The 54,934-nt window shown below is 62.0% G+C and carries 48 protein-coding genes, 8 tRNA genes and 1 rRNA gene; 11 read left to right on the forward strand and 46 right to left on the reverse strand.

Going from position 1 to position 54,934, the window contains the following annotated elements:
• Window positions 1-111 (reverse strand): 16S ribosomal RNA (locus tag B9N72_RS12270); the annotation flags it as partial.
• Window positions 112-450: 339 nt separating this feature from the next.
• Window positions 451-2,670: a ribonuclease R gene (gene rnr / locus B9N72_RS12275; RefSeq protein ID WP_085276685.1), complete on the reverse strand. Its 2,220-nt coding sequence runs from the start codon at window positions 2,668-2,670 to the stop codon at window positions 451-453.
• A gap of 77 nt (window positions 2,671-2,747) precedes the next feature.
• On the opposite strand from rnr, the gene B9N72_RS12280 reads away from it, so the two are divergent.
• The 6 genes from B9N72_RS12280 (at window position 2,748) to B9N72_RS12305 (ending at window position 8,655) form a co-directional block, all read left to right on the forward strand.
• Window positions 2,748-2,834 (forward strand) — tRNA-Leu (locus tag B9N72_RS12280).
• A gap of 60 nt (window positions 2,835-2,894) precedes the next feature.
• A tRNA-Leu gene (locus tag B9N72_RS12285) sits at window positions 2,895-2,981 on the forward strand.
• A gap of 205 nt (window positions 2,982-3,186) precedes the next feature.
• Complete coding sequence (locus tag B9N72_RS12290; protein ID WP_085276686.1) at window positions 3,187-4,848, forward strand: ExeA family protein; 1,662 nt, start codon at window positions 3,187-3,189, stop codon at window positions 4,846-4,848.
• A gap of 5 nt (window positions 4,849-4,853) precedes the next feature.
• The gene (locus tag B9N72_RS12295) at window positions 4,854-5,669 is read left to right on the forward strand and encodes a general secretion pathway protein GspB (RefSeq protein WP_085276687.1); all 816 of its coding nucleotides are present in this window, start codon (window positions 4,854-4,856) and stop codon (window positions 5,667-5,669) included.
• 64 nt (window positions 5,670-5,733) lie between these two features.
• The gene (locus B9N72_RS12300; protein WP_085276688.1) at window positions 5,734-6,393 is read left to right on the forward strand and encodes a lytic transglycosylase domain-containing protein; all 660 of its coding nucleotides are present in this window, start codon (window positions 5,734-5,736) and stop codon (window positions 6,391-6,393) included.
• A gap of 363 nt (window positions 6,394-6,756) precedes the next feature.
• Window positions 6,757-8,655 (forward strand): hypothetical protein, encoded by a 1,899-nt coding sequence (locus B9N72_RS12305; protein ID WP_143477825.1) that lies wholly within the window; start codon window positions 6,757-6,759, stop codon window positions 8,653-8,655.
• Window positions 8,656-8,864: 209 nt separating this feature from the next.
• Here the strand turns inward: B9N72_RS12305 and B9N72_RS12310 are convergent, their stop codons facing one another.
• Both B9N72_RS12310 and B9N72_RS12315 read right to left on the reverse strand, forming a co-directional pair.
• Entirely contained in the window at window positions 8,865-10,751 is a 1,887-nt protein-coding gene (locus B9N72_RS12310; RefSeq protein WP_085276690.1) for an NEW3 domain-containing protein, read from the reverse strand.
• Between the two features lie 526 nt (window positions 10,752-11,277).
• The gene (locus B9N72_RS12315) at window positions 11,278-12,000 is read right to left on the reverse strand and encodes a DsbC family protein (RefSeq protein WP_085276691.1); all 723 of its coding nucleotides are present in this window, start codon (window positions 11,998-12,000) and stop codon (window positions 11,278-11,280) included.
• 582 nt (window positions 12,001-12,582) lie between these two features.
• Here B9N72_RS12315 and B9N72_RS12320 point away from each other — a divergent pair.
• Window positions 12,583-15,627 carry a hypothetical protein gene (locus B9N72_RS12320; RefSeq protein WP_234985967.1) on the forward strand — a complete coding sequence of 1,015 codons (3,045 nt, stop codon included), beginning with the start codon at window positions 12,583-12,585 and terminating at the stop codon, window positions 15,625-15,627.
• Window positions 15,628-15,724: 97 nt separating this feature from the next.
• Here the strand turns inward: B9N72_RS12320 and B9N72_RS12325 are convergent, their stop codons facing one another.
• The 27 genes from B9N72_RS12325 to ndk form a co-directional block, all read right to left on the reverse strand.
• Entirely contained in the window at window positions 15,725-17,632 is a 1,908-nt protein-coding gene (locus B9N72_RS12325) for an Ig-like domain-containing protein (protein ID WP_234985968.1), read from the reverse strand.
• A 672-nt stretch (window positions 17,633-18,304) separates the two neighbouring features.
• Window positions 18,305-18,934, reverse strand: a complete 630-nt coding sequence (locus B9N72_RS12330) for a type II secretion system protein (RefSeq protein ID WP_234985969.1) — start codon at window positions 18,932-18,934, stop codon at window positions 18,305-18,307.
• Between the two features lie 2 nt (window positions 18,935-18,936).
• A complete protein-coding gene (locus B9N72_RS12335) occupies window positions 18,937-19,341 on the reverse strand; it encodes a type II secretion system protein (RefSeq protein ID WP_085276778.1) in 405 nt (134 codons plus the stop codon).
• Window positions 19,342-19,468: 127 nt separating this feature from the next.
• On the reverse strand, window positions 19,469-19,978 hold the full coding sequence (locus B9N72_RS12340) for a type II secretion system protein (protein WP_085276695.1): 510 nt from the start codon (window positions 19,976-19,978) through the stop codon (window positions 19,469-19,471).
• Window positions 19,979-20,005: 27 nt separating this feature from the next.
• Window positions 20,006-22,015, reverse strand: a complete 2,010-nt coding sequence (locus B9N72_RS12345) for a secretin N-terminal domain-containing protein (RefSeq protein WP_234985970.1) — start codon at window positions 22,013-22,015, stop codon at window positions 20,006-20,008.
• A complete protein-coding gene (locus tag B9N72_RS12350; RefSeq protein ID WP_234985971.1) occupies window positions 22,012-22,518 on the reverse strand; it encodes a hypothetical protein in 507 nt (168 codons plus the stop codon). The genes B9N72_RS12345 and B9N72_RS12350 overlap by 4 nt, the downstream gene beginning before the upstream one ends.
• 2 nt (window positions 22,519-22,520) lie before the next feature.
• Complete coding sequence (locus B9N72_RS12355; protein WP_085276698.1) at window positions 22,521-23,069, reverse strand: hypothetical protein; 549 nt, start codon at window positions 23,067-23,069, stop codon at window positions 22,521-22,523.
• Window positions 23,066-23,596, reverse strand: coding sequence for a hypothetical protein (locus B9N72_RS12360; RefSeq protein WP_085276699.1), 531 nt, complete (start codon window positions 23,594-23,596; stop codon window positions 23,066-23,068). The genes B9N72_RS12355 and B9N72_RS12360 overlap by 4 nt, the downstream gene beginning before the upstream one ends.
• 2 nt (window positions 23,597-23,598) lie before the next feature.
• Window positions 23,599-24,432: a hypothetical protein gene (locus tag B9N72_RS12365; protein ID WP_085276700.1), complete on the reverse strand. Its 834-nt coding sequence runs from the start codon at window positions 24,430-24,432 to the stop codon at window positions 23,599-23,601.
• Window positions 24,413-26,113, reverse strand: a complete 1,701-nt coding sequence (locus tag B9N72_RS12370) for a GspE/PulE family protein (RefSeq protein WP_085276701.1) — start codon at window positions 26,111-26,113, stop codon at window positions 24,413-24,415. The genes B9N72_RS12365 and B9N72_RS12370 overlap by 20 nt, the downstream gene beginning before the upstream one ends.
• A complete protein-coding gene (locus B9N72_RS12375) occupies window positions 26,110-27,300 on the reverse strand; it encodes a type II secretion system F family protein (RefSeq protein ID WP_085276702.1) in 1,191 nt (396 codons plus the stop codon). The genes B9N72_RS12370 and B9N72_RS12375 overlap by 4 nt, the downstream gene beginning before the upstream one ends.
• A gap of 11 nt (window positions 27,301-27,311) precedes the next feature.
• Window positions 27,312-27,725 (reverse strand): type II secretion system major pseudopilin GspG, encoded by a 414-nt coding sequence (gspG, locus tag B9N72_RS12380; RefSeq protein WP_200810981.1) that lies wholly within the window; start codon window positions 27,723-27,725, stop codon window positions 27,312-27,314.
• Between the two features lie 576 nt (window positions 27,726-28,301).
• Complete coding sequence (locus B9N72_RS12385; protein WP_085276704.1) at window positions 28,302-29,597, reverse strand: adenylosuccinate synthase; 1,296 nt, start codon at window positions 29,595-29,597, stop codon at window positions 28,302-28,304.
• Between the two features lie 34 nt (window positions 29,598-29,631).
• The gene (locus B9N72_RS12390; protein WP_085276705.1) at window positions 29,632-30,783 is read right to left on the reverse strand and encodes an ATP phosphoribosyltransferase regulatory subunit; all 1,152 of its coding nucleotides are present in this window, start codon (window positions 30,781-30,783) and stop codon (window positions 29,632-29,634) included.
• A 100-nt stretch (window positions 30,784-30,883) separates the two neighbouring features.
• Complete coding sequence (hflC, locus tag B9N72_RS12395) at window positions 30,884-31,765, reverse strand: protease modulator HflC (RefSeq protein ID WP_085276706.1); 882 nt, start codon at window positions 31,763-31,765, stop codon at window positions 30,884-30,886.
• Window positions 31,766-31,768: 3 nt separating this feature from the next.
• Entirely contained in the window at window positions 31,769-32,974 is a 1,206-nt protein-coding gene (gene hflK, locus B9N72_RS12400) for an FtsH protease activity modulator HflK (RefSeq protein ID WP_085276707.1), read from the reverse strand.
• Window positions 32,961-34,097, reverse strand: a complete 1,137-nt coding sequence (gene hflX / locus B9N72_RS12405; RefSeq protein WP_085276708.1) for a ribosome rescue GTPase HflX — start codon at window positions 34,095-34,097, stop codon at window positions 32,961-32,963. Before hflX ends, hflK begins: the two co-directional genes overlap by 14 nt.
• Before the next feature lie 87 nt (window positions 34,098-34,184).
• Complete coding sequence (gene hfq / locus B9N72_RS12410; protein ID WP_085276709.1) at window positions 34,185-34,445, reverse strand: RNA chaperone Hfq; 261 nt, start codon at window positions 34,443-34,445, stop codon at window positions 34,185-34,187.
• A gap of 246 nt (window positions 34,446-34,691) precedes the next feature.
• Window positions 34,692-36,083, reverse strand: coding sequence for a ribosome biogenesis GTPase Der (der, locus tag B9N72_RS12415; protein WP_085276710.1), 1,392 nt, complete (start codon window positions 36,081-36,083; stop codon window positions 34,692-34,694).
• 12 nt (window positions 36,084-36,095) lie between these two features.
• Complete coding sequence (gene bamB / locus B9N72_RS12420) at window positions 36,096-37,238, reverse strand: outer membrane protein assembly factor BamB (RefSeq protein ID WP_085276711.1); 1,143 nt, start codon at window positions 37,236-37,238, stop codon at window positions 36,096-36,098.
• Window positions 37,239-37,241: 3 nt separating this feature from the next.
• Window positions 37,242-37,871, reverse strand: coding sequence for a YfgM family protein (locus B9N72_RS12425; protein WP_085276712.1), 630 nt, complete (start codon window positions 37,869-37,871; stop codon window positions 37,242-37,244).
• A gap of 24 nt (window positions 37,872-37,895) precedes the next feature.
• On the reverse strand, window positions 37,896-39,167 hold the full coding sequence (gene hisS / locus B9N72_RS12430; protein WP_085276713.1) for a histidine--tRNA ligase: 1,272 nt from the start codon (window positions 39,165-39,167) through the stop codon (window positions 37,896-37,898).
• Between the two features lie 30 nt (window positions 39,168-39,197).
• The gene (gene ispG / locus B9N72_RS12435; RefSeq protein ID WP_085276714.1) at window positions 39,198-40,478 is read right to left on the reverse strand and encodes a flavodoxin-dependent (E)-4-hydroxy-3-methylbut-2-enyl-diphosphate synthase; all 1,281 of its coding nucleotides are present in this window, start codon (window positions 40,476-40,478) and stop codon (window positions 39,198-39,200) included.
• A 12-nt stretch (window positions 40,479-40,490) separates the two neighbouring features.
• A complete protein-coding gene (locus B9N72_RS12440; protein ID WP_085276715.1) occupies window positions 40,491-41,378 on the reverse strand; it encodes a RodZ domain-containing protein in 888 nt (295 codons plus the stop codon).
• Entirely contained in the window at window positions 41,378-42,115 is a 738-nt protein-coding gene (gene pilW, locus B9N72_RS12445) for a type IV pilus biogenesis/stability protein PilW (RefSeq protein WP_327078293.1), read from the reverse strand. Before pilW ends, B9N72_RS12440 begins: the two co-directional genes overlap by 1 nt.
• Window positions 42,112-43,206 (reverse strand): dual-specificity RNA methyltransferase RlmN, encoded by a 1,095-nt coding sequence (gene rlmN / locus B9N72_RS12450; protein ID WP_085276716.1) that lies wholly within the window; start codon window positions 43,204-43,206, stop codon window positions 42,112-42,114. The genes pilW and rlmN overlap by 4 nt, the downstream gene beginning before the upstream one ends.
• A 60-nt stretch (window positions 43,207-43,266) precedes the next feature.
• The gene (ndk, locus tag B9N72_RS12455; RefSeq protein ID WP_085276717.1) at window positions 43,267-43,692 is read right to left on the reverse strand and encodes a nucleoside-diphosphate kinase; all 426 of its coding nucleotides are present in this window, start codon (window positions 43,690-43,692) and stop codon (window positions 43,267-43,269) included.
• A 40-nt stretch (window positions 43,693-43,732) separates the two neighbouring features.
• Here ndk and B9N72_RS12460 point away from each other — a divergent pair, with 40 nt between their 5' ends.
• Window positions 43,733-44,608, forward strand: a complete 876-nt coding sequence (locus B9N72_RS12460; RefSeq protein WP_234985973.1) for an SPOR domain-containing protein — start codon at window positions 43,733-43,735, stop codon at window positions 44,606-44,608.
• A gap of 166 nt (window positions 44,609-44,774) precedes the next feature.
• Here the strand turns inward: B9N72_RS12460 and B9N72_RS12465 are convergent.
• The 3 genes from B9N72_RS12465 to B9N72_RS12475 form a co-directional block, all read right to left on the reverse strand.
• Window positions 44,775-44,850 (reverse strand) — tRNA-Thr (locus tag B9N72_RS12465).
• Window positions 44,851-44,908: 58 nt separating this feature from the next.
• Window positions 44,909-44,985, reverse strand: a tRNA-Pro gene (locus tag B9N72_RS12470).
• Between the two features lie 74 nt (window positions 44,986-45,059).
• A tRNA-Pro gene (locus tag B9N72_RS12475) sits at window positions 45,060-45,136 on the reverse strand.
• Window positions 45,137-45,229: 93 nt separating this feature from the next.
• Here B9N72_RS12475 and B9N72_RS12480 point away from each other — a divergent pair.
• Window positions 45,230-46,228: a recombination-associated protein RdgC gene (locus B9N72_RS12480; RefSeq protein ID WP_085276719.1), complete on the forward strand. Its 999-nt coding sequence runs from the start codon at window positions 45,230-45,232 to the stop codon at window positions 46,226-46,228.
• Window positions 46,229-46,568: 340 nt separating this feature from the next.
• Here B9N72_RS12480 and bfr read toward each other — a convergent pair whose 3' ends face one another.
• A complete protein-coding gene (bfr, locus tag B9N72_RS12485; RefSeq protein ID WP_085276720.1) occupies window positions 46,569-47,036 on the reverse strand; it encodes a bacterioferritin in 468 nt (155 codons plus the stop codon).
• Window positions 47,037-47,253: 217 nt separating this feature from the next.
• Here bfr and dcd point away from each other — a divergent pair, with 217 nt between their 5' ends.
• Together dcd and B9N72_RS12495 are read left to right on the forward strand one after the other, a co-directional pair.
• A complete protein-coding gene (gene dcd / locus B9N72_RS12490; protein WP_085276721.1) occupies window positions 47,254-47,823 on the forward strand; it encodes a dCTP deaminase in 570 nt (189 codons plus the stop codon).
• 342 nt (window positions 47,824-48,165) lie between these two features.
• Complete coding sequence (locus tag B9N72_RS12495) at window positions 48,166-48,648, forward strand: glutathione peroxidase (RefSeq protein ID WP_085276722.1); 483 nt, start codon at window positions 48,166-48,168, stop codon at window positions 48,646-48,648.
• Window positions 48,649-48,754: 106 nt separating this feature from the next.
• Here the strand turns inward: B9N72_RS12495 and B9N72_RS12500 are convergent, their stop codons facing one another.
• The 11 genes from B9N72_RS12500 to B9N72_RS12550 all read right to left on the reverse strand — a co-directional run bounded on the left by B9N72_RS12500 (window position 48,755) and on the right by B9N72_RS12550 (window position 54,934).
• Complete coding sequence (locus B9N72_RS12500) at window positions 48,755-49,066, reverse strand: hypothetical protein (protein ID WP_234985974.1); 312 nt, start codon at window positions 49,064-49,066, stop codon at window positions 48,755-48,757.
• A gap of 189 nt (window positions 49,067-49,255) precedes the next feature.
• A complete protein-coding gene (locus B9N72_RS12505; protein WP_085276724.1) occupies window positions 49,256-49,585 on the reverse strand; it encodes a hypothetical protein in 330 nt (109 codons plus the stop codon).
• 128 nt (window positions 49,586-49,713) lie between these two features.
• The gene (locus B9N72_RS12510; protein ID WP_085276725.1) at window positions 49,714-50,127 is read right to left on the reverse strand and encodes a YchJ family protein; all 414 of its coding nucleotides are present in this window, start codon (window positions 50,125-50,127) and stop codon (window positions 49,714-49,716) included.
• Window positions 50,128-50,295: 168 nt separating this feature from the next.
• Window positions 50,296-50,754: a hypothetical protein gene (locus B9N72_RS12515; protein ID WP_085276726.1), complete on the reverse strand. Its 459-nt coding sequence runs from the start codon at window positions 50,752-50,754 to the stop codon at window positions 50,296-50,298.
• A 63-nt stretch (window positions 50,755-50,817) separates the two neighbouring features.
• On the reverse strand, window positions 50,818-51,750 hold the full coding sequence (cysK, locus tag B9N72_RS12520; protein WP_085276727.1) for a cysteine synthase A: 933 nt from the start codon (window positions 51,748-51,750) through the stop codon (window positions 50,818-50,820).
• Between the two features lie 162 nt (window positions 51,751-51,912).
• Complete coding sequence (locus tag B9N72_RS12525) at window positions 51,913-52,455, reverse strand: O-acetyl-ADP-ribose deacetylase (RefSeq protein ID WP_085276728.1); 543 nt, start codon at window positions 52,453-52,455, stop codon at window positions 51,913-51,915.
• A complete protein-coding gene (locus B9N72_RS12530) occupies window positions 52,452-53,582 on the reverse strand; it encodes a glycerate kinase (protein ID WP_085276729.1) in 1,131 nt (376 codons plus the stop codon). The genes B9N72_RS12525 and B9N72_RS12530 overlap by 4 nt, the downstream gene beginning before the upstream one ends.
• A 144-nt stretch (window positions 53,583-53,726) precedes the next feature.
• A complete protein-coding gene (locus tag B9N72_RS12535) occupies window positions 53,727-54,131 on the reverse strand; it encodes a ProQ/FINO family protein (protein ID WP_085276730.1) in 405 nt (134 codons plus the stop codon).
• Window positions 54,132-54,429: 298 nt separating this feature from the next.
• Window positions 54,430-54,514: transfer RNA gene (locus B9N72_RS12540), tRNA-Leu, on the reverse strand.
• A gap of 228 nt (window positions 54,515-54,742) precedes the next feature.
• Window positions 54,743-54,816: transfer RNA gene (locus tag B9N72_RS12545), tRNA-Cys, on the reverse strand.
• A 42-nt stretch (window positions 54,817-54,858) separates the two neighbouring features.
• Window positions 54,859-54,934: transfer RNA gene (locus B9N72_RS12550), tRNA-Gly, on the reverse strand.

The raw sequence follows: 54,934 nt of genomic DNA on the forward strand, positions 1-54,934 counted from the left end.
CTCACCCGTTCGCCACTCGTCAGCGGGCCGAAGCCCCTGTTACCGTTCGACTTGCATGTGTAAAGCATGCCGCCAGCGTTCAATCTGAGCCAGGATCAAACTCTTCAGTTCAATCTCATAGCAATTTTTGGCACGCAAGATCAAAGAAATATCGAGATACTTCCTGTCTTGCAGTGCAAGTGTCGGCTTTGCCGAGCACTCACACCTATCGGTTATTCTGTCTGTTAAAGAGCGGTGCTGACCGCCTCGTTTCCGTCGCGGCGTCAGCTGAGGAGGCGAACTATACGCCCCGACCCCACCCCCGTCAACGCTTTTTTACAGAAAAATCGCAAAAAACTGGCGCATCGACCACAAGCCATTGATGTATAAGCAAAACCAATTCGTAAACAAAAAGGGTTGGCCGAAGCCAACCCTTGTTATACGCCCCCAGAAATCGGGGGCGGGTCGCATTTAGCTGACCTTGCGCTTTTTCTTTACTACGGGTTTGTCTTCGTCAGCCGCTTCCAACTCCGGCACCCGCACGAAATCGATGCGACTGCTTTCCAGGTCGGCGCGTACCACCTTGACGGTGAGTCGACTGCCCAGCTGGTAACGCGCCCCGCTCTTCTCGCCGATGATGGCCTGGATGTCCTTGCGGTAGTGGAAATAGTCCTTGCCGAGCTCGGAGATGTGCAGCAGGCCCTCTACATAGATGCCGTCGAGCAGCACAAACACGCCAAAGCTGGTGACGGCACTGATTTCCCCGGTGAATACCTCGCCGATCTTGTCGCGCATGTAGTAGGTCTTGAGCCAGGCCTCGACGTCGCGACTGGCATCGTCGGCACGACGTTCGGTCATGGAACAGTGCTCACCCAGTTGCGACCATTTCCCCGCCTTGTAGTGCCGTCCGGCCAGCACCGCCTTGATGGAGCGATGCACCAGCAGATCGGGGTAACGGCGGATCGGCGAGGTGAAGTGGGTGTAGGCGTCGTAGGCCAGGCCGAAGTGGCCGATATTGTCCGGACTATAGAGCGCCTGCTGCATGGAGCGCAGCAGCATGGTCTGCAACACCGGGGCATCCGGGCGGCCGTGGATCTGTTCGGCCAACTTGGCGTAATCCTTGGCAGTCGGGGTTTCGCCCCCGCCCAACGCCAGCCCCACCAGCTTGAGATAGGTGTTGAGGTTTTCCAGTTTTTCCGGCGTCGGCCCTTCGTGCACGCGGAATAAGCAGGGATGCTCGTGCTTGAGCAGGAAATCGGCCGCGCACACGTTGGCAGCCAGCATGCACTCTTCGATCAGTCGGTGGGCGTCGTTGCGTACCACCGGCACGATCTTGTCGATCTTGCCGCTCTCGTTGAACACCATTTGGGTTTCGGTGCTGTCGAACTCGATGGCGCCGCGCTCTTCCCTCGCGGCCAACAACACCTTGAAGAGACTGTACAAGGTTTGCAGGTTGGGCAACATCGGGTGATCGGAGCCATGCTGCAACCAATCCCACACGGCGTTATAGGTGAGACGCGCCTTCGACTGCATCACCGCCGGATAGAAGCGATACTGTTTGACCTCGCCTTTGGCGCTGATCTGCATGTCGCAGACCATGCAAAGACGCTCGACGTCGGGGTTGAGCGAGCAGATGCCATTGGACAGGGCTTCCGGCAGCATCGGAATGACGCGGCGCGGGAAATAGACCGAGGTCCCTCGCTCCACGGCATCTTGATCCAGCGCGTCTCCCGGCTTGACGTAATGGCTGACGTCGGCGATCGCCACCACCAGACGGTAGTCGTTGCCGACACGCTCGGCGAAGACGGCGTCGTCGAAGTCGCGCGCGGATTCGCTGTCGATGGTGACCAGCGGCAGCTCGCGCAGGTCTTCCCGGCCCTTGTGATCGCTCTTGCGAACCTTTTTCGGCGTCTCCTGGGCCTGCTCGACCGCGGCATCCGAGAAGATGTGCGGCAGATCATGCTGACGCAGCGCGATCTCGATTTCCATGCCGGGGTCAGCGTAGTTGCCGAGGATATCCACCACCCGGCCGATGGGCTGACGATAGCTGTCGGGCTGCGACGATATTTCGACGATCACCACCTGGCCATGCTGTGCGCCCCCTTCGCCGCCGGGTTCGATGAGGATGTCCTGATTGATGCGCTTGTCTTCCGCTACCATCAGCCACACGCCGCGCGACAGGTAGATGCGCCCGACCAGCTTCTGCACCGCCCGCTCCAGCACTTCGACAATGCGGCCTTCGTTGCGGCCACGCTTGTCGGTGCCAGTAATGCTGACCATGACCCGGTCGCCATGCAGCACCTTGTGCATTTCGCGCTCGGACAGAAAGATGTCTTCGACGCCCGCCTCTTCAGGGATGGCGAAACCGTAACCGTCGCGATGGCCCGATACCTTGCACTTGATCAGTTCCAGTTTGTCGGCGACGCAGATGGCGCCCTTGCGATTGATGATGATCTCGCCAGAACGCTCCATGGCCTGCAGGCGACGTTCGAAGTAGCGAAATTCATCCTTTTTGATGTCGAGCATCTGGGCGAGCTCGTCCGGCCAGAGTGGCACACCCTGCTCGGTGAGCAGTTGAATGACAAATTCCCGGCTCGGTAAGGGGTTGTCATACTTGAGTTTTTCCCGCTCAAGATGGGGATCCTGCAAGCGCAGGGAAGTGTTTTTCTGTTTTTTTTGTTTCGAGGGCATTGACAATTTCTGGGAGCTCCTTATAATTCGCATCTCATCGCAGCACTGCTGTGGCGCAGATGATACAGCAAAGCGATGCCCAGGTGGCGGAATTGGTAGACGCACTAGGTTCAGGTCCTAGCGGTGGCAACACTGTGGAAGTTCGAGTCTTCTCCTGGGCACCACGGAATAGTTTGAAGATGGGCTAAGCATAGCCGGTCTGTAGTTACAATTTAAAGTTTTATGCCCAGGTGGCGGAATTGGTAGACGCACTAGGTTCAGGTCCTAGCGGTGGCAACACTGTGGAAGTTCGAGTCTTCTCCTGGGCACCAGACAAAAGCCGTTGAGTTCAACTCAACGGCTTTTTGTTTTTCCACCCCCTCCCCCGCGCTGGCGCCGACTCACTGCACAGCGACCGCTGTTGCTCTGCGTCTATTCCAAACAAAAAAAACAGTCGTTCCGACTAGCACACCCTAAAGCGCTTACTATAATTTTTTCAAGCAAGTCATTGAGTACAACGCCATTATAGGCAGTGCCATGTACACGAACCATTATGGCCTGGCCGATCCGCCTTTCTCGATCGCGCCGGACCCGCGCTTCCTCTTCATGAGCCATCGGCATCGCGAAGCGCTCGCTCATCTGATGTACGGCATTGGCGGGGACGGCGGGTTCGTGTTGCTGACCGGCGAGATCGGGACCGGCAAGACCACCATCTGCCGCTGCTTCCTGCAGCAATTGCCTGACAATTGCGACGTCGCCTTCATCTTCAACCCGAAGCTGAACGTGCTCGAGCTGCTGTCGACGATTTGCGAAGAACTCGACATTCCCGCCCCGCCTGATCACACCAGCAACAAGGCCTTTACCGACGGCATCAACGACCATCTGCTGGCGGCCCATGCCCAGGGACGGACCACCCTCCTCATCATCGATGAGGCGCAGAACCTGGACAGCGACGTGCTGGAGCAGATCAGGCTGCTGACCAACCTTGAAACCGACCAGCGCAAGCTGCTGCACATCATCCTGCTGGGTCAGCCCGAGCTGCGCGACAAACTGGCGCGGCCCGAATTGCAGCAGCTCTCGCAACGCATCGTCGCCCGCTACCACCTCGGCCCACTGCAGCCGGAGGAAATTACGGCTTACGTCCACCATCGGCTGGATGTCGCGGGGAGCCGGCGCACCTTGTTTTCCCCCTCTCTCAACCGCCTGCTGTTTCGCCTGAGCGGGGGGATACCGCGCAAGCTGAACATTCTGTGCGACCGCGCCCTGCTCGGTGCCTACGTGCAGGGCAAGGACGCAGTCGACCGCGAGATCGTGCGTCAGGCCGCCAAAGAGGTATACGGCCAGAGCGCACCCCGGTCGTGGCAGAAACTGGTGATTGGCCTGGGTGCCTTGCTCAGTGCCACGACCCTCGCGACGGCCTTGTTCTATTACGCCGAGCCCTTTGCCCAAAACCGGGCGGTTCCATCGACCCCAGGCCTGAAACCGTCCCTCGCCAAACACGCCGCTCCGGCCACCTCTTCGGCCCGCGCCATGCGCACGGACACGTCGGCCGTATCGGCTCCGGCCTTTCTCGCACAGAGCACGGGCCCGGACGGCGTGAGACAGGCTTACCAGGCACTGCTGGCACGCTGGGGTATCCGCTTGCCCGTCGACGACGAAGCCAGCACCTGCCGGCAGGCGGAGGCGTTCGGGTTGCACTGTCTGAGCGAGTCAGGCGACCTGGAGCAATTACGCCGCCTCGATCGGCCGGCCGTGCTGCAGCTGCGTCTGCCGGATGGGGGCACGGGTTACCTCTTGCTTTCCGCCTTGCACGACAGCCAGGCCGTCCTGATGTCCGGTGCGCAGATGTTCACGCTGCCGCTATCGGCCCTGAACCAACTCTGGAGCGGGCGCTACACCCTGTTATGGAAGGCGCCGCCCAACTACCGGGCCCCGCTGGCGCGCGGCAGCCGGGGATTGATGGTGTCCTGGTTGAACCATCAGTTCGGCCAACCTCTGGAACCGTTGTCGGCCACGGCCCAGAACCCGCTGTTCGATGCCCGGCTGGAGGAACAGGTCATGCGCTTTCAGCGCGCGGATGGCTTGCCGAGCGATGGCATTGTCGGGCCGCACACGCTGATCCGTCTGACCCGCAGCAGCGATACGACCTCTCCGCGCCTGCTTGGCACGACCACGAAAAATCCAGGGATGAAGGGGTAGCTACCATGTCATACATTCTCGACGCTTTGCTGAAGGCCGATCAGGAACGACAGCGCTCCGCGGCGCCGACCCTCAACTCGGTCCACGTGACCGGCACCATTGCAGCCACCGGCCCGCACCGGCGCTGGCCCAATCTGGCACTGCTAGCGCTGTTGGGTGGAAGCCTGCTGGCTGGTGGAGCCCTGTTCGTGTTGCGCCCCCCGGCAGCAAAGCATTTGGCCGAGACTCCACGACCTCAGGCCGATGCACCGGCCTTGACGAAAAACCAGGCCTGGCGGGGAAGTCAGGACGGCCGCGCCGTTCCGCCACGGCAGGACAGGGAGCGGACGGCCCCGGCCAGCCAGACGCCGCCTCTGCCCACCACGACCGCGGAGGAGAAAATCGCGCCCCCGGCAGCCGTTCAGCCAAGCCCTCCCCCGCTCCCCTCCGTGGCCAAGATTCGGCGTGAAACGCCCTCCGCCGAGGAGCGGCACCACAGCAAGGCTCCTGTTCCAACGCAACCCGCGGTCACGGAGGCAGCGGCCGCCGCGACAACGGCCCCCGCACCAGCCGAGCCCACTCCTTCGGCCAACCTCAAGCGCAGCAACCGGGTCATCGATTTCGGCGAGCTGCCGGCGGAACTACGCAAGGAAGTGGAACAGAACGTGACGGTGGCCGGTGCCTCGTTTTCGGCCGACAACAATGAGCGAATGGCCATCATCAATGACCGGGCGCGAAGGGCCGGCGATGAAGTCGCGGCCGGGGTGAAGCTGGAAAGCATCTTGCCAGACGGCATCATATTGAATTACAAGGGATATCGTTTCCGCACCGGCATGTATTGACAACGACAAGCCGCACACCGGACTGAGCTTATTGATCAGTCTCCGATGCGGCAGAGGGATCACCATGACAACCCGTTTTCCTCTCTCACCCCGCCTGATCGCACGCCTGGCCGTCGTGTTACCAGTCCTCCTCCTGACAAACGGGGCCTGGGCCGACATCTATGCGTTCAAGGATGCCGACGGCACGCTGCACTTCAGCAACGTGCCACAGGACAAGCGTTATGCTCTGCTCATGCGGACACCGAAGGAGGCCCCGGCTCCTGCCGACAGCTCGGCGTCGGCAAGTGAACGTCCCGCCCAACCCGCACCGGCCATTGATCCACAGCTGCGTGCCCGCGTAGCCGGTCTGATCGATGACACCGCCCGCACCCTGAACATGGACGCCGCGCTGCTGCATGCTGTCATCGCAGTGGAGTCGGGCTACAACCCGAACGTGGTTTCCCCCAAGGGAGCCATCGGCCTGATGCAGCTGATGCCGGCGACGGCACGACGTTATGGCGTGGCCGACCCCTACGATCCGGCGCAGAACATTCGCGGCGGAGCGCAGTACCTGCGCGACCTGATGAGCCGCTTCGACAACGACCTTAAGCTGACGCTGGCGGCCTACAATGCCGGCGAGCAGGCCGTCGCCCGCTATGGCAATACCATTCCGCCGTATAAGGAAACACTGAATTATGTCCCTCGCGTCATGAGTGGCTTAGCTCGCAATCAACAGCAACCCTGAGCCGCTTTAACCGACGTACCCCGCCCTGAAAATGCCAGCTTGAACAGTATTCCGCCATAGTGTTGCCACGTTCATATTTTAAATATTTTTTTGAATTACTTGTTAGAGAATACTAGCATTAAGCGTGTGATTTGGTTTCGCCACCGGGAGAATGTGAAGCCGCCTTCCTGTTATCGCACTGAAGAATCACCTCGATGATTCAGCAGGTGCTGAAGTCTTCCGCATCGTGCTTGTTGATCATGTGGACGAATAAAAATAACGAAGATAGATAGTTCTGCTGGCAATTAAGTAGAAAAAAAGGGGAATCTGCGTGCGATTCCTTTAGAGAGGAACCGCCTTTGAATGTTTCAAAGGAGGTGTATCGTGGGTACGTGTTTTCATAAATTAAATCGAACCGCTTTGACGACAGCCTTCGCTGCCTGCATGGCTGTCATGGGATTGGGTGCGGCGCCCCCCGCCTTTGCCGCCGACCCTAGCGACCAAAGCATTTTTGAACTTGGGCCGGGCCAGAACTGCGACGAAGGAGGCCTGACCAACATTCTCGGTGACACGACATCCTGCAGCAGTGGAACCCCTTCGGCGGGTCCCGATTGGGCTGATCTTTTCGTCGTCAACCCCAATGGTACGGTTAGCACCGGCAACAATCTGTATGGCGGGGTTGTGGCCCGTTTCATCCAGGACCAGCCGGGTAACATCGCTGACCAAACCACCTATACCAGCCAAGGTTCCGATACCAACTCACAGCATCCGACAGAGTGGACCTGGACTACCGCCAGCGTCCCGTCCAAGGATGACATCACCAACGCCTATGTCTACGAAAAAATCGTCAATGGACATAGGATGCTTTACGTTGGCGCCGAACGCGAAGTGCCTAACGGGGATTCTCACATCGACTTCGAGTTCTTCCAGAACAACGTCGGCCTGGACCATACCCCACCCTGCCCGGCCAATACGGTTTGTAAGTTTACGGGTTCGAATAAGGATGGCGACCTCCTCATCAGCATGGACTTCACCAACGGTGGCGACTTCGCGGGTTTGTCCATTCGGGCGCGTCATGAAGGCGTGAAGAGCAAACAAGTGGATACCGTGCTCGGCAAGATCGCAACCGGGGATAACTACGACCTAATTGGGGTCGTGCCCGCTGGCTGCAACTTCGACCTCAACGGTGTCCATCGGGTATGCGCCTTCAGCAACGGAGGCACGATCGATGGCGGACCTTGGGTCAACGTCGACGGCCAGGGAAATGAAATCTTTTCGTTGCAAAAGAACGCCTTCACCGAGTGGGGCATCGACCTGACCGCGCTGAATCTCACCTCATCGTGCTTCCCGAGCGTTCTGGTGAAGACTCGCTCTTCGCAATCCATCACCGCCCAGCTGAAGGACTTTGCCCTCCGTGATTTCGAGAATTGCAGCGCAGCGGTCAAAACGGCGATCCGGGATGGCTCCGAGAACGACATTACGGGCAGTACCAACATCGTTGGCGGCACCGTGATTCATGACAGCGTCGTTGTAACGGGCTCGCCGACAGGCGGAACGCCAACTGGCAAAGTCATCTTCTACCGCTGGGACAATAAAACCTGCTCTGGCACCCCTGCAACTACCAGCGCGGAAATTGACCTGACAGCAGGAGGCACGGACTCGAATGGCAATCCGACCGCTGTGGCGAATTCCGGTACGTACACAACCATACCGGGTCAGGATATCTCCTATTTCGCCAGCTACGGCGGCGGCGGGTTCTATCCGGCAGTACCGCTACCGAGCCCTGTTCCCTCAGCATCATGCGAACCGTTAGGAGTAACAACGCTGGCGAGCTCGGTATTCACCCGAATCCGTCAAGACAGCGCCTCCGGGGCAATCCTTAACAACACGGCAGTGAACACGGATGTCACTGGTGGCACCGTCCACACGGTTGACGTCGCAACGGTGACGGCCACGGTTGGCAGCAGCGTGACGGCAGTTCTTGGCGATGCTCAATGTAGCAATCCAACCAGTGCAGTTCCGGGTAGCGTCACATTCAGCAAGTACACAACGGCCGATTGCTCTGCCTTGGAGACGCCAGCGGTGGAATACAAGTGCGTTGGAAGCACTACGTTTAACAACGGGACGGCTACAGCCACTGCGGTCTCCTCGACAAATGACCTTAGTGGCTCAGCGTTCCTGTGCTTGCGGGCGAAGTACAATGGCAATGCGGCCTATAACGCATCCGACCTCTCGGATAAAGAGCCGTTGTGCGCCTTCCCGTTTGTACCGTTTACGCCGTAAGGCCGATGGGGATGCCGACAGTTTGAATCCGGCATGACAAAACAACAGGGCGGCACGGGGAAACCCGTACCGCCCTGTTGTTGTTCCATCGGACGTTATTTCAATCTTCTTTAACGCGGGCAGTCTTTTCCTACTTTACCGACAGTCAAGCCGCTCGCCAGGTGCGAGTTGAATAGCGGCGCGCAGAACGCAGCTATCCTTGCTTGGGATCACTTGATGCGTCCCTTCCCCTTCGTACTGGTCGTCGTCGTGGTCGAGGAACCTACCGAATAGGTTGCCGAACCGCTGCCGCTATATGAAGTGCTGGTGCTATTAGTCGCCGTAGCCACGATACTGTAGGAGCCCGCCAAGGCCGTGGATGCGGAGGTCACCGTCAGCGTCGTCGAGCCCGTACCGCCCGGGCTGATGGTCAGCGCGCTACTGCCCAAGGTGCCGGTCCAGCCGGAAGGCAGGCTCGACTGCAGGTTGAAGGCCGACGCGGAGCAGGCGCTATTGTCGTTGTTAGCGACCGCCACGGTGTAAGTGACAGCGGTACCGGCAGCCACCGAGGTGCTTTGCGAGGATGACAGCACCACGGATGGATTGGCCCTGGTGCACGTCGAAGTCGTGCTTCCACTACCCGACAGCGTCACGGTCACCCCAGCATTGCTGCCATTTGCCCAGGCGGTACTAATGGTCACGCCAGCAGCAGGGTCGGAGAAGCTCTGACCCACGCCCAGGGCGGGATCCTGCGCATTGTATTCGATGGTTGCCCGCGTCATGTCCAGCAGATAGCCACTGCCGCCGCCATTGTTCTCGGAATAGGCATGCACCACCACACCGCTCAGGATATTGCTACTGTTGACGGAGGGGTAACTGCCGCTGATGGGCCCGCTGTCGAAGCCGATCGCCTGGCGAAACTCCACGTAGTACCACGTCTTGTAGCCATACGCGTCGAGGCCTTTGAAAATCTTGAGCGCCTTGGGGTTGGTGCCCGTGGGCTCGTAGGGATCGATCGTGTAGGTACCGCTGGTGGTGACAGTGGTGATGGGGGGCATGCCGCTGTTGTTCAGCCAGCCTAGCCGCTCTTTCTGGAAGGCGTTGAAGTGGGGGGCATTATATTGAGATGCCGCTCCCATGGTATCCAACGTGTCGCCGTACTGGACCATCGTGCAAGCGGTATTGTTCGAAATGGGAAAGAGCACACCATTGCCGATGACGGAACCATTCGAGCAATACAGGCCATGGGAATGTTCGAGGCCCAAGTTATGCCCCAGTTCGTGAGCGATGACGTTCACGGAAAACAAGCCATTGATCCATGCTTCGTTGCCGCCCACCATCGATGCGCCGGCAAAACCACACGCCGCAATGTAGGGCGTGACATACACGTAGCGGGTGTACAAGGACAGATCGACCCCAGCCGCGGTGGCCGCCTGCTTGGCGTAGGTGGCAACCGACGCGGTATCGCAGGTCGACATGGTGCTGTTGAGCGGTAACGTATACCAGCCGACGGTGGTTCCGACGATGGTCGTCTGCTGATAGGAATTCTCGGTGTAGAAGCCGTTCACCGTCCCCTGGCCAGAACCGAAGATCAGTGAATTTGCCCCGGACAGCGTGATGGGCTGCCCCGTATAGGAGTTGGTGTAATTGGTCGGCTGGTCCTGGAAGTTGGCCAAGATGACGAGCGTCTTCTGCTCACCCAGGGTATTCGGCATTGCCACCTGTGCAAGCACTTCGATACTGCCGCTGGTGCTGCCACTGGTGTCGAGGTAGACGAGGTTACTGCTCTTGACGCCCTTCACGCGCAGCTTGGTGCCGGTCCGATGCGGCGGCACCTTTCCCTTGAATTTCAGCTCGTAGCGGTCGCCCGATTCGGTTTTCAGGAAGTGGCGGGTGCGGCTCTTCTTGTTCTTGAAGTCATCCTCGTGCAGGACTTCCAACGTACCCTGGAGTTGGACGGACTGCGCCGCGGAAGGAGCTTGGGGGCTTTGGGACAAGCCGGAGGCGGATTGGGCAAAGCTGGGGGAGGCAAAAAAAAGCAGCGTCAGCCAGCAACACATCAGGATGCTGTGCAGGCCGACGCGCTGGCCGGATAATCCCCCTGAATGGCGAAGCATGAGATTCCTTTCTTCATAAAAGGAAACCCCACCGCAACCTAACCGGTCATTTCGCCAAGGCTATCAGGATAAAAAAATGCCCCTATCGCAATAACAATAAACCCTTTTTTGTTTTGCCATTTTTATTATCTTGATAACCATTTATTGTTTTTGGTAGCCAATAACCTGCCACGAAAAGGCGCTCTTGTCTTCGGCGCCGTCTGCGGTGGATGTTTCCTATGTTTGCTTAACATTGGCAGGCTCACTATACACCGCCAGCCACAAATGGCAATCGACTATCCGGCAAGGTGAAAAAACAAGACATTTGAATGGAACAAAACACAAAAAGAACAAAAAGTCATAGCACTAGCAAGCAATCTGGCCACGATCCACGAAATCAGTAATACCAAAGCCGTATCTATGCAGCAATATATATTTATTTAACATAAAATAATACAAATAAAAAAGCCGTACAAAAACCATCAGACACGAAAGAAAAAACCCCTTGGGAAACCAAGGGGCTAGTGGGTGGGAAATCTGGGCTGGTTTATTGCTTGGCGACGTTCTCGCCCAGCAATTGTTCAATCCTCTCTGCCGGAACGGCACCAGCGATACGGGTGCCGTTTTCAAAAATCAGGGTTGGGGTGCCGTTAATGCGGCGCGAGCGGCCGAATTCGGCCAGTTTCTCGACCGGATTGTCACACTCCCCTTTGCCTTCAGGAACGATGCCACCCTGCATGGCGCCCTGCCAGGCCTTTGCGCGATCCGGCGCGCACCATATCTTCATGGATTTGGCGGTGGAGCCCGGGTGCAGTTGCTCCAGCGGGTAGAGGAAAACGTAGAGCGTCACGTCGTCGACCTTGCGCAGCTCGGTCTCGAGCTGTTTGCAGAAGGGGCAATCCGGGTCTTCGAAGATCGCCAGCTTGCGTGTGCCGTTGCCTTTCACGATCTTGATGGCCTGATCGAAAGGCAGTTTGTCGAAGGGCATCTCTGTCAGCTTCTTCAGCCGCTCGGCGGTCAGGTTCTGCCGGGTCTTGGCGTTGACCAGGCTGCCCTGTATGACGTAATTGACCCCTTCATCGGCATAGAGCACCTGCCCCCCCACAAAAATCTCATACAGCCCCGAGAGGGACTCTTTCGTTACCGACTCTGCCTTGGCTCCTGGAAAGCGCTGTTCGAATAACGATTTGACTGATTTTTCATCGGCCCAGGCTCCATTTGCCAACCATACCATCGCAATGACCGCGCCCAGCAATAAGTGTTTCTTCATGACCCTCTTTCCCTTTTTTCTGTCCGGAAATACGGAATAAGTAAAATTAGATATAGTTCAAGGAGGGAAATGATGCACAGGATTCATCATGCCGATAACCCGGTTGATCGGAAAAACCGGGCACAAACGGGTGAGGGTTGCCGAGCGACATTGCCTTTGACATAACTAGCGATCAAGCAGCCGTCTTTTCGCCGGCCACCCCGCTCGCAATTTTGTATTATCTCCAAACAAAAAACATCCCATCAGCAGCGCGGATATTCATATATATGGATGTTTATTTCCGAGAGTTGCCAACATTATATTTTAAACATGACGTTGAATCTTTCGAAACCATGCCCTAATATTTATTGTGTATCTTTCTCTTACGCTGGAGGCAACCCTATCGGTATACACATTTGCGCCCGCCAATTAAGCCTATGCCGATCCGTCCATTGAGCAGAACAACCTGCTGAGTGCAGGATGAGCCAATAAGGACATAAGAAGTAACAGCAATAAAACATCCTGGCGATATTGTCGCTGGCCGTGGGGGAATCAAGCGTGCGATTCCTTGGCAGGAACCGCCTTTGAGCAATCAGAGGAGGTATGGAAATGGACTCCAATTGTTTCGGGAGACGCCGGAAAGCTCCCAGAACGCACTCATCCGCCACGGCGATGACGCCGGGCGGCGACAAACGACCTTTACTAACATTTTTCCGATTACTACTCACCACCTTGCTTCTAGTTCTCGGCGCAAGCCCTGCGTTTGCTACCGATCCGAGTCATGTCAATTTCACACTGGAAGGCTGCCGCAATGACGGGTCGATCACCTTCCCGGTCGGAGGCCCTTTTGTTTGCCCTGATGCGGCCTATACCACGGGCAACCTTGGCAAGGGCTGGAATGAGCTGGACCTGGTTCCCCACCGTGTAACAGCGGCAGCGGGCAATTCGGCACCATCAAACCAGATCTATACCATTGCCGTAGTGGCCGACAACTTGAGCGGAACCGCCCCCGGCTATGACGTCGTTTCAGTCCCCGTGCTGAACACCTCCTTGTCTAGCGGTTCGTGCACGGCCCCCACCGTTGGCGCCCAGACGAATATGACGCCAGGCTTGGGGGGGCTTGACCAATCCATCTTCCGCCTAGTAACCATCACGCAGGCCAAGAATACGACCTGTGTGTATGACTACTATGAGCGGCTTGCACTGGGCTCGCATTTGTTCCCGGGATCGTCGCTTCACTCGAACCTCGCACTCCCAACCGGAGCATCCACTGTTGATTGCTCTGGGCTTGGCTGCCGCGATGTTTCCATTCCGGTCAAGGAAATCCTGCCGCAGGAACTGCGCAAGGACATGTCGGCGAAGCAGGACACCGACTTCACCTGGAACATCACCAAGGAAGCCAACCCGACCAAGGTATCGTTCGGCAACGTCTGCTCCAAGGACTTCTCCGACCAGAAACCGGTCGAGATCACCATCACCTGGACCAAGTCGGCGGCCATACCCGGTGTCGTCACCGTCACGACCAACGTGTACGCCAAGAACCCGGCGTCGCGCACCATTACCGTGAACGTGACCGACAAGATCTACAAGGGAACGACGCAGGCAAACTTGCTCGACACGGCTAACTCCGGCGACAAGGATGTGCCGGCCGCCACCGAGCTGCTGGTGCTGACGCATACCAAGGTGCTGTTGGCAGAAGACGGCAGCGATGGCTCTCTCAATGACGTCGCCACCGCTACCTACATCGACAAGGCTACCGGCATCGCAGTGCCTGGCAACACCGAAGCCAAGGCCAGCGCGACCATCGGCACCGGCACGACGACCAACGCAACGGCTGTCATCACTGATACCGAGTCGATCAGCGGCAACTTCCTGAAGTTCTCGGTTGACAGCCTCGGCGGCAGCGTATCGGGTAGCTTCAATCCGGCCTACACTCTCGGGACTCAGACCACCGGCCCGGTCGGCTGGACCTCCGGCGAGCAGAGCACGAGCGGCTCCGTGGTGTTCAACAAGACCATCCATCTGGCAGGTCAGAAGATCACCTCGGGCACCTTGACCGACACCGCGACGCTGACGCCGAAGGATGGCACCGCTCAGGTTTCGGGACCGGTCAATGTCACGATCAACTCCGACGCGTCGGCTGAGCTGACGATCAAGAAATCGATCGATGCAGAGGCCATGTCGTTCCTGGGCACCGGTGAAAAGTATGTCATCAAGTTCACCATCACCCGCCTCGGTGACGCCAGCTACAAGGCAGAGAAGGAACTCACCTTCAATCCGGGTGACGCCTCGCCGAAATCGGTCGTTCTGGATAGCCTAGTGCCTGACACCTACCTGGTCACTGAAGAAGCCCTCTTCGTCAATGCCAGCAACGTCAGCACGTCCGGCGTCATTGCCGATCCGAGCGGTAGCCAGCGGACGGTGAACCTTAATGTGGTGGACAGCTCGCCAACCTGCACAGGGACGGCGGAGTTCAACAACAAGCGGGCGTTTGGACCGGCTACGGCCCAGGTTCAGAAGATCACCGACCCGACCCAGCAATCTGGTGATGATGGCTACGCATGGACCTTTACCCTGACCGGCCCGGGAACCGGCTCTGGCGTCACGGCGGTAGCCAATGCTGGACAAGGGTATGTGACGTTCCAAGTCGGCGGCGGTCAACCGTTCTCGCTTTCGGAAGGAAGCTATACCGTCACGGAAACCACCAAGGCAGATTGGGACTTGAATAGTGTCAACGGTGACACGACCCTCAAGACCTGCACCTTCACGGTGGATTACCCGGCCGATGCGAGCAAGGTGTTCTCTTGCACCTTCAAGAACATCAAGCGCGCCCAGGTCCAGGTGATCAAGACCTTCCAGGGTCTTCCGATCACGGGTAGCGAGGCCTTTACCTTCAGCCTGCGTACCGGCGCATCCGCTTCGTCGGATGGCACCAAGCTGCAAACCCTGGTGGCCAGTTCGCTCAATGGCGGCACCATCGCCTTCGACAAGGTGGTCCCGGGTACCTACCAGCTGTGTGAAGAAGGCGTATTGCCGGGATGGACGGCAACCTTGGCCTCTCTGCCTGGCGCGTTCTTCCCGCCCAATGGCGGCGACAACAGCACCGTCTGCGTCGGCTTCACTCTCAATGCGGGTGATTTCAAGCAGATCACCCTGGACAATGCTCCGCCTCCGGGAGGCAATGCGCGGACCATCGGCTACTGGAAGAACTGGTCGTCTTGCAAGCAAAGCAATGGCAAGCAAGCCCCGGTTCTCGACCAGACCATGGCCAGTGCCGAGCCGACCGGCATCCAGGTAGACAGCTTCTATCTGCATGGCAGCGTGGCAACGCCGAATACGGCGCCGGATTGCAGCAAGGCAGTCAGCTTGCTCAACAAGTCCACGTTCTCCGGCACGAAGAAAGCCAGCGACCCGCTGTTCAACATGACGGCGCAACTGGTGGGTGCCGAACTGAACTACGCGGCGGGAGCGGCCAAGTGTGCGAAGGTCACCGATGCCATCAAGCAAGCCAACGATCTCTTGACCAAGTACCAGTTCACTGGGAACAGTTACACCGGCAAGCTGAGTGCAGCGGATGCCAGCCTGGCGAACAGCCTGGCCACGCGTCTGGACAACTACAACAACAACCTACCGAGTGCCTGCCAGTAATCAGGGCGGCATGATGGAAAAAGCCCGGCTTTCGAGCCGGGCTTTTTGTTGACAGGACAAGCCAGGAGCCCCCGGCTGTCGACTGATGACTTGGCCGTTACCTCGTGACTTGCACCGCCACGCTGGCACTGGCCGTGTTGACGCCATCGCTGATGGTATAACTGAAGCTGTCCGTCCCCTTGAACTTCCCGTTCGGCGTGTAGGTCACCGTGCCGTCGCTGTTGATCACGGCCTTGCCGCGGGACGGCGAGGTAATCGACTTGAGCGACAGCGGCTTGCCTTCCGGATCGGAGTCGTTGGCCAGCACGGCGATCTTGACCGCCGTACCGCTCAGGGTGCTGGCGCTGTCGTTCACCGCGACCGGCGGCTTGTTGGTCGTCGTCCCCGAACTGCTGGTCGCCACGCTATAGGTGGCCGAGGCCGCCGCGGTGTAGCCGCTGGTGGTGCCGTTGGCAGCGCTGGTGCTGACGCCGTACGAACCGGCAGTTGCCGTCGTCGACGACGTTACTGTCACCGTGGTGCTGGCACTGGCGCCCGGGGCCAGCGTCAACGACGAACTGGCGAGCGTACGGCTCCAGCCCGCCGGCACGGTGGCAGCCAGGTTGAAGGCCGAGCTGCTGCAGGCACTGGAGTCGGTATTGGTCACACTGAGCGTGTACGTGACCGACGAGCCCGGCGCCACCGAGGCGCTCTGACCCGGCGACAACGCCACACCCGGATTAGCATGGGTGCAGGTCGGGGACGGAGGTGTCTGGCCGTTCATGCTGACGCTCACCGTGGCTCCGCTGCTGCTGACCGACTGCAGTGCAATGGTAATGCCATCGGTACTATCGGTCAGGCTCTGACCCACGCCCAACGGCGAATCGCTGATGTCGTCGGTGGCTGAACTGTTCGGCGTGGTATCGAGCAGGTTGCTGCTGTCGCCGTCACCATCGGTACCGGTATGCACCAGCACGCCATTCATGGCACTCGGGAAACGCGAGATGTCGCTATCGAAACCAATCGGCTGACGGAACTCCACGTAGAACCAGGTCTTCTGCCCAGTCGTCGGGTCCGTGCTCTTGAGCACCTTCAAGGCCTTGGTACCGCTGCTGGCTGCCGCGTAGGGCTCGAGCGTGAACGTCCCTCCATTGCTCTCGATAGTGGTGATCTTTGGCGAGCTGCCATAGTTCAGCCAGCCCAGACGTTCTTTCTGGAAGGCGTTGTAATGCACGACCCCGCTTCCCATCGTATCGAAAGGGTCGCCGTATTCATTGCGGGTGCAGCTGGTGCCCAGCGTCGTCGCCCCACACTCCAACGAGTGAGCATGCCACAGGCTGAGGTTGTGTCCCATTTCATGGGTCACGGTGCCGCGATAGAGCGCACCATTCAGCCAAGCGGAGGAAGGCGAACCACCGACGGTGCCCATTCCGGACCAGGTACAAGTCGTGTTGCGCGGGGTGACATAGACACGGCGCGGATAAAGAGACAGGTCGATGCCAGCCGCCGCCGCAGCCTGATTGGCGTAGGCGGCGATGTTGTCGGGGCTGCAGGTCTGCGCGATCGGCAGGGTATACCAGCCGAAGACGTTGCCGCTCAGCCAGGTCTGTTGCGAGGAGTTTTCCTTCATGAAGTTGCTGCTATCGCCGAACACCGTGGTGTTGGCTTGTGCCGCCGTGTAAGGCTGGGTCTGGTTATCCTGGAAGTTGACCAGGAGTACGGCCGTCCGCTGCTCACCCAAAGTATTCGGCGCGGCCGGTGCGGCGAGCACCTGATAACTGGTGCCACCAGTGGAATCCAGCGCAAGCACGTTGCCGCTGAGCGAGCCTTTGACCTTTACCTTGGTGCCGGTGAGCTGACGCGGCCCGCGCTTCTTGAATTTCAGCTCGACCCTGCCCTGCTCCGAGCGCAGGAAATAGCGGTAGCCGGTGGTCTTGTCGAAGTTGTGCACGTGCACCACTTCCAACTCGCCTTCACGCTCGACGGCGGCCGCGGCCGTGGTCGTGCCCTGGTTTTGCGGAGCCATCTTGGTTGATTGGGCAAGGCTTGGGCCAGAAGCCAGCAGAGTCAGGCCCAACAGCAAGCCCGGCATGACACAGGTAAACAAGCCCCTTTGGCCGCAAGGTGCGGCGGCAGTTCCAAACATGAGGTTCCTTTCTCATTGTCTGGGAAACTCACCTGCCAACCCGACCCGAATGCGAACAAGACGAACCCGCCCTTTCCTGTACAGGAACTTGACCCCCTTTGGCCCCCCTGAGGAAATGACTGAGCAGCGATCGCTTCTTGCTGCGGCCACACCTTATTTGTTGCCTTGGCTCCTGTTTTTATAAAGAGAGCCTGGTGTGCGCCAAAACGCTATCAGTCAAGTCATTGCGAATGCCCGGGAACCGGACATCGCCAGTGATTTTTCCCTGATTTCTAATAGATCAGGCCCTCACTATACACATCAAAACGGGGTCGCCGAGGCTGTTTCCCGGCGTTGCCAACAGATAAAACAGACTCACTATGCCTTTGTTCTAATTAAGGATATGTCATTAACAAAAAAAGATAAAACACGGCCGATTACGGCAAAACTATGGGGTATTTACAACGCCCGGCAGTCTGTCCGAAACCGGAGGGAAGATGATGATGGGCTAGGCCGATGAACAGCCGGCGCGATGGCGACGATGCGCGGCGATACGATCTGGAAGCCTTGAATTCACTGCACGGCGGGCGCCTGGGTCTGCTCGTCAGCGGCGTCCTCGCTGTCCTGCGCGTCGGATGTCGAAAGGGTATTTTGGCTGCCGTTGGCGGTACCCGGCTGTACCAGCTGATAGCTGAATTGCCAGCGGGAATAGCGTTGGGCGCCTTTGAAGGCGGCATCCGGCGTCGCGAAGTTGTCCACCTTGATCGGGGTGCCGCGCGCCAGACTGTAGACCCCGGCGATGCCTTCGTCCGGCGCCTTGAGCAACCCCCACTCCGGTTTGCCGGTCATCGGGTCGAAGTAAATCTTGCGCAGATAGCGCTGGGTGGTGGGATACCGCTTGTCCAGCAGCAGGTCGTCGAGGCTGCGCGGATAGCGCTTGACCCCGCCGGGAGAGCGCTCGTAATACTGGCGGATGGCTTCGCGGAACTGGTGGCCGACAAACAGCAACTGCTGCTCTTTCTGGCGCTGGATCACGGTGGACCAGACCTCGCCGGTGGCGGCCAGCAAGGCCCCCATGATGGCGACCAGCATCAGTACGCCCAGGTAGGTGAAACCCGACTGGAGCCGGCCGGCCGTCCCCCCCCTTCTGGCCCGGGAACCGTTGTTCGGCCAACCTTGCACCACACCGTTTCGCCTCGCCATGGCTACCACTCGCTATACGCCGTGCCGTCCTGCCCCTTGCCGGTGGCACCGCTCTTCACGTCGTACACCGCGCCCTTGGAGGGATCGTCCGGGGGCACCACCACCCAGGTCGTCTGACTGTCGGTGAACGGGTCCTTCGGCAGGTTGCGCAGGTATTTGCTGGACACCAGCTCGTCGAGGGTATCGGGATACTTGGCGCGGTCGCCGTAATACTTGTCGATGGCTTCGCGCAGGGTGGTCAGGTCGCTGTGCAGCACCGCCTCCTTGGAACGCTCCAGGCTGCTCAGGTAGCGCGGCACGGCAATGGTCAGCAGCAGGGCGATGATGCTCATCACCACCATCAGCTCGATCAGGGTGAAACCGCTTCGATAACGCCGGCGCCCACCGCATCGCTTGTCCTGTTTCATCACCATGCACCCAGCTTGTCGAGGCGTGGCGTCAGCCAGGGTTGGCGCCGCGCCGCAGAGTTTGTCGTCCGCCCGACCGCTTCCGCACGCCGGCCCGACGCCATAGCCCGACCGGTGGGCGGTCGCGTCACCACTGCCGGTAGGGAATGCCGTTCAGCCCGCGCGCCTCGGTCTTCGAGTAGACATCGTAGACATCGTCGCCCTCTTCCGGCGCGTCGGCGGGGCTGGCGTAACTGCGCTTGCCCCAGGTATCGGCGGCGGCGACCAGGGCATCGTCGCGGGCCATCGGGTCGCGCGGAATCCGACGCAGGAAGTAGAACTTTCTCTTCTTGTCCGGATCCTTGGGGTCGGGCACCCCATCCACCAGGATTTCCAGCGAGGGCGGGTAGCCGGACGCATCGGCCGCCTTGGGGATGCGCCCCTCGTCCACCGCCTTCTTGTAGGCGTCGATGGCCTCCCGAATCTGGGTCAGGGCCAGACGCAGCTCCTGCTCCTTCTCGCGCTGTACCGCGAGTTCGGCCATCGGCACGGCGACGCTGGCCAGCAGGGCGACGATGGCGACCGTCACCATCATCTCGATCAGCGTGAACCCGCCGCTCCCGAGACGAGCGCGGCGCGACGGCTGGAACGGTGTCACCTCATCGCCCTCCTCCGTCCGCCCTGTTTACTTGGCCGGGGCGGCTGGGGCCGCTGGCTGGCTGGGTGGCGCCGATTGATACGGCACAATGCCAGGTACCGGCACCATGGTCGGTGCGCTCGGGGCCGCCGGAGCCGGAGCAGCCGGAGCTTCAGCCGGTGCTGCCGGCGCTGCCGGCGCCACTGGAGCCGAAGCACTCTGTGCCGAGACGCCGCCGACCACCGCCCCCATGCCGCCGATGCTGCTTTCGGTGCCGGCGCGGAACTCCGAGATCTGCCGGTCGGGCAGGTCCAGGTTATGCACGATATGCGGGGTGATCAGCAGCACGATTTCGGACTTGGAACGGGTGTCGTTGTTGCTGGAGAACAGGCGCCCCACCACGGGGAGATCGCCCAGCCCCGGAATCTTGGTGATGGAGCGGCGGTCTTCGTCCTGGATCAGCCCGGCCAGTACCTGGGTCTCGCCATCGCGCAGGCGCAGCGTGGTATCGGCGGCGCGCGAACCGATCTGATAGGCGGTGCTGGTGCCAAAGTCCACCTGCTTGACGATGCTGCTGACTTCCAGCCCGACGTCGATGGTCACATCGTCGTCCAGGCCGATGCTCGGTTTCACTTCCAGTTTGACCCCGACATCGAGATAGGACACCGACTGCGCGATACCGGCGTTGACCACGGCGGTGCTGGTGAACACCGGCACCTTGTCGCCGATGTGGATCTTGGCCTTTTCATGGTTCTTGACGCGGATGCGCGGATTGGCCAGCACGTTGGCGTCGGTATCCTGGGCCTGCAAGTGGAGCACCAGGGCCGGATTGGCGATGAACGTGGTCAGACCGAGCGGATTGTTGCGCAGGTTGATCACCCCGCTGGCCACCGTCGCTGCCACCCCCGGCGTGACGACCGGCGTGACGGCACCGGTCGTCGGGTTGGTTACCGTCCCGGTCTGCGTGCTGGTGCCGCCGGTCAACAGGCCATACCCCACCTGGCTCGGCCAATCGATCCCCAGGCTCTGCAGACGCGCCCGGTTGACCTCGACCACCTCGACATCCAGGATCGCCTCCGGCTCGGCCAGATCCTGCGAGGCGATCAGCCGTTCGGCTACCTTGACCGCCTCCGGCGTGTCGCGCATCACCACCAGGTTGCGCTTGTCGTCGACGAACACGTCGCGCGTCTTGAGCAGGGCGCGGATCAGGTTGGCGGTGTCCTTGGCTTCGGCGTTGGCGAGATAGAAATTCTTGATCACCAGCTCCTGGTAATCCTTCTGCTTCGCCGGATTGTTGGGGTACACCATGATGGTGTTGTCGTTGAGGACGCGCCGGTCGAGCTGGTTGGTCACCAAGAGCAGCTGGATGGCGTCCTCGATGGTGCTGTTGCGCACGAAGATGGTAGCCTTGAGATCGGGCCGCACGTCCTTGTCGAACACGAAATTGATGCCGGAGGTGCGCGAAATCACCTCAAACACCGCCTTCAGCGCCGCATCGCGGAACTCCAGCGTGATCGGCCGCGACAACGCCGACTTGAGCTGCGGACTGGCCAGCGCGTCATGCGGCTTCGCCTCGTTGAGCTTGCGCTGCAGTATCCGGGCCTCGCGGTGGCGCGGATTGTCGGCCAGCACCTGCCCCACCAGCGCCATGGCCTGATCCACCGCCCCCTTCTGCTGCAAGGCCCGGGCATCGTCCAGCAGCTTGCTGTGGCGACGGTCCATGGCCAGGCTGTCCAGTCCGGCGTTGGCGCGCTGGTTATACGGGTCGATCTTGAGGATGCGGCGATAGCCGGCCTCGGCCTCGTCGAAGTTGCCGTTCAGCTGCGCCGTCACGGCCTGCGCCAGCCACTGATTGACGGTACGCTCGCGCTGGCTGAACAGGTAGGCCTTGTATTCGGCGTTGGTGGGGGATTCCTTGACCGCCTGCTCCAGCTGGGCGAAACCTTCTTCCACCTTGCCTTCGGCCAACATCCGCTTGCCTTCGACGAAGGACTTGTTGCTGGCACACCCCGCCAGGACAGACAGGGCGACCAGCATGAGAAAGAGTAAGCGTTTCAATTTGCTCCCCCTATTTCCAGGGATTGCTGCATGCTCAGCGGCAGGAAAGTGAACGTCATCATCGGTGGCGCGATGGTGTCCACCCGGTAAACCCCGTCGACGACGTCCCCCGTTTTCAGCGCCAGGTTACGATCCCCCTGCGTCACGAACACCGTGACCTGATTGCCGTCGATCACCTTGCCCAGATAGCTGAACGGCAAGGGCGGTGGCGCGGGCGGCGCCGGTTTGGGCGGCGGCGGCGGCACGAACCAGCTCTGGTGGGCAAAGATATTCTTCACCTCCTTGTCCTCGCCCTCCCCGCTCGCGCCGCGCTGCAGCGTGTCGATGCTCATGGCCAGCAGCACCGGCGCCTGCTCCTGCGGCTTGGCGCTGGCATGGCGGCGCGGCTCGACCTCGACCACGGCGCGGGAGCCCTTGTCGCCGCCATCCGGCCATACGGCCAGCAGCAGGGAGAGCGCCAGCGCTCCGCCCAGCAATGCCCAGCGTTGTCGTTGCGACAGCATGCTCATGCCCCCCGTAGCAGCACCACCAGGCGGACCGTGGCGTCCAGCTGCTCCTGGCCGATGTTCTCGCGTCTGAGACGCAGATCGGCCAGCACCGCCGCCGGGTTGTCCCGCAGCACCTGGGCCAGGAAAGCCCGCAAGCGGGTATACGAACCGCTCACCGGCAGGCTGATCTCGTAGCGCCACAAGCGGCCGCTCTTGTCCGGGGATATCTTGTACTCGCCCTTGGGCAACACCAGCGACTGCGCCTCGGCGGCGGCATAGATCTTCTCCAGCCAGACGGGAGCACTCTCGCGCGGCGGGAACGACTGGTAGAAGCGCGCCAGGCGCAGCTCCGGGGCGGGCTCGGGCTTGGCCGCCGCCTGGCGCAGCCGGGCGATCTCGCGCTCCTGCTCCCGGCCTTGCTGCAGCAAGGCCGCCTCGCGTTGCTGCAGCGGCAGCGTCACAGTGAGGTGGAACAGCCCCGCCCCCAGCAAGGCGGCCAGCAATACCGCTCCCGGCCAGCCCAGCTGCCGCAGGGCGTAACGCAGGCGTGGCAGCAAGGTGTTCATGGTTCGGGCTTCCACGCAGCCAGCACCGAGAAGCGAAACGGCTTCTCGTTGTCCTGCTGATTGATGTGATGCTCCAGCAGCTCCACGCTGCCCAGCCCCGGCTGCTGCTCCAGCCGTTCGATGTAGCTCAGCATCGCCTCGCGCTTCTTCACCTCGGCGGTAATGCGCACGCTGTGCTTGAGCGGATCGGGCTCGACCGCCAGCAGCGCCACATCGTCGGTCTTGCTCTGCTCCAGCGCGGAAAACAACGCCGGCCAGGGCTGGTTCAGGCTCTGCCAGACCGCGTTGGCCTGGTTGATCGCCTGATCGAGGCTCTTGTCGCGCGGGCGCTCGCGCGCCGGCTGCAGCCGCTGCAGGGTATGCCGGTTGTCGGCCACCCGCTGTGCCCTGCGCTCCACCTCGTGCGACACGGTGAGGTAATACCAGGCGCTCAGCAGCAGCACCAGCAGCGCCGCCAGCACCATCAGCAGCGCCTTGCCGGCGAGTTTTTCCTGCTTGCGCACATAGTCCAGCTCGATCGTGAGCATGTTCACTCTCCCATCAGCGCCATGGCGTACTCGGCGCCGGCCTCCGGCGGCAATCCGGGCAAGGGTTCCAGCGGCAGCAGCCGGATGGTCGGCCCGTCCGTCTGCCGCCACGCCGACTCCGGTACCTCGGCGGCGAAGGCGAAGATGTCATGGGGCGCCTCCCCCATCTCGAGGCGCAGCAGCATGCGCTGCAGCAGTTCGGGGAGCACGGCGGCGGTGTCGCTCGGCGGCAGCGGCTCGAACACCAGCCCGCCCCACTGGCCATCGTGGAAGCAGGCCAGCCCGATGCGCCCCGGTTCGGTCAGCAGGAAGCAGCCGTTGTCGCTGACCATGCGGCGACGCCAGTGATTGAAGGCGGCCATCAGGTAGGGCTGCACCGAGTCCAGCTTCACCCCGGTCTCCTGCGCCACCTGGTGCAAGGCCAGCAGCAGCTCCGGATCGATGGCGCTGGCGATCAGCGGCATGCCGAAGCCCCCGCCGCTCCAGCGGCACTCCCAGCGCTCCGCCGCGTCGCCGTAGACCTGGCGAAAACAATGCCGCACCATCGCCAGCCACTCTTCGTCCGAACTCAGCTGGTCGTTCCAGGGGATCAGCAGATAACGCACGAAATGGTTGGAGATCACCAGCGTCGTCGCCGCCTTCTGCCACTCCGGCGCCTTCAGCGCCTCGCGCAGCACCGCGACCGCGGCGGGCCAGCCCGACGCGGCCTCCACCTCGGGACAGGGCACGATGCACTTGGCGAGCAGGTGCGGATGCAGGCCATGGGAAAAACGCATCAGGATCACCCGGTCCGGACACAGCGCCATCTTGACCCGGTCATTCAACGAAAGTGACACGGTTGATTTCCTGTAAAGTGGTTTCCCCGCGCTTCACCAGCTCGACCGCGGCCTGACGCAGAAAGCGCGTCCCGTTGCGACGCGCCGCTTCCTTGATGTGCCGTATCGGCTCGCGCGCCACGATCAGCTCGCGGATCTCGTCGGTCAGGCGCAGCATCTCGCCGATCGCCTTGCGGCCCTTGTAGCCGGAGCCGCGGCAGTGGCCGCAACCGCGGCCGCGGCGGAACTCGATCGCCGCCGCCTGCTCGGGCGACAGGCCAGAAACCGCCACCAGTTGGGCGTCGGGTTGGTCAGCCTGGGAACAGTACGGGCAGTTCAGCCGCACCAGGCGCTGGGCGAAGATGCAGTTCAGCGCCGAGACGAAGCTGTAGGGATCGACCCCCATATGGACGAAGCGCCCGATGACGTCGAACACGTTGTTGGCGTGCACCGTGGTGAACACCAAGTGGCCGGTCAGCGCCGCCTGCACCGCGATCTGCGCGGTCTCGGTATCGCGGATTTCGCCCACCAGAATCTTGTCCGGATCGTGCCGCAGGATGGAACGCAGGCCACGGGCAAAGGTCAGCCCCTTCTTCTCGTTGACCTGGATCTGCAGCACCCCCGACAGCTGGTACTCGACCGGGTCCTCGATGGTGACGATCTTGTCGTGCCCGGTGTTGATTTCGGTCACCGCCGCGTACAGCGTGGTGGTCTTGCCGCTCCCGGTCGGCCCGGTCACCAGCACCATGCCGTAAGGGTCCTGGATGTAGCGGCGGACTTCCTCTATCGACGCAGTATCGAAGCCCAGGCTGTCGAGCCGCAGCCCTTGCAGCTGAGTGGTCAGAGCGCGCCGGTCCAGGATGCGCAGCACGGCGTCCTCGCCGAAGATGCTGGGCATGATCGAGACGCGAAAATCCACCTCGCGTCCCTGGATGGCGATCTTGAAGCGGCCGTCCTGCGGCACGCGCCGCTCGGCGATATCGAGATCCGACATCACCTTGACGCGCGACACCACCTGCTCGGCCAGATCAATGCCGTTCAGGCTGCCGACGGCGTCCAGCACGCCGTCGATGCGGTACTTCATCACCAGCCCCGCGCCGTCGCTCTCGAGGTGGATATCGCTGGCCCCCACCTTCAGGGCGTCGTAGATGATGGAGTGCACCAGCTTGACGACCTGGCTGGTGTCTTCACTGATCGACTTGTAGGAAATGTCCTCCACCAGGGAGGTCGCGGCAGCCTGGTCGGCCTCGCCGGCCAGCAGCACGTCCACCGCTCGCCACGATGCCTCCTGGCGCGTCAGGAAGGCGCTCAGGTCGGTCCGGTGCACCAGGCACCAGCGTGCGGGACGACCGACCACGTGGTCGGCCCAGGCCTGCAGATCGGCGTTGAGCGGGTCGGCGAACAGCACCAGCAGTTCCTCCTCGCCGTCGCGGCACGCCAGGCACTCGTGACGCACAGCCTCGGCGTAGGGAATGACGTCGAACGCCGGATGCAGCGCATCGAGATCGGCCATGGTCAGCGCCGGATAATGGAAGGTCTCGGCCAGACTCTGGACGAAGTGTTCGTGGGTCAGGCCAGAGTGCTCTTCCAGCACGTCCAGCGCGGGGCGCTCGCGACGGCGCGCTTCCTCGCGGGCCTGCTGCAGTTGCTCGGGCGTGAAGCGGGCCGGCGCCTCCGGCAGGGGGGATAGATCGCTGCTCATTGGATACTCCCGGCCAGCTCGAAGACCGGCAGGTACATCAGGATGACGACACCGCCGATCACCAGCCCGATAAAGGCCATCAGTACCGGCTCGAACAGGCGCGTGAAGCGCTCCACCGCCTGGGCCATCTCCTCTTCGTAGAAACTGGCGATGCGCTCCATCATGCCGCCCATCTGACCGGTACGTTCGCCCACCCGCAGCATGCGCAAGGCCACCGAGGTGGTCAGGCCGTTGCTGCTCATGGCGCGGGAAATCGAGCGTCCCTCGCGGATATCGCGCGCCGCCTGCAGCAGCTGTTCGCGCAGAGAGGCCTGCAGCAAGCCGGACACCATCCCCAGCGCCTGTACCACCGGGGTGCCGCCGGTCAGCAGCATACCCAGCATGCGGTAGAAGCGGGCCAGTTGGTAAATTCGCATGCGCTGGCCGATGGCGGGAATCTTCCACAGCCGGGTGCCGATCCAGCGCTTCACCCCCGCCAGAGAGAACAGGTACACGCTCCCTCCCAGCACGGCGAGCAGGGCCAGCAACAGGGTGACGGCGTGGGCTTCGATCAGTCGCCCCCAGGCCAGCAGAAGACGCGAGAACAGCGGCAATTCGGTGCCCATCGCCTCGTAAACGTGGGCGAAGCGCGGCACCACGTAGGACAGCAGGAACACCAGCACCAGCCCGCCGACGGTGACCAGCATGGCGGGGTAGATGGACGCGTTGATCATTTTCTTGCGCACCACGTCGGCCTGCGTCTGATACGCCACGTAACGCCCCAGTGCGTCTTCCAGATCGCCGGTCTTTTCACTGGCGCGTACCGTGGCCAGATAGAGCGGCGGAAAGATATCGGGGAACTGCTGCAACGCCACCGACAAGGTCTGGCCTTCGTACAGGCGCTGGATCAGACGCTCCAGCACCCGGCGCGACTCCGGTCGCGGCTCCTTCTCGTTGAGCGCTTCGATCGCCTCGACCAGCGCCAGCCCGGCCTCCAGCAGCGACAACAGCTCCTGGGTAAACAGCAACAATTGGAAGCGGCTATGTTTCAGGGTCGGCAGGGCGAGAGACGACGACTTCTGCTTGATCGCCAGCACCGTGTAGCCCTGGCTCTTGACCTGGTTGACGGCCTCGCCGTCGTTGAGGGCCTCCAGCGCCAGCAAGGTAACCTCGCCACTGTTCTTGACCGCTTTTATCTCGAAGCGCATGAGCTGTCGTCCTACCAGTTGCCGATGTCAGCATCCTCGCCGCTGCCACCGGCTTGCCCGTCCTTGCCGTAGCTGAATAGGTCGTATTCACCGTGCTCACCCGGCTTGCGGTACTGATAGGCGGTGCCCCACGGGTCCATCGGAACCCCCTTCTTCAAGTACGGCCCCTCCCATCTGGCCTCGTCGGCGGGCCTGACATAGAGCGCATTCAGGCCCTGCTCGGTAGAAGGGTAATGGCCCGTGTCGAGACGGTATTGGTCGAGGGCCTTCTCCAGCGCATCGATCTGTGCACGCGCCGTCTTGACCTCCGCCTTGCCCACCTGGGCGAAATAACGCGGGGCGACATAGCCCGCCAGCAGGCCGATGATCACCATCACCACCAGCAGCTCCAGCAAGGTAAAACCCCGCTCCAGGCGTTGTTTCATGACACAGGACAACCGCTCTGCCTCCACGCCCTCGCTCCTTCCGACCATCCTGGAGCCTGGGGCATCTTTCAGCGCCCCTCGCTGCTGGCACTCCAAGTTTTCACAATTCATTACTACACTAACGACAGATACCACATTGATCTTGTTATAGATTCCGCCCTGATTTTTTTCTATGAATGAATTGTGATTTAAATCATTTTTAAAGAAATGACGTTGGATAGCCCTTACTCATTTGACAGAAAGTGCCACGCCCACTGCCGCCACCCGATTTAGCCGTATACCGCCACAGCCAAGAACGACAAGAACCGGACCAGAAAAAAAACGGGACGAACACCGCTGCGGAAGGCGACACAGGGATAAAAAAAACGGACCCCATGGGGTCCGTTCAGGCGGCTGACAAAGCACCTTGTTCAGATTCTGCCGGACCCGGCAAAGCCGGGCCGCGCCTAATCAGTGATTCAATCCGCCGCCTTCCTGTTTACACGACAAACCCCTTCCGCTTCGCAAAAGGGGTTTGTCCACAATCTCAAGAACGGCCCTCATGAGGGCCGTTCTTCGGCCAACCTCGCAACAGTCTTACAGACCGAACGGGTGACGCATCACGATGGTCTCTTCGCGGTCCGGGCCGGTGGAGATGATGTCGACCGGCGCTTCGCAGATTTCGGCGATGCGGGTCAGGTAGGCACGCGCGTTCTCCGGCAGGTCTTCCCACTTCTTCACACCGAAGGTGGAGTCGCTCCAGCCCGGCATGGTTTCGTAGATCGGCTCGCACTTGGCCACGGCTTCCGAGCCGAACGGCAGGATATCCACTTCCTTGCCGTCGATCTTGTAACCGACGCACAGCAGAATCTCTTCCAGGCCGTCCATCACGTCGAGCTTGGTCACGCACAGACCGGACACGCCGTTGATCTGGATCGAGCGCTTCAGCGCAGCGGCATCGAACCAGCCGCAGCGACGCGGACGGCCGGTCACCGAACCGAACTCGTTGCCACGCTTGGCCAGGAAGGCACCGATGTCGTTTTCCTGCTCGGTCGGGAACGGGCCGGAACCGACGCGGGTGGTGTAGCCCTTGACGATGCCCAGCACGTAGTTGAGCATCTGCGGCGCCACGCCGGCACCCGGAGCGGCCGCACCGGCCACGCAGTTGGACGAGGTCACGAACGGGTAGGTGCCGTGGTCGATGTCGAGCAGCGTGCCCTGGGCGCCTTCGAACAGCAGCGGCACGTCGGCCTTGTTCAGGTCGTACAGCGTGCGCGACACGTCGGCCACCATCGGCTTGATGCGCTCGGCCAGCAGCATGGTGGTTTCCAGCGTGGACGTGAAGTCCACCGGCTCGGCCTTGAAGTACTGGGTCAGCTGGAAGTTGTAGTAGTCGAGGTTTTCCTTCAGCTTGGCGGCGAAGAGCTCGGCATCGAACAGGTCGATCACGCGCAGCGCGCGGCGCGCCACCTTGTCTTCGTAGGCCGGGCCGATACCGCGACCGGTGGTGCCGATCTTGCTGGCGCCCTTGGCCGCTTCGCGCGCCTGGTCCAGCGCCACGTGGTACGGCATGATCAGCGTGCAGTTCTCGGCGATCTTCAGGCGCGAGGCCACGTCGACGCCGGCGCTTTCCAGCTCGTCGATCTCCTTCAGCAGCGCCTCCGGCGACAGCACCACGCCATTGCCGATGAAGCAGTCCACGCCTTCGCGCAGGATGCCGGACGGGATCAGGCGCAGCACGGTCTTCTTGCCGCCCACCACCAGGGTGTGGCCGGCGTTGTGACCGCCTTGGAAACGCACCACGCCACGGGCGTGATCGGTCAACCAGTCAACGATCTTGCCCTTGCCTTCGTCACCCCACTGGGTACCGATCACGACAACGTTCTTGGACATTGGAAAGAACCTCTTCTCTGTCAAACACTAAAACTCAGTTAAACGGAACCACCTGCCAGCCATCGGCGGCCAAGACCAGCTCGCGGTCGCAATCCAGCGCCACGGCCGATTCACCCAGGTAATCGATGATGACCCGCTCGCCACCGGCACGCAGCGCGGCCACGGCGTCACGCGCGGCGGCCAGGTCGCGCGCCTGCACGCGGATGCCCTGCGCGGCGTCGCGCTCGGGCAGGATGCGCACCAGGTCGCGCAGGTCGAGACTGAAGCCGGTCGCCGGGCGTGCCCGGCCGAACTTGCGGCCGACGTTGTCGTAACGTCCGCCACGCGCCAGCGCCTCGGACCAGCCGGGCGCGTAGGCGGCAAACATCAGGCCGGTGTGGTAGAAATCGCCGCGCAGCTCGGCCAGGTCGAAGCTCAGCTCCACCTGCCCGTCCAGCGCATTGGCGATCGCGGTGAGCTGCATCAGCCCCAGCTCCACCTCCGGCAGCGACGGCAGCCGGGTGCGGGCCTTGTCGAGCACCTGGCGCGGGCCATACAGCTCCGGCAAGGCGAGGAAGGCGCTCTTGTACGGCTCGGCCACGTCGGCCACCAACTCGCGCACCGTGGCGATGTCCTTGGACTGCAAGGCGCCGAACAGCTCGCGGGTGTCTTCGGCAGCCAGGCCCGCCGCCGCGGCCAGGCCGCGGAAAATGGCGATGTGGCCGACATCCAGCCGCAGCTTGTCGACCCCGACCTGGCGCAGCGTCGCCAGCATCAGCTCGATGATCTCGAGGTCGGCCTCGATGCCGGCGTAGCCGTACAGCTCGGCCCCGACCTGCAGCGGCTCGCGCGAACTCATCAGGCCGCTGGGGCGAGCGTGCACCACGCTGCCCGCATAGCACAGCCGGGTCACGCCGGTGCGGTTGGACAGCAGATGGGCATCGATACGCGCCACCTGCGGGGTAATGTCGGCGCGCAGGCCGAGCTGGCGGCCGGACAGGTGATCGTCCAGCTTGAAGGTCTTGATATCCAGCGCGCTATCGCCTTCCGACACCAGGGCATCGGCGTATTCGATCAGCGGCGGCAACACCAGCTCGTAGCCGGCCGTGCGGAACAGCTCCAGCATGGCAGCCTTGGCCGATTCGACCTGGCGAGCGGTGGCGGGCAGGATATCTGCAATATGTTCGGGGAGCAGCCAGTTACGCATAAGTACTCAGTACAGAATAAAAGGCGGGGGTGGTTGCCCCGCCTTGCCGTCAGCAAACCGGCCGAAAACGTCTCGGCCGGTCACGATTATCATCAGATTGTTATTTGGCCTTGCCTGCCGCCTGCGGGTTCTTCAGGTAACGGAAGAACTCGCTGGATGGCTCCAGCACCAGCACGTCGCTCTTGTTCCTGAACGACTCCTTGTAGGCGTCCATGCTGCGCCAGAAGGCGTAGAACTCGGGGTTCTTGCCATAAGCTTCGGCATAGATCGCCGCCGCCTTGGCATCACCCTCGCCCTTGACCTGCTGCGCCTTGTTATAGGCTTCCGCCAAGGTCACCTCGCGCTTACGGTCGGCTTCGGCACGGATGCGCTCGGCCTCGGCGGCGCCCTCGCTTCGCAGCTGGCTCGCCACGGTGCGGCGCTCGGACTGCATGCGATCGTAGACCGAACTGCTGATTTTATCCGGAAAATCGACGCGCTTTAAGCGCACATCGAGAATTTCTACGCCGATTTTACGCGCATCCGCGTCGGCACGCTTGCGAACAACCTCCATGACTTGGTCGCGCTGGCCAGAAATGACGTCTGCAACGGTCTTCTGGCCGAATTCGGCGCGCAGGCCGTCGTTGATGGTCTGTCGCAGACGCGCCACGGCCGCCGCCTCGTTGCCGCCGACGCTCTTGTAGAACTGTTCGACGTTGATCACGCGCCACTTCACGAAACTGTCGACCAGCACGTTCTTCTTCTCGCGCGTGTTGAACAGTTCCGGCGTCTCGGCGTCGATGGTCTGCACCCGACGGTCGAAATAGCGCACATCCTGCATCAGCGGCACCTTGAAGTGGATGCCCGGCTGCGTAACGATCTTGACCACTTCGCCAAACTGGAACAGCAGGGCGAACTGGCGCTGGTCAACGGTAAACAGCGACAGGCTGGCCAGCAACAGCAGGCCGCCGATCGCCACGACTACAGATACCATTCTTTCCATGGCTTAGCGCTCCGCTCCGAACATGTCACGTCCCCGGGTCACATCCCGCCCTTCCCGCGGCGGAGTGGCTGCAGCGGGCGGTGCAGCAGGTTCGGCCCGGGAAGGGGCCGGCGCCGTGGGGGCCGGGCTGGCCGCCGCGCCGTTGCCCGGGCCGGTCGACTGGATCAGCTTGTCGAGCGGCAGATAGAGCAGATTGCTGCCCCCCTTCTGGTCCACCAGCACCTTGCTGCTGCTGGTCATGATCTGCTGCATCATGTCGAAGTAGAGCCGGTCGCGCATGACCTTGGGCGCCTTGTTGTACTCGGGCAACACCTGCTTGAAGCGGGCGGCATCGCCTTCGGCGCGCGCAACGACGCGCTGCTTGTAGGCTTCGGCCTCCTCGGTCAGACGGGCGGCCAGACCCTCGGCCTTGGGCACCACGTCGTTGGCGTAGGCCAGCCCCTCGTTGCGCAGCTTGTCCTTGTCCTGGCCCGCCTTGACCGCGTCCTCGAATGCCGCCTGCACCTCTCCCGGCGGCTGCACGTCGTTGATGTTCACCTTGGCGATACGCACGCCCAGGACGTAGCGGTCGACCACGCTCTGGATCAGTCGCTGGGTTTCCGCCGCGATCTGGGCACGCCCCTCGTTCAGCACGAAATCGACCTTGTTGCGACCGACGATCTCGCGGATCGCGGTCTCGGCAGCCTGCTTGACGATGTCCTTGGCGTCGCGATCGCCAGTGGCATTGTTGAACAGGAACGCCCTGGCGTCGCGCACGTCGTACTGCACCGAGAGCTGCACATCGATGATGTTCTGGTCCTCGGTCAGCATCAGCGACTCTTCCGGCACCCGGTTCTTGGCGCTGCTGCGATAGCCCACCTCGATACTGCGCACCTCGGTCAGATTGACGATCTCCACCTTCTCGAACGGATACGGCAGGTGCCACTGCAGGCCCGCCTCAGTCGTGTGGTGATAACGCCCCAGACGCAGCACCACACCTTCTTCTCGCGCATCCACCACGTAAAAGCCACTGGCCAACCACAGTGCCACCACCACGCCCAGGGCAGCGCCGACGCCCCCTTTGAACGCAACACGCGGCTCCGGTGCCTTGCCGGATGGTTTGGCTCCCAGCAGGCGGGCCAGTTTCTGGTTGAGTTTGCGGAACAGTTCGTCAAGGTCCGGCGGTCCGTCGTTCGGACGCCGTCCCCACTTGGGATCATGCTGCGACATTATTGTTTCTATCTTCGCTAGGGTGAGGGGCAGCAAGCTGCTGCACCCGTTCAGCAAGAGCCTCGCGCAGGAGTTCCAGGCCGTCCCCGGTCAGCGCCGAGACCCGCACCGCCTGCGGCAGGTTGTCGGCGTCGCGCTCGATGAGCGGCTCCAGTCCGCGCAGGTCGGTCTTGTTCCAGACGATCAGCTGCGGAATCTCGTCGGCGCCGATTTCCTCCAGTACGCGGTTGACCTCTTCGATCTGCATGTCGCGCATCGGGTTGGCCGAATCGACCACGTGCAGCAGCAGATCGGCCTGCACGGTTTCTTCCAGCGTGGCACGGAAAGCGGCCACCAGCGTATGCGGCAGATCGCGGATGAAGCCCACCGTGTCGGACACCACGATCGAGGCCTGTTCGTTCAGGTAAAGCTTGCGGCTGGTGGTGTCCAGCGTCGCAAACAGCTGGTCGGCGGCGTAGCTCTTGGCCTTGGTCAGCGCGTTGAACAGCGTGGACTTGCCGGCGTTGGTATAGCCGACGATGGACACCGAGGCGATACCGTTGCGAAGACGCCCGCGGCGCTGCGTCTTGCGTTGCGTCTGTACCTGCTCCAGGCGCGTCTTCAGCATCTTCACGCGGTTGCCGAGCAAGCGGCGGTCGGTTTCCAGCTGGGTTTCACCCGGGCCACGCAGGCCGATACCGCCCTTCTGCCGCTCCAGGTGGGTCCAGCCGCGCACCAGTCGTGTCGCCAGATGCGACAATTGCGCCAGTTCGACCTGCAGTTTGCCCTCATGGCTGCGCGCGCGCTGGGCAAAGATGTCCAGAATCAGACTGGAGCGGTCGATCACCCGGCATTGCAGCACACGCTCGATGTTGCGCTCCTGACCGGGCGAGAGCTGATGGTTGAAGATCACCACGTTGGCCGAAGTCGCGCGCACCAGCGCCGCGATTTCCTCGACCTTGCCCTTGCCGGCAAAAAGGGCCGCATCGGGACGCTGGCGCTTGCCATGGACCAGGCCCATGACTTCGACGCCAGCACTCTTGACGAGATCGACGCACTCATCGACGTTTTCCTGGAAATCGGGGTCGCCGAAATCCAGGCAGACGATGATGGCCTGATCACCTAAATCGGGACGGTCAAACACCTGAGATAACCGGACTCACAAAAAGAAAGGCTGGAAGGTCCCCATTCATGGGGAACCCGGCCAACCTTTCGGGGTTTGCGTAAACAATCAAGCGTCTTGCTGCTCGGACTTCTGGCCAGCAGGCTGCTCGTGCGGGATGGATACCGGGCGGGCCGGCACCACGGTGGAGATGGCATGCTTGTAAACCATCTGGGTTACCGTGTTCTTCAAGAGGACCACATACTGGTCAAAAGACTCGACCTGGCCTTGCAGTTTGATACCGTTAACCAGATAAATGGACACCGGCACATGTTCCTTGCGCAGGGTGTTCAGGAACGGGTCTTGTAACATTTGCCCTTTAGAGCTCATTCGTTTTCTCCGAATCGATGATTGTTGTATTGAAAATCTTGTATCAGCCCGACCACTAGAACCAGCTATCTTTCTAGCAGAAAAGCGGCGGACGTACTACGAACCAGTTTCAACAGACAGGTGAACCACGGCGGTTTGAACATCGCCGTAGCCCGGAAACCATTAGACACGCTTCATGCAGGATGACTCCCGGCCACACCACGGCCGGCACGGCGAGACCCAGTCCCGCACGGCCAGCGACGTGTTTCAAGGCTTGTTGCGCAGCTTGCCCTTCTTGCCCAGCGTCACCAGTTTGCCGGGCTTGCCGCCCTTGCTCTCCTTCTCGCTGTCGAAGGGGTTTTCGGCCGACTTGTACTGCACCCGCAACGGTGTTCCTTGCAATTTGAACACTTTGCGATACGTATGTTCCAGGTAACGCGTATAACTGTCCGGAACCTTCTCCAGCGCGTTGCCGTGAATCACGATAATCGGCGGATTCATGCCCCCTTGGTGAGCATAACGCATTTTCGGTCGCACCTGACCCACCCGCGGCGGAGCCTGACGCTCTACCGCCACCTGCAACACACGGGTCAGCTTGGGTGTAGCCAGCTTCACCATGGCGGCACGGTAGGCTTCGTCGATGGACTTGAACAGGTCGGCGATGCCGCGCCCTTCGATGGCCGAGATGTAATGGAACTTGGCAAAGTCGAGGAAACCCAGCTTGCGCGCAATCTCGCGCTTGACCAGCTCCCTCTGCTCGCCGTCGATGTTGTCCCACTTGTTGACCGCCACCACCAGCGCCCGTCCTGCCTCCAGCGCAAAACCGGCGATAGTAGCGTCCTGCTCAGAGATGTCGAGCTGGGCATCCAGCACCAGCACCGCCACGTTGGCATCCTCGATGGCCTTCATGGTCTTGATCACCGAGAACTTCTCGATGGCCTCGTTGACCTTGCCGCGCCGGCGCACCCCGGCGGTATCGATGATGGTGTAGGTATGGTCGTCGCGCTCGAAATCGATGTAGATGCTGTCGCGCGTGGTCCCGGCCTGGTCGAACGCGATCACCCGCTCCTCGCCCAGGATGGCGTTCACCAGCGTCGACTTGCCGACGTTGGGGCGGCCGATCACGGCGAACTTGGGATGCCGCGCCTCCTTCTCGTCGGTGGCGGCCGGGAACGGGTCGAGCACCATCTCCATCAGTTCGCGTACGCCGTCGCCATGCGCTGCCGAGATCGCCAGGGGCTCGCCCAAAGCCAGTTCGTGGAATTCGGCTCCCGCGATCGACTGGCTGATACCCTCGGCCTTGTTGACCACCAGGAATACCGGACGGTCGTTCTGGCGCAGGCGGTTGGCAATGATCTTGTCCTGCGGCGTGATGCCGGTGCGGCCGTCGACCAGAAACACGATGGCATCGGCCTCGTCGACCGCCTGCAGGGTCTGGCGTGCCATTTCGAACAGGATGCCTTCGTCCACGACCGGTTCGAAGCCGCCGGTGTCGACCACCAGATACGGCTTCTCACCGACACGGCCATGACCGTAATGGCGATCGCGGGTCAGACCCGGCTGATCCGCCACCAAGGCATCCCGGCTGCGGGTCAGGCGGTTGAAGAGGGTCGATTTGCCGACGTTGGGGCGGCCGACCAGAGCTACGGTTGGTTTCATCAAAAGACTGCTTTATTCCAGTGACAGCATCGCCAGGCGACCGTTACGGCCCAATACCAGCGCCGTATCGCCCAACGATACCGGTTGTCCGGTCAGGCGCTCGGTCCCGACCTTGGTGCGGCCCACGATGCGGCCGCTGTCAGCGGCGACCAGATGGGCATATCCTTCGCCATCCGTCACCAGCACGTAGCGGCCCAGCATGGCTGGACCCGACACGTTGCGATACTTCAGATCATCCAGCTTCCAGATATTGCGGCCGGTGCTGCGGTCGAACGCCCACAGACTGCCATCGTCGCCGGTGACGTACACATTGCGCTCATCGACCGCCAGCCCGCGACTGGACGATACGTCGCGCGCCCACAGCAGATTGCCGCCGCGGGCGTCGAAGCAGGCCACACGTCCCTGGAAGGCCACGGCGCACACCTGGCCGGCGTCGAACACCGGGCGCGACACCACGTCGGTGACGCGTTCCAGTTCGGTGGCCCCGCGCGGACTGGCCACACTGGCCTCCCACAGCACGTTGCCATTCTTCGGGCTCAATACCAGCAGACGGCCTCCGGCCTGGCCGGCCAGGATGGCCTCGTCCCCGGCACGCTGCAGCGAGCCATTGTTTTCCACCGTCAGCTGCGGCAAGACACGGGACACCGACCAGAGCTGCTTGCCGTCGGCCAAAGCGAAGCCGGTTACCCGGCCGTCGTTGGTTCGCACCGTGACCACCTCGCTGCCGGCCTGCGGCGCTTCCAGCGCCAGGCTGGTCAGCGTCTGTTCCCAGCGGACCGCGCCGCTGGAGCGATCGACCGCCAGCAAGCGGCCATCGGTGGTCGGCACCAGCACCAGCGTGTCGGTCACGCCGGGGCCGGCACTCAGCTCGCGCTTGAGAGCCAGTTCGCTGACCTTGCGCCCGCTCAGGGCGTCGAATACCTCGATGTGGCCACGGGCCTCGGCCACCACCACGTTACCGTTCTGGTAGACCGGCAGGAAACCGCCATGGGCGACATCGCCGACCGAGTCGGACCATTTGAGCTTGAGCGGCTGCTCCACGCGCACCGCCTGCAACCGCGTCGGCTCAACACGTGTGGAACTGCTAAACCAGCTGGCGCAGCCAGACAGCACGCTGGCGGAAATCAGGGCAGAAACCAGTACACGACAGCGCATCGCTCAGCCTCCCAGGGCATCAAGTTTGGTCTGAATATACTGGCGGTTGGGCGAATCCCCCACCAGCTTGGCCAAGGCCGAGCGGTACTGGTCACGCGCGGCTTTGCTGTCGCCCTTGGCGGCGTAAACATCGCCTTTCAGGTCTAGAAACAGGGCATCGTAGGCACTGACATGCTCCTGGTTCAACTCGGCAATGGCGGCGTCGTAGCGCTTTTCATCGAGCAGCACCGACGCCAGGCGCAGACGAGCCACCGCCTGCAGAGCCGGCTCCTTGGCATGCTCCACGGCCCAGCTCAGCTGCGACTTGGCCAGGGCCAGGTCCTGCTTCTCGAAGGCGGCCTTGGCCACCACCAGAGCCGCGCGGCTGGCGTAGGCGGTGCGGCCATAGTCGCCCTGCAAGATGGCAATGGAACGCTTCAGCTTGGCCAGGTCACCGGCTTGGGCCGCACTGGCGACCTCGTCGTAAACCACGACGGCCTTCTCCGCCTGGGAGCGCTGGTAATACGCCCAGCCCTTGGTGCCCAGGTAGCCCAGCGCGGCGGCCAACACCGCCGTCGAAATCCACTTGCCCCACTGAGCCCAGAAGGCCTTCAGCTCGTCGATCTGTTCCTGTTCCTGCAAGTCGAACGCCATCGCGTTCCCCCTTTATGTTTTTATTCAAGCCTTGATTCGGGTAATGGTGTCGGCCACCGCGGCCAGCGCGACGGTTTCCTGAGCAGCCTCGACGCGCAGCGGCTTGACCACCGCCGTGCCGTTGGCCACTTCGTTTTCACCGACGATCACAGCGAACTGCGCGCCGCAGCCATCGGCCTTTTTCATTTGCGACTTGAAGCTGCCTTCGCCGCAGTGCTGAATCACCGACAAGCCGGAGGAGCGCAACGCTGCCGCCAGCTGCATGGCGTACAGCGGCGCACCAGCGCCCTGCTGCACCAGATAGACGTCCACCCCACGCGAGGCCGGCAGACGGCTCTTTTCCTGCAGCAGCAGCATCACCCGTTCCAGGCCCATGCCGAAACCGATGCCAGGGGCCGGCTTGCCGCCCAGCTGCTCGACCAGACCGTCGTAGCGACCCCCGGCGCACACCGTGCCCTGCGCGCCCAGCTCGGTGGTCACCCATTCGAACACCGACTGGTTGTAGTAGTCGAGCCCACGCACCAGACGAGGATTCTCCACGTAGCGGATGCCGAGGCCGTCGATCATCGCCTTCCAGCCCTCGTAATGGGTGCGCGACTCCTCGCCCAGATAGTCGGTCAGACGTGGCGCGGCGTTGCAGATCTCCTGCAGCGCCGGGTTCTTGGTGTCCAGCACGCGCAGCGGATTGGTATACAGGCGGCGCTTGCCGTCCTCGTCCAGCATGTCGTGGTGACGCTCGAGATAGGCGATCAGCGCCTCGCGGTGCGCCGCGCGCTCGTCCTTGTTGCCCAGCGTGTTGAGCTGCAGTTCCACGCTGTCGGCCAAGCCCAGGCGCTTCCACAGGTCGGCCGTCATCAGGATGATTTCGGCGTCGATGTCCGGCCCGGCAAAACCCAGCGCCTCGATGCCGATCTGGTGGAACTGGCGATAGCGGCCCTTCTGCGGACGCTCATGGCGGAACATCGGTCCCATGTACCACAGCCGCTGTGTGGCGTTGTACAACAGGTTGTGCTCGACCACGGCACGCAGGGTGCCGGCGGTGCCCTCTGGACGCAGCGTCAGGCTGTCGCCGTTCAGGCTGTCGGTGAAGGAATACATTTCCTTCTCGACGATATCGGTCACTTCGCCGATGGAGCGCACGAACAGCCGGGTTTCCTCGACGATCGGGGTGCGGATGTTCTGATAGCCGTAATCGGCCAGCCAGCCACGCAGGATGTTCTCGAAATACTCCCACTGGTGCGAATCGGCCGGCAGCACGTCGTTCATGCCGCGGATGGCCTGGATCTTTTGCGTCATCGTTCGCTTCTTCTCATCACTTTTTTCAGTTCAGCCGATCGTCTTGATCGGTATCGTGCGCGCGGCGGCATCGCGGCGCTTGGCACCGCCTTCGCCGTAGCGGGTGCGCACGTAATCGTCTACCAGCGCCTTGAAATCGGCGGCGATGGTATCGCCCTTCAGCGTCACGTCCTTCTCGCCGTCGACGTAGACCGGCGCTACCGGCACCTCGCCGGTGCCCGGCAGGGAAATGCCGATGTCGGCCAGCTTGCTCTCGCCGGGGCCGTTCACCACACAGCCCATCACGGCGACCTTCATGTCTTCCACGCCCGGGTATTGCAGGCGCCACACCGGCATCTGCTCACGCAGATAGCTCTGGATACTGTCGGCCAGTTCCTGGAAGAAGGTACTGGAGGTACGGCCGCAGCCGGGACAGGCCGTCACCAGCGGGGTGAACGAACGCAGGCCCATGGTCTGCAGGATTTCCTGCGCCACCACCACTTCCTTGTTGCGCGACTCACCCGGAGCCGGCGTCAGCGAGATGCGGATGGTGTCGCCAATGCCCTCCTGCAGCAGCACCGACAGCGCGGCGGTCGATGCGACGATGCCTTTCGAGCCCATGCCGGCCTCGGTCAGCCCCAGGTGCAGCGGGAAGTCGCAGCGCCGGCCAAGATCGCGGTACACCGAAATCAGGTCCTGCACATGGCTAACCTTGCACGACAGGATGATCTTGTCGGCCGGCAGCCCCAGTTCCATCGCCTTGCCCGCGCTCTCCAGCGCCGACACGATCAGCGCCTCGCGCATCACCGCGTCCGGTGCCAGCGGCTCGGCACGACGGCTGTTCTCGTCCATCAACCGCACCGCCAGGGACTGGTCCAGACTGCCCCAGTTGACGCCAATACGCACCGGCTTGTCATACTCGATGGCGGCACGAATCATGTAGGCGAACTTGTCGTCGCCCTTGGCGCCCTTGCCGACGTTGCCGGGGTTGATACGGTACTTCGCCAGGGCACGCGCGCAATCGGGATAGTCGCGCAGCAGACGCTCACCGTTGAAATGGAAGTCGCCCACCAGCGGCACGTTGCAACCCATGTCGTCGAGGCGTTGGCGCACCTCGGCGACCGCCGCGGCGGCCTCGGGTGAGTTCACCGTGATGCGCACCAGCTCCGAGCCGGCTTCGGCCAACTCGAATACCTGCTGGGCGGTCGCGGCCGCGTCGGCAGTATCGGTGTTGGTCATCGACTGCACCACCACCGGCGCCTCTGAGCCGACAATAACATGCCCCACTCGTACCTGACGGGTGGGGCGTCGCGCGATCAGCACGCTATCCATGTGACAGATTACCTACTTGAGTTCTAGTCTGGCGGTGGTACCGCGAATCTTGCCGGTCAACACCACCGGTTGGCCGTTGAGGGAGACATCGACCTGCGTGGCGTTGCCAACCGTGAGCTTGAACGGCGGCTGACCGGTCACTTCCTTGGCTGCTCCTGCCTTGAGCGTCTCAAACACCAGTTTCTTGCCGTTGCCATCGATCACCGACACCCAGGCATCCTGCTTGGCGACCAGCTTGACCGTGCCGCTCCCCGCCGTGGGCGGCGCGGAGACGGGAGCGGATGCCGGCGCAGCCGCCACGGCGGGAGCGGGCTTAGCCGCTGGGGCGGGAACGGGTTCGGGTGCGGGTGCCGTCACCTCCGCCGATGCGTCCTTGACAGACACGGCCTCGACCGGGGCCGACGCCGTCGATTGTTCGGTCAGCATCGGCGCCAGGTCCTGTTTGGCTTCGTCCTTGGCCGGCTCGGACCCAGGGCGGGCAAACCAGAACGCACCGGCGGCCAAGACGACCACCAGCACCAGCAGGATCGCCCGCTTTCCCAGCAGTCCGGACGTTTCCTCCGGTTCGCTGACCACGGAAGCCGCCTCGACCTCCTTGGAGAGATTCGCCACCTCCTTGACGGACGAGGGGAACCGTTCCTCCAGCCGTGCCATCAAGGGTACGGCATCCAGGCCCAGAAACCGGGCGTAATTACGCACGAAGCCACGAACGAAGGCGGCGCCAGGCAACGCCTCGAAACGGTCGGCCTCGATCGCCTCCAGCTGCTTGAGCGACAGCTTGAGGCGGTCCGCCACCTCACCCAGGCTAAGACCGGCGGCCTCACGGGCTGCCTTGAGCGCTGCCCCGACGCTATCGCGGTCTGGCGGCAGGGTACTATTCTGTTCGGTTTGTGATTCCATCAAAGACCACTCAACAACTCTTGCGTTTCTTTCGAATCGGGATATCGGCTCTTGAGCCTTGCGGCATAGAGATCGGCCTTGCCCTGCTCATTGGTCTTGCGGGCGATTTTCACCCCCAACAGCAACACGTCGGCCGGCATCTCGCCAACGTTGTCGGCCAGGCGATCGAAATAGAACGCGGCCAGTTTGGCGTTACCTTGACCAAAGTGCAGTGCTGCCAGTTCCTTGAGCGCGGGCGGATAATTAGGAGAGACGCGCAAGGCCGACAACAAATAGTCGTTGGCCTGGGCTTTCTGCCCCAGCAAGGCACTGCACCGCCCCAGGTTCAGGTAGGCGGTCTGCGGGGTGTCGTACAGCGGATTGGCCAGGGCCTTGGCAAAATAGCCCATGCCGTCCTGAGCCCGCCCGTGGTCGCACAGGAATTCGCCGTAATTGTTATTGGCTTCCGGATTGGCGGGCTCCATCGCCAAGGCCTTCTGGTAATTCTGCTCGGCGTCGCCATCCACCTTCAGCAAGGTCAGCACATAGGCCTTGGCCAGGTAGGCCGGCACGTAGCGCTGATCGGCGGCGATAGCCTGATCGGCGGACAGCAGCGCCGCCTTGTAATTACCGATCCGGGAATACTCCACGGCCAGTTGGGTGCGGATCTGAGCCAGTTCGTTGGTCGGTGCGGCAGCAAATACAGTCATGCCAAAAGCCATCAAGCATCCAGCAAGCCACATTTGCCCTTTCTTCATGCCGCACCATCCTCCTCGATTGGAATCCACTTTGCCTTGCGTCGCGTCTTGTCCTGCACCTGCCCCGCCAACTGGCCGCAAGCGGCGTCGATATCGTCACCACGCGTCTTGCGCACAGTCACCACATACCCCGCCTCTTGCAGCATCTCCCGGAAGCGATGGATAGCGTTGTTGCTGGAACGCTCGTAACCCGAGTTCGGGAACGGATTAAACGGGATCAGATTGAACTTGCACGGCACCTCTTTCACCAGCTCAATCAACTGGCGAGCATGTTCGGGTCTATCGTTGACATCGTCAAGCATCACGTACTCGAACGTCACGAAGTCCCGCGGGGCCTTTTCCAGGTAGCGTTGGCAGGCTGCCATGAGTTCGCGCAGCGGGTATTTCTTGTTGATCGGCACGATCACGTCGCGAATGGCATCGTTCGGCGCGTGCAGACTGACGGCCAGCGCCACCGGGCAGGCTTCGCGCAGACGGTCCATCTGCGGCACCATGCCGGAAGTCGACACCGTGACGCGACGACGGCTCAAGCCGTAGCCATGGTCGTCCAGCATGATCTGCAGCGCCGACACCACGTTATCGAAGTTGGCCAGCGGCTCGCCCATGCCCATCATGACCACGTTGGAGATGACGCGTTCATTCTTCGGCGTCACCCCCATGGCCTTGTTGGCCCACCACAGTTGCCCGATGATCTCGGCGGTAGACAGGTTGCGGTTGAAACCCTGGCGGCCGGTGGAGCAGAAGGTGCATTCGAGGGCACACCCCACCTGGGATGATATGCACAAGGTGCCGCGATCATCCTCGGGGATGAACACGGTTTCGACACCGTTGCCGGTGCCGACGTCGAGCAGCCACTTGCGGGTACCATCACTGGAAGCCTGTTCGACCATCAGGTCGGGCACGCGCACCTCGGCCGACTCGTGCAGCTTGCAGCGCAAGCTCTTGGCGATGTCGGTCATGGCGTCGAAATCAGCCTCGCCCATCTGGTGCATCCAGCGCATCACCTGCTTGGCGCGGAACGGCTTTTCGCCCATCGCGGCAAAGTGATCGGTCAACTGGGCCAGATTGAAGTCGAGCAGGTTGGTTTTCATGCAATCCTCATTGACAGGGCAGCCGCCATGGCGGCCACCCCGGTACAGCAATACGGCTAATTAACGCGAGCAGACTTCGGAAGCGGCGAAGAAGTAGGCCACTTCGATGGCAGCGTTTTCAACGCTGTCGGAACCATGCACGGCGTTGGCATCGATCGACTCGGCGAAATCGGCGCGGATGGTGCCGGCGTCGGCTTTCTTCGGATCGGTGGCGCCCATCAGTTCGCGGTTCTTCAGGACAGCGTTCTCGCCTTCCAGCGCCTGGATCATGACCGGGCCGGAGATCATGAAGCTCACCAGGTCGTTGAAGAAAGGACGCTCTTTGTGCACAGCGTAGAAGCCTTCGGCTTCGGCGCGGGACAGGTGCTTCATTTTGGCGGCGACAACTTTCAGGCCGGCCGATTCAAAACGATCGTAGATCTTGCCGATAACGTTTTTCGCTACGGCGTCCGGTTTGATGATGGACAGAGTGCGTTCAATTGCCATAAAAAATCTCCCTAATTCCAAGACAAATGGCTAAACTAATTTGCAGCCTAGCCATTCGGGCTACCCAATTCTGAGGAACCCGGTACTTTACCAGCCTTTTCAAGCCTTTGCTGCACAAAATTTAAGCACAATGAGCCCAGACACCCAGACACCCCCTCCGCCCAAAGGCGGCGAAGAAAAAGATATCAGTCGAAAACTGAAGCAGCGCCTGCTTATCGCCGGCGGCCTGGTAGCGCTGGCGCTGGCCGCCATCCCGGTTCTGGACCATTTTGGCAAACGCGACGAAGTTGCCATGACAGCCTCCGAACCACAAGGAAGCTCGGGCAAGATCGCCAATGTCGCGTCAGCCCCCGCGACAGAGCCCCCCGCCGCGATTGAAAGCAGCACACCGGCCGCGATGGAAGCCAGCCAGCCTGCATCGCAAACCACTCCGGCCAGCCCGACACCATCGGGCCATATCGCCCCCCCCGCCCCGGACACCAGCAAGACCCCGGGTGTCGCGGCCATCCATGCGAAAACGCCGACCATCCCGCCCCAAGCCAAGGCTCCGACCACCACCCCCGCCCCGACGGTCAAAACGGCCCCGGTGGCAAAAGAAGAGAGCAAGGAGGAGAGCAGCGTGCCTCCCCAAGCCTTCAAGCCGCAACTCCAGAACGAACCCCTCCCTGCGCCTGCGCCCGTCAACAAGGCCAGGCCGGCAGGCTCCTCGCTGGGCTACAAGGTGCAACTCGGCTTGTTCACAAGCCTGGGCAACGCGCAGAAGCTGGTCGAGACCCTCAAGGCCAACGGTATCGAAGCCCACACCGAGACCAAGGTGCACGTCGGCCCATTCCGCACTCGTGCCGAAGCCGAGGAGACCATGAACAAGCTGCACCAACTGGGCTACAGTTCCTTGCTGGCACCTCTGACACAGTAACCCCTCCGCACGACACGAGGGGCGACGAGTCACCGGCAAGGAACGACTCGCGGCCGACAGGTGCCGCTCAAGCCCCTCCGCGGGCGACTCGCGCAGTGGCAACAAGGTTCAGGCTGCATAAACTGGAAATAAAAAAGCCTGGCATCGCCGCCAGGCTTTTTTTATATGGTGCCGGTAAGAGGAGTCGAACCCCCGACCTTCGCATTACGAATGCGCTGCTCTACCAACTGAGCTATACCGGCAAACCAAACTTGGTAAAAAAGCCTTGACGTATGATGCGCATCAAGGCTTTTTCGAATCTGGTCGGGGTGAGAGGATTCGAACCTCCGGCCTCTACGTCCCGAACGTAGCGCTCTACCAGGCTAAGCTACACCCCGATTTCTGAATAAAATTCAGAGGAAACACATTTTACAAAAATCATTTGATATTCGCAAGCGTTTTATCAAATTTGTGGTCGGGGTGAGAGGATTCGAACCTCCGGCCTCTACGTCCCGAACGTAGCGCTCTACCAGGCTAAGCTACACCCCGATTCCGATTTTTGCGACTCCAAGTTATTCACCGTCCGGCACCGCTTCTGCGATACAATGTTCGGCCTCAGAGGACGCGCATTATCGGGCAAATATGTGGTTTAAGCAACTATCTTTTTATCGTTTGAGCGGGGATGCCATCCCCGAAGTGGCGCAACTGACTGATGCGCTGGAGAAAAAACCGTTTCTTCACTGCAGCGGCCTGGACTGGTTCAGCGAGGGCTGGGTGACCGCTGCAGGCCACCAGGAGTCGCCGGTGTACAGCGCCCGCGGCTGCCAGCTGGTCGCCCTGAAGCGCGAAGACAAGGTTCTTCCGGCATCGGTAATCCGCGAGTTTGTCGACGCCAAGGTAGCGGAGATCGAGGACAAGGAACTGCGCAAGGTCGGCCGCAAGGAAAAGCAGGCCCTCAAGGAACAGGTGACCGACGATCTGCTGCCACGCGCCTTCGTACGCAGCCACCGTCTCAACGCCTATCTGGATGGACGCCGACAATGGCTGATGGTGAATTCCGCCACCGCCACCAAGTCGGAGGCTCTGGTCAGCAAGCTGCGCGAAGCGCTGCCGCCCTTCCCCGCCGCCTTGCCGCGTACCCAGATCGCCCCCCATGCCGCGATGACGGCTTGGTTGGCCGAAGGCGAAGCGCCGGCCGGTTTCGAACTGGACGCCGAATGCGAACTGAAGGACGGCAGCGAGAACGGCGCGGTGATCCGCTGCACGCGCATGGACCTGACCGCCGATGAAATCCGCCAGCACATCGCCACCGGCAAGCAGGTGACGCGGGTCGGCCTGATCTGGCGCGAACGCATCCGTTTCGTGCTGACCGACATGCTGCAGCTGAAGCGCCTGCAGTTCCTCGACGTTCTGCAGGAAGAAGCGAGTCAGGCCGGAGACGATCGCGACAGCCTGTTCGAGGCCACCTTCACCCTGATGGTGGAAGAGCTGGGGGAACTGGTGGACGAGCTGGTCGAGGCCCTGGGTGGGCTGGAAGAAGCGCAGCAGGCCAGCACCGCCGCGGCGGCGCCTCCTGCCCCGGCCGCCGATGCGAACGCGGCAACCCGCGCGGAAGCGGTGGATGTGCCGTGGGAAGAATGAGAGCGTTATGGCCCTCGACCGAAAAGAGCCGGAAATCCGGCTCTTTTTTTATTGTTAGCCATCCAGGTCAGCGAACCGGGGGGATTGCCCCCCCCATGTGACGCAGGGCCCACCGTAGCGGGCGCGAGTGGCAATCGGCACGGCGCCGTGGACGAGATGAAGGAAGGCCCGGCCCGCTTGTGCCTGCCCCAGGGCGGGTCGGCGCATTCGCCGTGGCCACGCCTTGCCATGTTGACCACGCTCGGAGCGTGATCCCCCTCAGGGCCAGCGCCGGTGCGGCCAGAAACAGACAGAGGAGCCTCACGCCCCCCGTCTGTTTCGGTCCACTTTGGCAGGCGCCTTACATGCGCGACTGCTGGTAGTTTTCCAGGCCGGTCAGCTCGATCAGCTTGAGCTGCTGTTCCAGCCAGTGTGCGTGATCGTTTTCGGTCTCCTCCAGCAATACCATCAGCTCGTTGCGCGTGACGAAATCCTGCACGCTCTCGCAGTGCGCGATCACCGATTTGAGCAAGTCGCCCACTCGGTACTCTACCTCAAGATCGCTTCGCAGCATGGCCGGTACGTCCTGGCCGACCACGATGGGTACGCGCTTCGCCACGTTCGGCACGCCGCCGAGGAACAGGATGCGGGCGATGAGGGTGCGGGCATGCTCCAGTTCGTCCTCGCGCTCATGGTCGATGCGTTGGAACAGCTGCTGCAGCCCCTGATCCTTGTACATTTCGGCGTGGATGAAGTACTGGTCGGCGGCCGACAGTTCCTCAGCCAGCAGAGCGTTCAGCAACTCGATGATTTTGGGGTGACCTTGCATGTGTAGACGTCCTCGGACTGGCAGAGCCGGGAACGAGCCGGCGCTTGCCAAAGTGAATAAAATCAGGGCGGATTGTAGGATGACAGAGGGGTATTGTCAGCAAAACACCGCCCCATCCGGACTAGCTCGTCGGTACACTGGCCTAGATGGCGAACGGAAGGGTAAAATCTGCCGATCGTCACTCTCCCCCAGCGCCTTCCCGAGCGCCCTTCCGACAATGAGCATCAAATCCGACAAGTGGATCCGCCGCATGGCTGAGCAGCACGGCATGATCGATCCGTTCGAACCGAACCAGATCAAGATCAGCGACGGCCAGAAGATCATCTCCTACGGCACCTCGAGCTACGGCTACGATATCCGCTGTGCAGACGAATTCAAGGTGTTCACCAACATCAACAGCACCATCGTCGACCCGAAGAATTTCGACCCGAAGTCGTTTGTCGAGGTGTCCGGCGATGGCTATTGCATCATTCCGCCCAACTCGTTCGCGCTGGCGCGCACCGTGGAGTACTTCCGCATCCCGCGCAGCGTGCTGACCGTGTGCCTCGGCAAATCGACCTACGCGCGCTGCGGCATCATCGTCAACGTGACGCCGTTCGAACCAGAATGGGAAGGATATGTCACCCTGGAATTTTCCAACACGACTCCGCTGCCGGCGAAGATTTACGCCAACGAAGGCGTTGCGCAGGTGCTGTTTTTCGAGTCTGACGAGGAATGTGCGGTGTCCTACCGCGACCGCGACGGCAAGTACATGGGGCAAAGTGGGGTCACCCTGCCGAAACCGTGAATACCCGGTTTTCAGCCCAGCCATCCCGCCCGCCCGGCGGGATTTTTTTGTGCTTTCGGGGTGCAAAAGTGACTCGCAATTTCCGGCAGGTGAACTACGATAAACACTAGGTTCTCAATGGTTTATCGAAGGCAAACACGCAAGAATGTGTGGGCAAACCTTTCTTACTGGGGCGTTGCGGTTCCCCCTTGCCGCTCGTCCCTTTTTTTATGTCAAAACATGTATTTGGTATAAATCTAGTTCACCGTTACCGAGGCGCACGGCCGGCTTGCCGCCGCACACGCTAGGATGCGGGGCCATTACTGGCTACCATGCAAGGCCGCTCCCCCACGATACCCGATCATGTCCGCCCCACTCTACGCCTTCAACTTCACCCTGCTGGATGGCTCTCCGGCCAAGCTTCAGGACTACGCCGGCAAGGTCATCCTGGTGGTGAATACTGCCAGTCAGTGCGGCTACACCCCGCAATACGCCGGCCTGGAGGCGCTGTACCGTCGCTACCGCGATCGCGGGCTGGTGGTCATCGGTTTCCCCTGCAACCAGTTCGGTCGGCAGGAGCCTGGCAGCGATGCCGAAATCGGGGCTTTTTGCCAGAAGAACTATGGCGTGAGTTTCCCCATGGCGAGTAAGGTGGACGTCAACGGTACCACCGCGCATCCATTATGGCATCACTTGGTGCGGGCCAAGCCGGGTCTGCTGGGCACCCTCCGCATCAAGTGGAATTTCACCAAGTTCCTGATCGACCGCCAGGGTCACATCGTGGCGCGCCACTCGGCGCTGACCAAGCCGGAAGCGCTGGCCAGCAAGATCGAAGCCTTGCTCTGACCGGATAGCCGCGGGTCAAGGCGAGGCCGTAAGAACGACACAAAAAAAAACCGGCAACCTGCCGGTTTTCTTGTGGCCAGTTCACTGCTGACATGGTCGGGTACCGCTAGAGTTCCTCGCTGGCGATCCCGACGCACGGGTCGTTGACCAGTTGTTCGGCGGCCGCGGCCAGCCTGTCGAGGTCGTCGTCCAGATGTTCCTGCAAATCGATGCAGGCCGCCCGCAGGATGGCACTGGCCAGTTCAGCGGGCTCGCAGCTGAATACCTGCGCCAGCGCCCGCAATTCGCCGCAGGTTTCGTGATCGATCGGAACCGACAGGTCCCGCGCGGCCACCACATCCAGTACGGCCTTGGCACAACGCCCCTGCTCGCGGCAGTGCTCCAGACGGGTGACCAGTTCATCCAACGCCTTTGCCATCATCTTCGCTCCTAAACTGAAAGAAAATGCTTTGCAATGCCGAACAAATGCCCGGGCCGCACAAAGCAGGCCGCTCTGCGCTGTTGTCCTGTATTGATTCAGATCTTTTCACGTCCAACACGGCAGCCGTCACGGCTGGAAGCGCCGTCCGTGAGGTACCGGTACCGATGCGGGGCGGACAAGAAAAGCTCAAGTACCGCCGCTGTTGAAAACGACGCTGGGGTTATTTTCTGGCCGGCTGGCGTCCAGAATGACCTGGCACTCCTGCTGCACCTTGCCGAGCAGCGCTTCGTCGAGATGATCTTCCAGATCGACGATGGCGGCATTCAGGATGGCGCCGGCCAGACATTCCGGAGTGGTATGCAGCACATGCGCCATCGCCTCGAGCTGCAGGCTCAGGTCGGCGCGCACGGGTGCCTTGACCAGGCGAATGGCTGAACTGGAAAGGTCGCAGGACGGCTCGGTCTGGCCTGTCGACTGCGAAAAACCGGACAACAACTGCTGCATGGCGTTACCCATTTTCCCCCTCTCATACGCTTTACTAAAACGTCCCTTCTAACAATAGGACAGCAGGAGGGAAACGCCACGACGGATAGGAAAAAAACGGGCGCGCCCTCCGGGCGATAGTATATGCCAATAGAATGGATTTAGTGCTCGTGCAGTGCGCCGTCGAGATAGAACCAGCGGCCGTCATCGCGCTGGAAACGGCTGGTCTCGTGCAGGCGATGGGCTCGCCCGCCTACCTTGTAGCGGGCCACGAATTCCACGATGCCGGCCTGATCGTTCACCCCGCCCTGCTCGGTGCGGCGGATCTCCAGCCCCAGCCATTTCACCTTGCCGGCATCGTCGGCGAGGTCGAGCCCGGCCGGACGCGTGGCGTCCTGCCAGGTCGCCAACAGATAGCTTTCGCATCCCAGGGTGTAAGCGGTATAGCGCGAGCGCATCAGCGCTTCCGCGGTCGGGGCGGCGCACTCGGGATGCTCGATGAAACGGCCGCAACAGTCGGCATAAGGATGGAGGCTGCCGCAGGGGCACACTGTCGTGGATGGCGTTTTGGCCATGGTTCATTCCAGAAGGGATGAGAAGCAAAATGCGAGTAAGCAGGAACACGCCCGTCGACGGCAGCATGAGCACGCGAGCGCCACGGGCCGCAGCATGGCGATCCACTCCCGCGCCGAGCCGATAATCCCACGCTACCCGCCCGGGTTCGCGGCAATGACGACGCCGGATCAGTAGCCCAGCGGCGGCAAGCGATAGACCTTGAGCAGGAAGTTGGTGAAGGCCGGATCGGCAGGCCTCTGGCGCAACTTGGGCCAGGCGCGCAGCCATTCGCGCAGCTTGACCTCCATCTTGTCCTGCGCCTCTACCGGGCTCATGCGGCCGGCGTCACGCTCCACGGCAATGTAACGGTAGGTGGCGAAGGTGTTGTCGTCGACCAGGTTGGGGCCGGCGACACGCAAGCGGTAGGCATTGAGCTGATCGGCGGCAGCAGTGCGGCTGAGGCGCCCGGCTTTGACTTCTTCGGCCAACCTGTTGGCTTCCTTCAGCAGCAGGTCCACCTTGGTGGGAGCGGCTACCGGCGGCGGTCGCCGGTGTGGCTGCGGGGTGCCGGGTTCCGGCAGGGTCGGGAGCACACCGCAGGCGCTCAGCGCCACGGCGGCCGCGAGGGGAAGGACAAGCTTCTTCATCGTTACGTTTAATGCCTCTCAGGAGCGCGGGCGGCATCGGGCCGCCCGCGCCGGCCAGAAAACTCAGGCCAGGTCTTCGAACAGCGCGGTGGACAGGTAGCGCTCGCCGAACGAGGGGATCACCACCACGATCAGCTTGCCGGCGTTTTCCGGCTGCCGCGCCAGTTGCAATGCCGCCCAGACCGCCGCACCGGAAGAGATGCCGACCAGCAGGCCTTCCTGGCTGGCCATCGCGCGGGCGGTGGTGAAAGCGTCGTCGTTCTTGACGCGGACAACCTCGTCGTAGACGGTGGTGTTGAGGATGGACGGCACGAAGCCGGCGCCGATGCCCTGGATCGGATGCGGCCCCTTGGCACCGCCGGACAGCACCGGCGAGGCCTCGGGCTCCACCGCGACGATCTTCACGCCAGGCTTCCGCGCCTTGAGCACTTCACCGACACCGGTGATGGTGCCGCCGGTGCCCACGCCGGCGACGAAGATGTCGACCTGGCCGTCGGTATCGTTCCAGACTTCCTCGGCGGTGGTGTTGCGGTGGATTTCCGGGTTGGCCGGGTTCTCGAACTGCTGCGGCATGAAGTAGGTGTCCGGATCGGATTCGACCAGCTCGCGCGCCTTGGCGATGGCACCGCCCATGCCGTCCGGCCCCGGAGTCAGGATCAGCTCGGCACCGTACGCCTTGAGCAGCATGCGCCGCTCGCGGCTCATGGTTTCCGGCATGGTGATCAGCAGCTTGTAGCCGCGCGCCGCGCACACCATGGCGAGACCAATGCCGGTGTTGCCGGAGGTCGGTTCGACGATGATGGTGTTCGGACCGATCTTGCCGGCCTTTTCGGCGGCGTCGATCATCGCCACGGCGATACGGTCCTTGACGCTGTGCGCCGGGTTGTAGAACTCCAGCTTGGCCACCACGGTGGCGCCGCAATCGGCGGCGAGGCGGTTGAGGCGGACCAGCGGAGTATTGCCGATCAGATCGGTCACGGTATTGGCGATGCGCATTGCTTATTCTCCCTTAACCAAAATTGGCCACACGTTATCACCCGTCATCATATAGTTGGTATCGACCGTGACCAAGACCGTTTGTTTATATCGTAGGAACGCGCAGCCCGCCGCCGCGCGCGACAACGGCGAGAGAGTCAGACAAGACGATGGCGGGTCGGTTCAACCCGGGAGTGTCAGTGCTGCCAGCGCCTGCTCCCATTGCTGACGGATCGCCTCGCCATAGGCGACGAAGCGCACCTCCGTGATGGCATGTTCGTGGCTCCGCAGCCAGGTGGCGACCGCCTCGCAGGCGATGGCCAGGGCCGCGGGCACGGGGTAGCCGTAGACGCCGCAGCTGATCGCCGGGAACGCCACGCTGTGCAAGCCGTGTTCGGCGGCCAGCTGCAGGCTGGCCCGGTAGCACGAGGCGAGCAATTCGGCTTCGCCGGATGCCCCGCCGTGCCAGACCGGCCCGACGGTATGAATGACGTGGCGCGCCGGCAGACGGTAGCCCAGTGTCAGCCTCGCCTGGCCGGTCGGGCAGCCGCCCAGGGTGCGGCACTTGGCCAGCAGTTCCGGTCCGGCGGCGCGGTGGATTGCCCCGTCCACGCCGCCGCCGCCGAGCAGGCTGCTGTTGGCGGCATTGACGATGGCATCGACGTCGAGCTGCGTGATGTCGCCCTGTTCTACCTCCAGCACGGTCGAGCCCAGTTGCCGTTTCATGATCCCCTCCTCGCCGCCAGCAGCACGCGCGCCAGTTGCTCTGCCGCCTGCTCCAGTAACGGTGCGGCCTGCTGCATCGCCGCCTCCAGCGTCAACGGACGGCTGCACAATGAGAAGCATCCGTCAAAATGCGCGGCCAGCTGTCCTTCGGCATCCGGCAGTACCGCCCCGGACAGCAGGCTGACCGGCACCCCAGCCGCCCGCGCCAGTTGGGCCACCCGGGCCGGCGCCTTGCCCGCCAGGGTCTGGCCGTCGCTGCAGCCCTCGCCGGTGAGCACCCAGTCGGCCTGGGCGATGGCGTCGCTCAGGCTGGCAAGTTCCGCCAGCGCCGTGGCGCCGGAATGGCAGCGGCCGCCCAGCAGGTGCAGGGCGTAACCCAGTCCGCCCGCGGCGCCACTGCCCGGCAGCTCGGCACAAGGTTGGCCGAAGGCGTGATCGGCGACGGCGGCAAAGCGGGCGATGGCAGCGTCAAGCCGCGCCACTGCATCGGGGGCGACGCCCTTCTGCGGACCAAACACCGCGGTTGCTCCGCGCGGCCCCAGCAGCGGATTGTCGACGTCGGACCACAGCTCCAGCTTGGTCACCTCCAGCCGTGCGTCCAGCCCTGACAAGTCGAGCGCCGCCACGCGCCCCAGCTGATCGGGGCGCGGCGCCAGGGTCTGCCCCTCGCGGTCCAGCAGACGCACCCCCAACCCGACCAGGCAGCCGGCGCCGCCGTCGTTGGTGCTGGAACCGCCGAGGCCGACCGCGATATGGCGTGCCCCGGCATCGAGGCAGGCGCGAATCAGTTCGCCGACACCGCGCGTGTCGCGCTCGAGCACGCTGGCTGCGCCGACGTCGGGCAGGCCGACCACGCGCGCCACTTCGACCACCGCCACGCCGTGCGGCAGCAGCAGCCACTCCGCCTCGCACGGACGCCCCTCGGCATCATGCACGCTGGTGCGGTGCCATTCACCGCCGAGCGTGGCGTGGAGGGCGTCGAGCGTCCCCTCGCCGCCGTCCGCCATCGGGCACAAGCGGCAGTCGGCGGACGGTTCCGCGCGCCGGATGCCGCGCGCCATGGCTTCGGCCACCTCACGGGCGGCGAGTGAACCTTTGAAGGAATCAGGGGCGATGAGCCAACGCATGCGTTTATCCTCTGGAACGATCGTGAGAGAGAATCCTACCGCGGTTGCGGCCTGCACCGGTTTTCAGTGTAGACCCGGACATGAAAAAACCCTCCGGCCACCAGGGCACAAGGAGGGTTTTTTGCCGGCGCTGCAGCGTCTGGCTTATTCGGCCGGCTGCTCCGTGGCGGCGGCATTTTCGGCCGGAGCCGCGACGGCAGCCACCTTGGCGGCCATCTGGCCCTCGGCGGCCTGCTTTTCTTCCGCCGTCACTTCGCCGGCCGGCTTGCAGGCGAGGTCGAAGCGCTTGCCGCCGCGTGCCAGCGCCTTGACGTAGCGCGGTTTGCGGCAATGATTGGCGACCACGCGGGCGATCAGCACGGCATCGAACTGCGGCAAGGCGGCGATCAGGCTTTCGTGGATGCCGATGGCCAGAGGACGGAACTGGCGGAACACTTCGAACTTGCTGTACACATGCTCGGCGATCATTTCGGTCTGCTTTTTCTTGCTCAGACTCTGCACAGCGTTCTTGAGAGCAGCACCCAGTGCCGTTTCGGTATTTGGCTTCATGAACTTCAATCTAGTCGGTTGATGGCCGGCGGAACATCCTCCACCCGACCGAGGCTTGCTGGTGCACGCCTCATTTTCCAAACGCTACCGCCGGCTACAGGACCGGTAACGCCCACAGAAGGCGTATCTTATGCCAGAACTCCGGCAAAAGTGAAACCCCAGCTCGCCCGGCGCCCATCTTCGTGGGCAGGAAAACATCACGTTGCAGGCGCCCACGGCAAGACAGTCTCGCCACGGCACCCCGGATACAAAAAAGCCGCAGCTGGCGCTACGGTCTCGTCTGTCACTCAGTTCAGTATGGTGCCCGGGACCGGGGTCGAACCGGTACACCTTGCGGCGAGGGATTTTAAGTCCCTTGTGTCTACCAATTTCACCACCCGGGCATGGAGGCGAGATTCTAGCCCAGAGCGCCCCCACAGGCAATCAGACTCAGGCCCTGCCGGGCACTTGGGTCAGTCCAGACGTCCCGGCCAGGGCCGGCAATCGCGCTTTCCGTTTGCATCTCCCTCGTTCGGAGACACCCCCATCTCGATGGGCAGGTCCACGGCACGCGCGCCATGAGCGTATGCCGGGAAAAAGAAAAAAGCCCTGACGAATCAGGGCTTTTTATCTGGAGGCGGGGGTCGGAATCGAACCGGCGTCCACGGCTTTGCAGGCCGCTGCATAACCACTCTGCCACCCCGCCATTGACTGGCGCATCGACCCGCAACGGCGAATCGATCAAAACTGGAGCGGGAAACGAGGCTCGAACTCGCGACCTCAACCTTGGCAAGGTTGCGCTCTACCAACTGAGCTATTCCCGC

The organism is Pseudogulbenkiania subflava DSM 22618 (assembly GCF_900177275.1).
GTDB classification, from domain to species: Bacteria; Pseudomonadota; Gammaproteobacteria; order Burkholderiales; family Chromobacteriaceae; genus Pseudogulbenkiania; species Pseudogulbenkiania subflava.

Coding starts and splice junctions, on each gene's coding strand:
- B9N72_RS12440 (WP_085276715.1), bottom strand. CDS start 41,378: ATGGAATCACAAACCGAACAGAATAGTACCCTGCCGCCAGACCGCGAT.
- B9N72_RS12320 (WP_234985967.1), top strand. CDS start 12,583: ATGGAAATGGACTCCAATTGTTTCGGGAGACGCCGGAAAGCTCCCAGA.
- B9N72_RS12335 (WP_085276778.1), bottom strand. CDS start 19,341: ATGAAACAGGACAAGCGATGCGGTGGGCGCCGGCGTTATCGAAGCGGT.
- rlmN (WP_085276716.1), bottom strand. CDS start 43,206: ATGAAAACCAACCTGCTCGACTTCAATCTGGCCCAGTTGACCGATCAC.
- B9N72_RS12360 (WP_085276699.1), bottom strand. CDS start 23,596: ATGCTCACGATCGAGCTGGACTATGTGCGCAAGCAGGAAAAACTCGCC.
- ndk (WP_085276717.1), bottom strand. CDS start 43,692: ATGGCAATTGAACGCACTCTGTCCATCATCAAACCGGACGCCGTAGCG.
- ispG (WP_085276714.1), bottom strand. CDS start 40,478: ATGGATAGCGTGCTGATCGCGCGACGCCCCACCCGTCAGGTACGAGTG.
- dcd (WP_085276721.1), top strand. CDS start 47,254: ATGAGCATCAAATCCGACAAGTGGATCCGCCGCATGGCTGAGCAGCAC.
- B9N72_RS12390 (WP_085276705.1), bottom strand. CDS start 30,783: ATGCGTAACTGGCTGCTCCCCGAACATATTGCAGATATCCTGCCCGCC.
- cysK (WP_085276727.1), bottom strand. CDS start 51,750: ATGCGCATCGCCAATACCGTGACCGATCTGATCGGCAATACTCCGCTG.
- B9N72_RS12325 (WP_234985968.1), bottom strand. CDS start 17,632: ATGGCTCCGCAAAACCAGGGCACGACCACGGCCGCGGCCGCCGTCGAG.
- B9N72_RS12330 (WP_234985969.1), bottom strand. CDS start 18,934: ATGGCGAGGCGAAACGGTGTGGTGCAAGGTTGGCCGAACAACGGTTCC.
- B9N72_RS12495 (WP_085276722.1), top strand. CDS start 48,166: ATGTCCGCCCCACTCTACGCCTTCAACTTCACCCTGCTGGATGGCTCT.
- gspG (WP_200810981.1), bottom strand. CDS start 27,725: ATGAAACAACGCCTGGAGCGGGGTTTTACCTTGCTGGAGCTGCTGGTG.
- B9N72_RS12370 (WP_085276701.1), bottom strand. CDS start 26,113: ATGAGCAGCGATCTATCCCCCCTGCCGGAGGCGCCGGCCCGCTTCACG.
- B9N72_RS12310 (WP_085276690.1), bottom strand. CDS start 10,751: ATGCTTCGCCATTCAGGGGGATTATCCGGCCAGCGCGTCGGCCTGCAC.
- B9N72_RS12355 (WP_085276698.1), bottom strand. CDS start 23,069: ATGAACACCTTGCTGCCACGCCTGCGTTACGCCCTGCGGCAGCTGGGC.
- hisS (WP_085276713.1), bottom strand. CDS start 39,167: ATGACGCAAAAGATCCAGGCCATCCGCGGCATGAACGACGTGCTGCCG.
- B9N72_RS12500 (WP_234985974.1), bottom strand. CDS start 49,066: ATGGCAAAGGCGTTGGATGAACTGGTCACCCGTCTGGAGCACTGCCGC.
- B9N72_RS12525 (WP_085276728.1), bottom strand. CDS start 52,455: ATGAAACGGCAACTGGGCTCGACCGTGCTGGAGGTAGAACAGGGCGAC.
- B9N72_RS12290 (WP_085276686.1), top strand. CDS start 3,187: ATGTACACGAACCATTATGGCCTGGCCGATCCGCCTTTCTCGATCGCG.
- pilW (WP_327078293.1), bottom strand. CDS start 42,115: ATGAAGAAAGGGCAAATGTGGCTTGCTGGATGCTTGATGGCTTTTGGC.
- hflK (WP_085276707.1), bottom strand. CDS start 32,974: ATGTCGCAGCATGATCCCAAGTGGGGACGGCGTCCGAACGACGGACCG.
- B9N72_RS12515 (WP_085276726.1), bottom strand. CDS start 50,754: ATGAAGAAGCTTGTCCTTCCCCTCGCGGCCGCCGTGGCGCTGAGCGCC.
- B9N72_RS12530 (WP_085276729.1), bottom strand. CDS start 53,582: ATGCGTTGGCTCATCGCCCCTGATTCCTTCAAAGGTTCACTCGCCGCC.
- bfr (WP_085276720.1), bottom strand. CDS start 47,036: ATGCAAGGTCACCCCAAAATCATCGAGTTGCTGAACGCTCTGCTGGCT.
- B9N72_RS12535 (WP_085276730.1), bottom strand. CDS start 54,131: ATGAAGCCAAATACCGAAACGGCACTGGGTGCTGCTCTCAAGAACGCT.
- der (WP_085276710.1), bottom strand. CDS start 36,083: ATGAAACCAACCGTAGCTCTGGTCGGCCGCCCCAACGTCGGCAAATCG.
- hfq (WP_085276709.1), bottom strand. CDS start 34,445: ATGAGCTCTAAAGGGCAAATGTTACAAGACCCGTTCCTGAACACCCTG.
- B9N72_RS12425 (WP_085276712.1), bottom strand. CDS start 37,871: ATGGCGTTCGACTTGCAGGAACAGGAACAGATCGACGAGCTGAAGGCC.
- hflC (WP_085276706.1), bottom strand. CDS start 31,765: ATGGAAAGAATGGTATCTGTAGTCGTGGCGATCGGCGGCCTGCTGTTG.
- B9N72_RS12505 (WP_085276724.1), bottom strand. CDS start 49,585: ATGGGTAACGCCATGCAGCAGTTGTTGTCCGGTTTTTCGCAGTCGACA.
- bamB (WP_085276711.1), bottom strand. CDS start 37,238: ATGCGCTGTCGTGTACTGGTTTCTGCCCTGATTTCCGCCAGCGTGCTG.
- B9N72_RS12375 (WP_085276702.1), bottom strand. CDS start 27,300: ATGCGCTTCGAGATAAAAGCGGTCAAGAACAGTGGCGAGGTTACCTTG.
- B9N72_RS12315 (WP_085276691.1), bottom strand. CDS start 12,000: ATGAAGAAACACTTATTGCTGGGCGCGGTCATTGCGATGGTATGGTTG.
- B9N72_RS12350 (WP_234985971.1), bottom strand. CDS start 22,518: ATGCTGTCGCAACGACAACGCTGGGCATTGCTGGGCGGAGCGCTGGCG.
- B9N72_RS12510 (WP_085276725.1), bottom strand. CDS start 50,127: ATGGCCAAAACGCCATCCACGACAGTGTGCCCCTGCGGCAGCCTCCAT.
- B9N72_RS12385 (WP_085276704.1), bottom strand. CDS start 29,597: ATGTCCAAGAACGTTGTCGTGATCGGTACCCAGTGGGGTGACGAAGGC.
- rnr (WP_085276685.1), bottom strand. CDS start 2,670: ATGCCCTCGAAACAAAAAAAACAGAAAAACACTTCCCTGCGCTTGCAG.
- B9N72_RS12295 (WP_085276687.1), top strand. CDS start 4,854: ATGTCATACATTCTCGACGCTTTGCTGAAGGCCGATCAGGAACGACAG.
- B9N72_RS12300 (WP_085276688.1), top strand. CDS start 5,734: ATGACAACCCGTTTTCCTCTCTCACCCCGCCTGATCGCACGCCTGGCC.
- B9N72_RS12480 (WP_085276719.1), top strand. CDS start 45,230: ATGTGGTTTAAGCAACTATCTTTTTATCGTTTGAGCGGGGATGCCATC.